This window comes from Streptomyces sp. NPDC002734 (genome assembly GCF_040295685.1).
In the GTDB taxonomy this organism is placed as follows: domain Bacteria; phylum Actinomycetota; class Actinomycetes; order Streptomycetales; family Streptomycetaceae; genus Streptomyces.
Map to the genome: position 1 here is coordinate 1 of NZ_JBEOVU010000018.1, position 57,671 is coordinate 57,671.

Sequence of the window (57,671 nt, forward strand, 5' to 3'; positions counted from 1 at the left end):
TGTTCGACTCCGTCACTCATGTATAGGAGTGACGATATGAAGAGTGCACGACTCCTATACATGAGTCAACCCGCCGAGACGAAGAAGTCCCGGCGCCTCCGGAGACATGACGCGCCGTCACTACGTGACGGAGAGTTGCGCCGCCGCTCCGCGACGGTTTTGTAACGCCACTCCGTGGCATTACAACGCTGGCTAGGAGGACGGGCGCCGGCCCTCGCTTGCCGTTACATAATTGGAGTGGCGGAATCGTTTGGACTTGGGTGCTCATAGGTTTCTGACCTGCATTAATCTCTTTAGGCACTCGACTGGAGCGCTGACTTACGTTGAAGCGCCCTGACGGACGCCCTTCCTGCTCCCAATGTGTACCCATTTATGTAACGCTCTTAGAAGCAAGTGCAAAATTATGTAACTGCTACTCTTCGTGTTGGGAGTGCTGGTCTGAACCTCTTGTTAGATACCCGACGCCTGAAAAGGGTACACAGAAAACCTCCCAGAGGGACTCTGTAACCTGCCGAGAGAATGCATTCACTCCATTTACATTACCTGTTTTCTCGTGGAGTGTTGGTTGTTCTGTACCGATTCTCCCCAGATGAGGTTCTCCAAAGGGGTGAATCGTTGTGTGCGAAAGGTAGAGTATCAGGACCTAATTCGGGGCTCGTTTTTCTTGTGCTCGGATTTCTTTGGTCCGTTCTCGGGTCTTCCGCCGGTTCGTCACGCTTGGGCACCCGGGCCCGTTCCCGGGCCTCCTGGATCGTCCGGGCCACGACGCTGGTCCAGGCAGACCAGGCTCGGGCCGCGCGGCTACGGTGAGCCGGTGTCTGATCCTCTTGCCCCTGCACAGCAGGCCGGGCCGTCGCTGGCCGCGTGCGTGATACGCCCGGAACTCGTCTCAGCCCTGCAGGCTCAAGGCGACAAGGGCCGGCGGGCGCTGAGCCTGATGCGGGACGCCGCCCACGTCCTGAATAACACCGACGCGTTCCAAACGCCTTATGAGGTGGCGCAATCGTGTCTGCGGGGCGCACTGGACAGTGTCCTGAGTATCGCGGGCGAGGAATTCCACGGGCTGCGCAGTGCCACCAAGGCGGTCACCGAGGCCGCCGGGGCCGTGACGGATGCCTGGCGCCGACAGCACGAGGTGGAGGCTGCGGATCTCGATGTCCTCGCTGATGCGGTCGAGGAGCTGCGCGCCGAGCAAGCGGACCGCGGCGGGTTCCGCACCCGGCAGATCGGGCACCTGGTGGCCGAGCAGACCCGACAGGAGATGGGGCTGGCTGAGACGGAAGCGGCCCGCAGCTGGAGCGCCTTCTACAGCTCCGCCTCCGGTGTGCTGCACGGATCCGACAGCGGGGCCGACGAGACACGCCGCCAGTTCGACGACATCACGGCCGCCATGGAGCAGCTCTTCCTCACCCTGCCCGAGCGGGCGGACCGGCTGCGGGAGCTGGCCCGGCTGGATGCCCCGGTGCAGCAGGACGCGGACGAGGTCGAGAGGATGACCGACCCGCGGGCAGGGGTGTACTTCTTCCAGGCCGCTGTGAGCGGGCGCTGGCTCGACCTGCTGCCGATAGCCCGGCTGCTGCCCGAGCAGACGCGCTGGCCGGCCGGGCCGTACCTGCGGCGGCTGCAGGCCGAGGATCCGCAGCGGGTGTGCGCCTGGGTCAAGGAGAACTTGGAGGCGATCTGTGCGCAGGGGCCCGGTGCCCTGTCGCAGGCGGTCGCCGTTCTCGGCGAGGCGGGTATGGCGGCGGCCGCCGTGCTGGCCGATCTGGTGCGCTCCCGGCCGGAGCGGTTCGTCCTGATCCAGGCCGCGTACTGGGCCGTCGGTGTCGCCGTCGCCGAGCGGACGGGGCAGTGGGTCTCCGTCGTGGAGAACATCCTGCGGGACCGCGACTTCACCACGAGCGAGTCGTGGGAGAGTGGGCAGTTGCTACGGGAGCTGATCGCTACCGCGCACCCCGGTGGCCGGCTGCGCACCGGCCCGGACCGGCTCGGGGGGATCATCCGCTCCGCGCTCGCCGGTGTTCTCGCCGACCATCTCGGCGACCGGGACGCGTCGTTGCAGGCCGAACTCGTCAACGAACTCGGCACGGTCACGCTGGCCGATCCTCCGCATGCGATCGTCGTGACGCTGATGCGGGCCGTGCTCGATCTCGCTCTGGCCGAGGCACGGCTGGGCGTGCCCGTCGCGCAACGGCTGCGGGGTGTGCGCGGCAAGCTGCCCGCCGCCGAGCACCGGGCACGGCTGATGGCCACGCACCTGACCGAATCCTGGCCCCACGACAGCCTGCAGGCCGAGGCTTCGGCCGACTGGTGGCAGACCGCCATCGAGACCGCACGGCAGGCAGGGGGCGGGAGGTGGCCGAACGCCGACCTCGCCGACTTCCTCGCCCTGCTGGACGCCCACTGCCCGCCCGAGCTGCGGCCGCAGATGGAGGTGGCGCTGGAGGAAGCCCTGAGCGTGCCGCCCGACGCGGCGGAGATGCGTGTGTGGGCCGATGCTTTTCCCGGGCCGGTGCCCAGCCCGTGGCGGATCGTGCGGGGGCTGTCGCCGGTGCTGCCCGAGACAGTGCGGGCGCCGTGGCAGCCGGTACTGGCCCTGCTGGAAGAGAAATACGGGCCGCCGCCCGGCCGACCTGATCCGGTCATGAAGACCACCACCTCCTGGGTGGAGGCCTACGGAGGGCTCTCCCTGGAGGCCTTCACCGCACAGGCCCGGACCGAGGGGACAGCTGCCACGGTCACCGCGCTCGCCGCCGCCCCCGTCAACAACGAAGACTATGCTGACGAAGATCGTGCCGGACTGCTGGGCGAGCTCGTGGCCCAGGACCCGCAGGCCTGGGCCGCCGACCCGGCCGTGATCGCGGCGGCCGCCCAGCGCCCTGCGTTGCAGGCTGCCTACTTCAACGCCCTCCACTTCGCCGCCGGCAGCGGCCGCCTGGATGCCGACGCGCTGGTCCCCGTCGCCGAGGCCGCCTTCGCCGTACGCCCGCAGGAACAGGAAGGCGACGGGCCGGAGGCGGAACAGCTGCAGCTGGTCATCTCCAACCTCCTGCACCACGCCTGGGACAACGGCATGTCGTTGCAGGCAGTGGAGGCGGACGCCGTGACGTGGCTGCGCGGCCTGGTCACCGGCTGGAGCACACCGCGTCTGGACACCCCTTCGCCGCTGACCGCTGCCTCGACGGCGCCCGGCGCCAGCGCCCTGCTGTCCCTTACCGCCTGGGGCCTCCACCACGTGGGACAGACCAGGGAAGGGCTGCCCGAACCGCTGACGGCAACGCTGGAGGAACTCCTGGGCGCCGAGCCGGACGACCAAGCCCTCGCCGTCATCGGGTTCTGTCTCGCCCAGCTCCACGGCCGCGACCCTGCCTGGACCACCAGCCATGCCGACACGCTCCTGTCCCTGGATCACGCCTGGCGCCCCGCACGCGTCTGGCTCACCCGCGGCCGTCCCGATGCTGCGTTGCTGGCCCGGCTGGAACGCACCGGCCTGTGGCATGCCCTGTGTGCGCCGGGGGCCGAAGGCGCCCTCGACAAAGCCTTCCTCACGCTGCTGGATGACTCCGAACCCCTCGGCCCCACGGGGGAGTTCCTCGCTCATCTCACCGACTGCCCGGGCGGGATCGAGGCCGTCAGCGAGATGCTGTCCCGGTTGGCCACCTACACCACCCACATGGCAAGCAGCGAGGTAACCGAGCGGGCCGCCGCCCTGTGGCGGGCCGCGCTGGAGGCCCGTCTTGCGCCCGCGGCCCTGCGCGGAGCAGGGCACTTTGCCTTCGCCGACATCCTTGACGAGAACACCTGGCTGGAGCTCACCGCCGCCACCCTCACCCAGCAGCCCGACCTGGAAGACGCCGACCACGCCGCCGAACGCGCCGCCCGCAGCCCGCACTCCCCGTCAGCCCAGCTCATCGCCGCCGCAGCCCTCGACCACGGGTCCCTGGAGGGCTACCGGCGCATCCGGACCGTCCGTCATGCCGCCGCTCTCTACGTCGGCTCCCCCGTCCAGGACACCCCCGAGCGCGAGGCACTGCGCGTGGCCCTGATCAACGCCGGAGCCATCGACGACGCATACAGAAACTGATCGACACCGCTTAAGGACGTCAAACCGGCCGCCGACACCTCTTCCATTTCCTGTTTCCTAGGTGGTCGGCGTGAAAATGACATGCCCCTTCGTCACTCATGCCAGCAATAAGTGAGCACCACCCGTCAGCGCCAACAAACAGGTCACCGCACCTGCATCACTGACGCCCAGACGACGACGTTCCACCGACACTCCCCCCGCAGACCATCAACCGTCAGCACACCGCCTGGCAGGGCCTATGGACGGGCAGCGCGAGCTCCTGGAGGCCATCGGCGTCGTACCCCTGCCGCCGACAGGAGGGACCCGCCAAAACCCCCAAGGCGGCCTCTGGCGCCTTCGAGCGGGGCGTGGCGGCCCTCGGCCCAGTACAAAAGCCCGCACGGGCTCTGTCACGGTCCCCAGGGCCCACGTAGAGCGGCTGGAGGACGGGACGGAGGTCAAGCCGTTTCTCTCGAACAGCAAGAGCAGGCGCGGGAAGCTGAGGGCCGACAAGCTCCAGCAGTTGGCCGACCTCGGGCTGGAGTGGGCAGCGTAGGGGATCCAGGGATGTGGAGTGCTGAAGACCTGGCCCGGGGTTGCAGCGCGTCGGCAGGGCCATGGCTTGAGCGCCACGCTGGTGGCAGAGAAGGTCGCGGAAGCGCCCACCGCGAGCAAGGGACGCGGCAACAGCTGGACGGCGTTCTCGTCGACCGCAGGCGGTACGCGAGCGCACGTCAGAACTGGCGGGCTGAAGGCGCGAGAGCGCACTACGGGACGGTGGCGTAGCAGCCGCACCTACACGCCGGTCAGCTGCCGTTCAGGGAGATCACATGCTGGTGAGCGCAGATGGACAGCGCTCTGGCTCGGCACGGATAACAAAGACACCTGGTCCCTCAGGTTCCGAGGCGCGGCGCACCCGTTCCTCCCACATGGCAGGCCAGCATGTCGCCGCACTCCATCTCACTCCTTCGAGAGGCACCCATTCCAGGTCAGTACTGCGAAGGTCGCTGTCCACGAAGTCGCTCACGATCTCAGTGAGTGCCTCATGCACCAAGTGCAGATCACCTGCCAAGCGCAGCACCTCCTGGCAGGCACGGACGGTGTTGGCAGGAAGCTTGTAGGAGAAGCTGTCGGCCATGGCACGCGTCATCGGTCCAAGGCAATCATTGCCATGCGCCAAAGCACGGACGCGGGCGAGGCCGTAGGCAAGATCGCGCCTGAGAGCGTGTGCCCACCGGCCAGCCACCGCCAGCCGACCTGCGTCCAGTGCTTCCGCAAGCGCGTCGGCGTCGAGCGTCGCTTCAGCGAAGGTGCGGACGATCTCCAAGACCGTGCTACGCAGCTCCATGCGCAATGCCGGGCTGCATGCCCATAGTTGGCGGGCCTCGTCAGCAAGAGAGCCAGAGCTGGACCGATCGAGCGTGCAGGTGGAACCGCTCGTCGGGGTGGAGCGCTGGCCCATAGCATCGTGCAGCCGCTCGCGGATGCGGTCTGGGATCTGCTCCCTGACCCGACAAACGTGCTCGGTTCCAAGACTGGAAGCGTCCAGCAATGCCTCGAAGTCATCGGACGCCGACGCAGTGTTCTCACCGTGCGCTGTGGTCATGGTTACTGACCTCCCGCCTGCTCGTCGAGCCCCAGAGCGCGAAGCTTGTGGCGGCTCCGGCTCAGGCGCCGCTCCATGGCCTTTTCGGACAGTCCAACCGATGCCGCTGCTTCCCGTTGGGTGTATCCCAGCGCGCGCCTCACCAGCCCATTGCGCAGTTGCTGATCCGAAAGGGCAGCGAGTGCGCGCCTGACCTGATCCTGGATGACAGCAGCCTGATCCGGGTCGACCGCTCCCTCGTCTGCGAGGTCCACGCATGTGGGCTCATCCTCAAGCGAGACCTTTCCCATCGTGCTCTGTGAACGATCTCGGAACCATTGTTCGTACACCGGACGGAACGACCGGACGCAGGCCCCCACGTAATAGGTCGTCAAACTCGCGCCGCCTGCCTCTTGCCACCGCCTACCCACCAAGCCGTAGGTGCGGAAGAGCTCCAGTCCGGCCAGCACGGTCTCCGTCGCGAGCAGGTAGCGGTCATCCTGGCTCCAGTCGCCGCCATGCCGCACGCAGATCGGCCGCCCCGCCAATCTGCTCTGGCGAAAGATCTCCCCGCTGTGAGTCCAAGCGAGCATGATCGGCCACCCATACTCCATCAGCCGACAGGCGAACCGGTCATAACGGGGGCCAGCGAATCCGTCGCCCCGCAGCGCCGCAACAAGACGGCCATCGGCTGCAAGGCGGGCTACCCGTTCATCAACGGGTAGGTCTGTATCTCCCAGGGACGGAAGGTGTTCAACAAGCCCTCGGTCGGCTTGGGATGGGCGTCCGCCGTCCGCTTCCGGGCGGTCGACATCGATCCCTGGACTGTTCCTTGACTCGTGACGCCTGAGGACGTGTCGAGACGGGCGTGGTTCGCTCACGTCTACGGTCTTAGCGGCCGGGTAGGCCAGTCCCCCCCGCGAATCAGCAAGGTTTCTGAGCAGAAGCTCGTGACATGGAGCACAGGGGGAAGAGGACCGCGAACGGGCTACAGCATCAACACCGGAACCCCGGCGATGCAAACACTTTCTGTGTCGTCGCCTCAATCAATCGGAGTAGATGTGAACAGCCAAGAGCAGGGCCCTCTTCTGAGTCAGCGAGCTGCCATCGTGTTCGTTCTCGGCACACTTGCCGGGCTCAGTGCAGGCGTGCTCACAGCCTTCAACGGCGGCAGCCCAGCTGCTGCGCTCCTCGCTGGCGGCGCGGCGGGCGCGGGCGCCGTCCTGTTCTTTCACACGATCATCGGCTGACGTGCAGCCCCAGCCAGGCGCGCACCCCCAATGCGGGCCCCGGGGACGGTGGCTGCTCCCCCGGGGCCCGTTGGTGTGTGCGACTAGGGTCAGATCTCTCCGGCCTCCGTGGCGGTGAGCCAGTCGGCGGCCACGGCATGGGTCAGCAGCGCGAGGCCAGTGCGGGCCGGCCGCACCGAGTGGTTGACGTTTGCCGTCGCCGGTGCGGCGGCCCTCGCTCACTCAGAACGTGGTGACGGTCGGAGCGTGCCGGAATCCGGCGGCGATCTCGTGGTGGCGTGCGGGCACCGTGTTCGGGCCGACGCGGACGTAGAACTCCGCGCGCTGTCCGTCGCGGTAGGCGTACATCTGGCTCCCGCCGGAGACTTCGATCGCGAGGACTGTCTTTCCGTCGTGTTCGATCACGCGTGGCTCGTAGGACGGCACCGGCTCCAGGTTGTCTCGGATCATGCCGACGACCTGGAGGACCTGCTTGTCGACGTTCGCTCCCTCGGGCAGGCCCACGATCTGCAGGTCATCGCGGACGCCGATCAGGACGGTGCCGCCGTCCTGCGATGCGAAGGCGGCGATGGTCTTGAGCATCTTCTTCCGAGAGTCGCCTTCCGGGACCGCCTGTTTGCACTCCAGGTGCTTTCCCTCCCCGTTCGCTAGGAGAAGCTCCAGCTCCGGGCCTGGCTGCTTCCAGACGACCGAGGCGTCGCGGGCGCGCCCGTACGTGGGGGCCGGGAAGTGGCGCCAGTCCAGCCACTGGTCCGCGCGGCGGAGCATCAGCAGGCTGTCGTGCGCGAGTCCGTGGGGCAACGCGAAGCGGTAGGCGCCGGCGCCGTCGACGGACTGACGCTCGTTGCCCGCCGCCCAGCTCAGCTCAAGTACCGCGCCGTCCAGGTCCTCGCCGTCTACGAAGGCCGTCAGCAGGTCGGGGCCGATGGTGATCTGCTCAAGCCAGCCCGCTCGCTGCGGCAGGACGATGCGCCACAGGTCCGAGCGGCCCGCGTTGCTGTCGTGCGGGCGTTGGTGGAGAAAGGCGCTGAGGGCCTGGTCGAAGTTCAGGAAAGAGGGGCCGTCCCCAATTAGCAGGTCGTTGTCGGACTGGAGCGTGTTGGCGTCCCGGTTGATGGTCCACTCGGTGCGCGGCCACGGCGTGGTCACCCGGTCCCACTCTTGCTGGCCGCGCAGCCGAGATGTGGAGGCGCTGGAGGGCGGCGGGCCGGGGGCGACGACATGGAGACCGTGGACATCCTGTTCGCCGCCCCGCAGTAGCGCGGCGACCGTCGGGCCGGGCAGGCTCAGTTCCAGGAAGCTCGCCGTGCTGTAGCGCCAGGCCCGCTCCGTCACCGGGGTGTCGTCGTCCAAGGTGACCTGGCCATGGTGCAGTTGCCACTGTTGTGCGTCCGCGACCAGTGCCAGCCGGACGTTTACGGCGGCGCGCTCGCTGAGCATCGCCACCAGTACGGCCGTGTCCGTCTGCCCGTTGTTCGCCATGTCCGGCCTTCCCTCTCCCCCGCAGCGTGTGGAGCCGAACCAGGCGCACCGTCACGGCCCGTGCTCCCGAGCAGGCTACGCCGGGGTACGCGAGCGGGAGACCAAGTGCTGCTGCTCAGCTCAGGCGGTAGCCGAGCAGCTCGAGGCCGGCGGCCGCGGCGCGGGGTTGCGTCGGCGGCCTCCCGCCGCAGTTCCTAGTCCGGGCCAGGGTCACGAAGGGGATTGCGGTGACCGCAGTCCCAGCACTTAACCGTGTCCGGGAGCCTTTCGAATCGCGCGCCAGAGACGCCGTAGGAGCCGTCGACACGGAAGCCGCCGCACTCCTGGCACGGAGTTGCGCGGAAGGATTTGTCACAGCGTGGGCAGTAGCCCTCCGCGATCTCCGTGCCGATACGGATGTTGAGGGAGTCCGCGCTGCTACAGCGGGCGCAGAAGACCTGTTTCGTGTCCATAGCGCTGGTTTACATCAGATCGGTCTCAACGTTCCCCCCGTCGATCCGCCCGAGCATGCTGGCGTGGAACGGCTCGGGGGCGCTTGTCAGGCGCTCTTCACATCCGGTCGCGGCTGAAGGGGTCAGGCCCTTCGGCGGGCACGAGCGATGTCTGCTCGATCAGCGGCAGGATGATCGGACGCAGCAACGCGCTGGCGTCGGTGGGGTTGCCGGGGCCGCCCTTGGCCACGCTTCCCGCCGCGCCAGCGAGCAGGTCGGCAAGCTGAATGGACGCGTGATCATGGGAACTCCCGCGCACTATGCGCTGGATGCGAAGGCGCCGGTGCATGACGGAAGGCGTAGCACCGACCCCGGAGCGCAGGACGTTTCTGGTCACCTCCAGCCGGGCGTCCGTGAGTTCTCGGTGTTCGTCAGCAAGGACGCTGATCGCTCCCAAGCGCTCACTCCAGGCTCTTGTCAGGGTGGCGAGCGCGGTGTCCAGAAGCTCCAGGTGCGGCGGCTGTTGAGGCGCTACGTCGTCGTGAAGTGCCTCCGCGTGGGCACGCGTGTCCCGAAGCCATCGCAGGGCCTCGGTGACGTTGCGCCGGGTCGATATGGTCCAGGCCGCCTCCACTTCTTCGTAAAAGGTCTGGATGACGGCCTGCCGGTCGCCGGGGTCTCTGCGGCGGGCGAAGGCAACGAAGGCCTGCTCCAGCTTGTTGAAGCGGTCGTTCTTCAGCGCACGCCGGCCGTCGCAGGCGAGGGCTCTGGCAAGCCTTCTGGCCTGCCTGTTTTCATGCAGGTCGATGCCGCGTAGGTAGGCCTCTTCTTCGACCAGGAGGTCGATGACCTTGCTCATGATTCCGTATCGCTTGTCGACCACGTAAACCGAACATCGTCCGTGCAGTGCGCCGTCCTTCTGCCACAGGCGGCTGAGCTTCTGCAGTCGGTCTCCACGCTGGAAGTGCTTGAACTTCAGATCGCGGACGGCCGGCTGGATGTTGGTCTCTGTGCGCAGGTCGCGCACGATGCCTTCGGCTTCCGCGTCGTCGACGGCGACTCCGGCCACCATCATGTAGAGGCCTTCGCTCAGAAGATCCTCGCCGTCGTAGCCCGACTCGTCACAGGCTATCCAGCGCCCGTCCGCTTCACTGTCGAGCGTCGGCGCGGTTTGGGCAAGCCGCTCGTACTCGGCTCCGGTCAGAGGCATGACCGCATTGTCTCAAGTGTCAACCACCTGTAGCTGGGGATTCTCCCGACATTGCGAGACTCGGACGCGAAGACGAAGCGCGCGATGCTCACCGCCGACAAGCTCTAGGCTCTGGCCGACCTCGGGTTGGAATGAGCGGCGCAGCCCGAACAAGATCTTCTCGAAGCGGCTCGGAGCCGTCTCGGAGAGTACGAGGGCGGTCGTCGATGACCGCCCGCCACTTTGGTCACCGGGGCCAGAGGTGCCGTGAAAGCTCTTCCTTGAGTCGGTTGGTGAGCTGCTCGCCTTGCTGCATGTCCTCCACGGGCAGGCGGACGACCTGGATCCCGCAGCGCTGCCACTGAAGGTCTCGGTTTCTGTCATCGGCGTACCGGCGGCGGTCTCGGTCGTGAGGTCCGTCCCCTTCGAAGACAACTGCCTGTCCGTTCCCAAGCACGATGATGTCCGGTGTCCAGGTGTGGCCGGCCTGCAGCCGTACTCCAGGGAGGGGCGCTATGGCGATGGTGCGATCAGGCGGAGTCGTTGGCGGTCGACGTGAGAATGACATGGCCCTTCGTCACTCATACCAGCAACAAGTGAGCACCACCCGTCAGCGCCAACAAACAGGTCACCGCACCTGCATCACTGACGCCCAGACGACGACGTTCCACCGACGCTCCCCCCGCAGACCATCAGCGTGCCGTGGTTGCCGAGCGCCGCTTTGGGCCGATCAGGTCCTGCGGGCAGTCGTGTCAGGCGCCAATGCCGATGTAGGAGACGTAGGTGTAGGCGCCCCAGTCGGAGTCGAGTTCGGCGATGATGTCGTCCCAGAGGTCTTCCATGGTGTCCAGGTCGCTGGCGACGAGGGCGTCGACGGCATCGTCCCAGATGTAGCGGACCTGCCGGTGCTGGATCCTCAGGTTGTCGCGGCGGCGTGGCTCGTCGACGGCGGTCTGGTTGACGGGGTGGATCTCGATGCGGGTGCCGCGGCCATTGCGGTTGAGGTGCTGCTTGAGGGCGCCGGGGTTGGCGAGCACGTTGTGGGCTCGCAGGTTCCAGTAGGCGGTGTCGATCGCTTCAAGGTTGGCCGGGCGCGGGCGCTGGGTGCCGCGGGTCCAGGCGCGGATCGTGGCGGGGGTGGCGTGGATGCCGGCGTCGGCCAAGGCTTGGGGGCCGCCTTTGGTGGTGGTGAGGTAACGCATGCGGGCTTTCAGGCCGCGGCGGGTGTCGACCGGGGATTTGATTCCGCCGTCGATGATCATGCGCTCGAGGGCGTCTTCGAGGGCGCGGGCGAGGGCGATTCTTCCGTGGACGTTTCCCGGGTCGCGGTCTGCCCCGTAGTTGCCGAAGTTCTTCCAACCGTCGGTCGACATCTATCGAGCGCTCTTCCTCGGCAGGGGGTACTGGTCTTTTTGTTTCATCTGGGTGGTGAGGCGTCCTTCGGTGAATACGGTGCGCCAGTCGCCGGCGACGTGGAGTTCGTCGGTGCCGCGGACGCGGACGACGGTCAGGCCGTTGCTGTGGGCTCGGTGGGATTTATACCAGAGGTTAGCGAATGCCTGGGAGCGGATGATGTGCATCCAGTCGGGTCGGCGGATGTCGCGGTTGACGCTTGATTCTCCGATGGTGGAGGTGAATTTCGAGTACATGGCTTTGATGTATTCGACGGTCATCGTGTCGTCGGCTTCGATGGCTTTTTTGCGGGCTTCGGTCAGGACGCGGCGGAATTTTTCCAGGAGGCCTTCGCTGGCGCCGGAGGTCCAGCGCTCGGTGATGTGGGGGGCCTCGCACAGGCCGAGGCGGGCGCAGCGAATGAGGAGGCGGATGGTGGCGTCGTCGAGGAGCACGGGGCCGTCTTCACGGCGGTTGCCGATCGGGTCGGGCAGGTGGGGGTGGTGCCAGGTGGGGCGGGTAGGGAGGCGGTAGATGCCGGAGCGTTTGGGGTCGAAGCCGCCGTGGGGGTCGTGGATCAGGGCGCCGATGGGCAGGTGGGTCTTGAAGGCGGACAGGAAGCTGGCGTTGGTGTCGAGGGCGTTGACGATGATCGGGGGGTGGGTGCCGTTTTGGAGGGCATCCATGAGGTGGGTGTTGGTCCAGTTGTGGCGGCCCTCCCAGATTTCGTCGGCGCCGTCCTTGGTTTTCTTTCGGAGGAATTCGAGGGTTTCCGGGTAGACGGTGTGCTCGTAATTTCCGCCGACGCGGGTTGCCTCGAACAGAGCCATTGCGTTCGGTACGGCCTTTTTCACCAGGGCTTCGGTTGCGGCGGCGATGTCACCGTCGTGGTCGTGGAGGGCTTCGTCGACGGCGCGGGTGATCATGCCGGTGAAGTAGCTGTAGTCCCGGTTTGCGTAGCCGCCCTCTGGCGGAGGTGGGGCGGTGGGGCGGCGGGGCGATGGCCTGCGTGGGGCGGCGGTGTGGCCTGTCGGGACGGGCTCGGTGGGCGTGGGCTCCTGGGGCGGGCTGGTGGGGGCTTGAAGAGGCGCCTGCGGGGGCTGTGCCGGGGTGTGCAGGCTCGCGGTCGGTGGCGGCGCTGGGGTGGTGGGGCTGGCGTAGGGGGTGGCCGGGTCGGTGATGCGGGCGTGGGCGAGGTCGGCGTGGAGGGTGAGGGTGGCCTGCGGGCCGAGGTCGCGTTCGGCGACGGTGGCGTGGATCTGGTCGGCGTCGCGGGTCAGGGTGATGGTGATGTCGAGGCTGAGCGCGGCGATCAGGCGGGGGTCGTCGGTATCGACGGCGGCGAGGACGGGGAGCTCGTGGGTGCGGGCCAAGTGGGCGAGGGCCTGGGCGGCGTCGGTGATCTGAGTCAGGCCGGACAGCGGCAGCCGGGGGTCTTCGGTGGTCTGCAGGCGGTCGACCACGACGAGGGCTAGGCCGGGCAGGTCCGGAACGCTCTCGGCGATCGCGTCGGTGGTCAGGTCGGTGCCGTCGTCGATGTACAGCGGGGCTTGGGCCAGGTGGTGGTGGAGGGCCGCGGTGTCGTCCTGCTCGGTGGGGGTGAGGCGGCCGGCTCGCAGGCGGCGGTAGTCGACGGGCAGGTGTGCAGCGACGATGCGTGCGGCGATGTCGGCGCGGGTGAGTCCGGAGGCGGCGTACAGGACGGGTTGGTGCTGGTCGAGGGCGCTGGTGCGTGCGGCGGCGGTGGCGATCAGGCTGGATCCGGCTCCTGGGGCGGCGGCGACGAGATAGAAGCGGCCGGGCTGGAGGCCGCCGAGGGCGTCGTCCAGGGTGCGGATGCCGGTCGGCAGGCCCATCAGGGGTGTGAGTGTGGCGGTTTCACCGGTGGGGGCGGTGGTGGGAAGGACGGTGTCGAGGGCTTGCGCGAGTGCGGCCAGGCGTCGCGGGGTGCGTGGCGCAGTGATAGTTGGTGGGCCGCTGGCCGGGATGACGGTCTCGTGACTGGTCCCGGGCGTCGCGGGAGTGGGGCCCGGCGGGCCCGGCTCGGGCGGGGCCGAGGGGGGTGCGGGGAGGGCGGCCGGTGGTGTGAGCGGGTGCTGGAGTGTCGGGGGGCTGGGTGCGGGGGTGGGAGCGGCCGGGGAGCCGGTGGGGGTGGCCGACGGGGCCGGTGTGGCTGGGGTGGTGCCGCGTGAGGCGGGGGTACTGGCAGGTGCAGGCGTGTCCTGGGCTGCTGGCGTCGGTTCCGGCTGTGGTTCCGAGGGCGTGGTGGGTGCAGCGGCCGCTTCGGCAGGAGGAGTGGTCGGTGCGGGCGCGAGGTCTTTCGCGGCCTCGACTTCGGCTTCGGCTGTTGTGGTCGGGAGGGGGGTCTGGACTGCTTGCGGGGGTGTTGTGGCGGAGTCCGGGGCTGCTGCTGCAGCCGGAGCCGCTGTGTCGGGTGCTGGCTCGGCTTGAAGTGCGGGCGGGGTGGGGGTGCCGTCCGCGGCTGCGGCAAGCAGGACGGCGACGGGGGTCTTGTGGCGGCACAGCACCTGAGGGTGGCCCTCGGCGCCGTACTGGATCAGATCCCCCAGCTTTTTGCGGGCGTCCACGAAGCTGTGGGTGGGGGCTTGGGTGAGGTCCCAGCCCAGTTCGGTTGCGTGGGCGGGCGTGGTGAGCAGTGCATGGTGCGGGCCACGCGTCAGGGGTGTGGGGTGCCCTTGGATGGCGGCGTTGATCAGCTGCTTGAGTGTGCTGCGGGCCTCGTGCAGCGTCGCGGGGCCGGTGCGCGTCAGGGCGTGTGGTGTTTCCGCGTCAGGGGCGGCGGAGGTTGTTCCCCGCTCGTACAACGGGCCCTCAGCTGACTCGGGTTGACTGTCATCGCCGTGTCGGCGGCTGGCGTCTTCGGAGGCTGTCTTGGCCGCTGAGGATGGTGTGGGAGGCGTGGGAAAACTCAATGGCCAGTTGCCCGCCCAGCGCGGAGCCTGGTCGGACGGCTCCTGTGAGGCTGCAGGCGGAGCGGTGTGGGCGGGGTTGCCCGGCACGGCAGCGCCGGAAGACGCCTCACCGGCGGTGCGGGATGAACGTGAGGAGGACACCCGGGACTCCAAGAGCAAGTGGCAAGCGGATCGCAAGGGGAAGGTCGGGCAGTCGGCTCGGCAGCGGCCGCCTCTGCGAAACGACCGCGCCGCTAAAAATGTAACGTTGCCCCCCAGTCTAGCCGACGTTACATAATATTCGCCCCGGAATTATGTAACGCTTGGGTTGGTGTCGTGGGTGATCAGGCCGGTCCTGCCCGGGAGGATGGCAGGCAGGTGGTTCGGGAGGTGTCAGGCGTGATCGGCACCGTGCCCCGTGGGGGTGGCGGGCTCTACCAATGCCTTCAGCTGGGCACGGAAGGCGGCCTGCTCACCGGCCCATGCTTGCCTCTGGGCCTCGTCCTCCGGCTCGTCGTCGTCCTCCGGCTCGTCGTGGTCGTCATACAGCCAGATGTCCGAGGACTGCTGCTGGAACGTCCTCTCGCGCATCCGTTCCTCGTAGTCCTCGTACGTCTCGTCCGGATGGATCTGCCCGGTACGGCGCTTGATCTCCTCGTCGCGCTCACGGCGTTCGAAGTACTCCTGCACGGCCGGGTCGGCGTCGGCGCACGCGTACCCTCTGCCTCGCCGGGGCGGCTCGGGCGGTCGCCGGCGGTCCTCGATGCGGTCGAGGACCGCGTGCCACTGTGCGGCGTCCGCCACGCTCACGTCGAAGGCTTTCAGGAGCGCGGCCAACTGCTCGCGGCCGGGCAGGACCTTCCCGATGAGGATCAGGTGGGCTGTCGAACGCGGTACACGGTGCCCGTCGGCCTTGGTTGCCTTCTCGATGGCGCGGTAAGAGGGCCGGCCGGCCCTCAGGCGCAGCCGCGTCAGTTCCTGGCCCAGGGAGGCGGGGGTGCGGACCTGCCGGGTCCGTCGGCCGCGACCAGCCAGGTGTGGGCGGGCCTTCTCGATTGCAGCTGCCTTCCACAGGCTCAGGGCTGTCGCTTCTCGCCTCTGCGTGGAGTGGCTGCCGGGATCGCCGGCAGCGCGGGCGTAGGCGAGGACGGTCTCGAGCGGGGGCAGGTGGGTGCCGCGGGCGGCCTGGCTGAGGGTGGAGGCTCCGCGGTACCCGGGCGCGCCCGGTGGGCCGGTGCGCTCGGACAGGGTGGCGTAGGTGGTACGGGTGTCGTCCTTGAGCTGGCGCAGGTAGACGGCCAGGGCCCGCAGCCGGGGGCTGGTGCCGGCGGCGACAGGTTTGGTGGGGCGGCCCATGTCACCGGGTGCGGCGGGAGGGCTTGGCGACGTAGCTGGAGCGGCGGCCGGTGATCAGGTCGGCCACTGCGGCGGCCACCACGACCAGCGCGGCCGGGACGGGCCGGTTGCCGGCGGCCAGTCCGGCCGATGCCAGGACGACCACGACGATGACCACGACCTCGGGGATGCCCAGCCGACTCGGCTGGGTGCGGGCAGGGAGGTGGCTGGCGCAGAACGCCGGCGGCTCGGGGCTGGCGGCGGGCAGGGGAAGGGCGGACATGAGCAGCTCCAGGAAGGTAGGGGTGAGGTCCCCAACCCGGGTGATTCGGGAAGGGATTGGTGCGAGGCGTATCCCGCCGTCGATGCCTCAAGGTTCCCTCGCCGACGCTCTCAAGGCCAGCCTGATCGGCGCCCGTTCAGGCTGACGTGTTCACCGTCGTGAAACGCAGGTACGTCGTTCGTCCCTGGTCAGGCCACCTGGAAAATCGGGTTGACCCGAAATCGTCCAGGGCTTGCACCGTCCCTGGTACAGCTGGCCGAGAGGTGTGTGAAGCGAAATTCCCGACTCCGGACACGAGGTCGAGTGGGCGAAAAGGGCGTCTGGTTCCCGTTCTTCGGCCGGCGGCAGTCGGCCCGGGTGGGTGACGGAGAGCGGAGTACATATCCGCTTTCGGGGTGCAGAGAGAGTGTGGCTGCGACAATGAAGTACCGCAGGGGGCGGGTGGGGCGACTTCGCTGTAGGTGAGGGTGCAGGCCTCTTTTTTGTGTGAAGGGGGAACGTGGGGGCGTGGTTTGAGCGCATGGCGGCTGTCCCTGGCCTTGCCTTTGCCGGGAGCCCGGGTGTCATGCGGGAGGCGCTGCCGGGCGCAGGGGTTCGTCCGGACGAGTCGTACGGCTCGCCGATGTGGCCGACCGCCGAGGGGAGTACGTCTGCGACACCGGCCAGCCGGCATGTGCCGTTCGACGCGCGCGGCGCTGAGCTGATCGCCCGTGTCTGGGAGGCGCTGGAGCTTCCGGGCTCGGCCAGGGACTACCACTTTGTTCTGCAGAGCGCGGTCGATCGACTGTGGAGTACACGTCGTGCGGAGCCTGGGGCCCTCGCCGCGCTTGAGGTGTTCGCCCTGCTGGACCTGGAGTTGATGGAAGCAACCCCGCACGCCGTGTCCTTCGACACCACTGATGCTCCGGCGGCGTTTGTGCGGGTGTCGTCGGTGCCACGGTTGATCGGCCTGCTGGAGCGCGAGGGCGCCTTCGCGGAAGCACTTGAGCTGGCGCGGCGGTTGGCCCGTTTCGGGCAGGGCGAGGATGTGGCGGCCCGGCTGTCGGAGAAAGCCCAGGCGCTGGTTGCCGAGGCTGCGGCACAGGGCGGATCGTCATGAGTGCGGGCCTGGAGCGACTGATCCCGGCTGCCTCCTACTTGGAGGAGGCGTTCTTGCGGTGGGTGCTCACGCCGGCCGTGGACGCGTCGATCGTTGCGCGGATCCGCAGTCAGCACCCGGTCACCGTCAACGAGCGCGCTTACCGGCTGGACTACCTGATCGCGGGTGAGGCGCTGCAGTTGGCCGTCGAGCTCGACGGGTTCGCCTTCCACAGTGACCGGGCCGCGTTCACCTACGACCGGCTGCGACAGAACGATCTGGCCGCGACCGGCCTGACCATTCTGCGGTTCTCCTACGATGCGGTGCGTACGGACACGGCGCGCTGTGTGGCCCAGTTGCAGGCGATGCTGAGGCAGGATCCGCTCCTGGCGCCGCTGGTGACTGCCGTGCCTCGCATCGGGATCCCGGACATGGCTGGCGATCCGATGCGGGCCGCCGATCCGCCTGGCGGTGCCGAACTGCCTTCAGGCGGGGCGTACTTCGCCGGTGAGCGGGCCAGGGTGGACCGGGCGCCGCTGCGGGAGTGCCAGGACGAGGCGTTGGCCTCGTTGGCGAACTACTACGCCTCCGGCGGCCGGCATGCGGCTGCGGTGATGGCGGTGGGGTCGGGCAAGACGGCCCTGGGGGTGGCGGCCGCGTTGTCGTTCAGCCGACGGCGGGCGCTGGTGGTGACCCCGGGCTCGGTCATCCGCGGCACCTTCGCCAAGGCCCTCGATCCGGGGATACCGGGCAACGTCCTGTATGGGCTGGCGGGCGGGCCGCTGCTGCCCGGTGCCCGTCCGCCGGCCACGCTCGTCCTGGACGCGGACGACGGGCAGATCAGCCAGGTCAGCCGTAAGCGGCTCCTGGCTGCGGACATCCTGGTCACCAACTTCCATGCGCTGGGCACGGGCGACAGTGACGGGGACCTGCTGGCCAAGCTGGAGGCGGAGGACATCGACTTCATCGTCGTCGACGAGGCGCACATCGCGGCCAGCGCCTCCTACCAGCGGCTGTTCGCCCACTTCCAGGGTGCGCGCACACTGCTGATGTCGGCGTGCTTCCAGCGTTTGGACGGCAAGCCGATCGACGCCGATGTCGTCTACCGCTACCGGCTGGTCGACTCCGTCGCGGACGGGTCGGCGAAGAACCTGCGGGTGCACCGGTTCGCTCCCGAGGTGGCGTCGACGGTGTATGAGGCGGTGTGGCCGGACGGGCGGCGCGAGCAGATCGTGGGCCGTGATGCTTTGCTGGCCACGCTGGGCGACGAGCGGAAGATGGCACGCATCACCGCACAGTCCGAGGCGCCGATCCGCCAGGTGATGGCCGTGACGCGGGCGTGTCTGGATGCACAGGCCAAGCTGCTGGCGCCCGTGAAGCCGAGGGTGCTGTTCGCGGCGATGGGCCAGGCGCATGCTGAACAGATCGCGCGGATCGCCGAGGAGTACGGGATCCCCAGTGCCACGCTGCACCACAGCATGCCCGCCTCCGCGATCGCCTCCACCCGGCGGCGCTTCGAGTCCGACGCCGGGGATCTGCAGGGCATCGTGCAGCTGCGGATGCTCGGCCAGGGCTACGACTTCCCGCCCATCACCGTGGTCGTACCGCTGCGCCCCTATGGCAGCTTCGGCGAGTTCTACCAGTTCGTCGGCCGCGGTGTCCGCGTCCTGCGCCAGACCGCGGTGGCTGCCGACCAGCAGTACCTGGACGTGGTCTGCCATGCCGAACTCGGCCTGGAGGAGCATCTGGAGGCCATGTGCGCGGACAACGACATGGATCCCGCTGTGCTCCTGGATGTCCCGCTGATCGACGCCACCACCATGGAAGGGGATCTCCCCGGCCCCGGCGGCGCCGCGGAGGGGGCCGGCGGGGGTCTGGGCGGTGTGGACGCGTTCGTGCTGTACGAGCGCGGACGCGTCGAGCAGCGCGTGGTGCACGAGCTGGACCGTGTGGAGGCCCGAAGAACGGAGCGGGAGATGCAGCTGATGGCCCAGCGCTACGCCGTCTATGCGCAGAAGACCGCTGCGCCGGTGCCGTTTGAGCAGTTCGTCGAAACCATGCGGAGGCTGACCGGTGGCCAGTGACCCGACACGCTGGTGGCAGCCGGCCGTGGAATGCAGTCCCGAGCAGGCGCTCACCCTGGAGCGGGCGGCCGGGCAGCAGCAACGGTTCGCCGACATCGACGCCCTGGCGGCCAGGCTGCTGGCCGCAGGGTTCGCCGGACGGCCGGTGGCCACCGTCGTCCCCGGCCGAGGACGCCACACGCCGGACACCGCCAAGGTGACGGCCCTCACCCGGGAAGAGGAAGTCTTCTGCGTCAACGCCTTCGGGGTCCAGGAGCAGCAGCGGCTCGGGGCGTGGTACCTGCCCCAGAAACTCTCGGTCAAGGCAGGGGCAGTCAATCTGCCGTATCTGCTGCGGGAACGCCCTGGCCACGCTCTGACGCTGGCCGCCGATGAGACCGCCCGCCTCACCGCTGTGGAGGACTGGGACACGGTGCTGCTGTGGGCGCTGCTGGTGCCGCTGTTCGAGACACTGCTTCAGCCCATCCGGCTGCGGGCGGCAGGAGAGATCTTCCCTCGCACAGAACAGCAGCGGTTCTGGACACTCATCGAGGAGCGTTACCGGCTGCTGGGCATCGACGAGAGCGCGCTGGAAGCCTTCCGCTTCGGCGGCGGCTGGCACCAGCTGGACCGTGTGGGACAGCAGCAGGCCCGCCTTCGTTTGCTGGACACCCTTGCCGCCGCCGACCTCGTGCAGCTTGCGGCACGTCACCGGATCCAGCGGTTGCAAGGGCTGATGGCTGGTTTCGCCAAGAAGGCCAGGACGGGAACAGCCCTGGCGCGCCGGGTGCTCACCAAAGAGCTGCAGCCGGTCGTCTCCGCGTACTTCGGGGGCGACTGGCTGGCTGTGCTGGATTACCTTCAGGCTCCCCCGCACCCGGATGAGGAGATCATCACCGCTCTGCCCGAGCCTCGTCTGTACGTCGGCATGGCCACGCAGACGGCCGGCATGGCTGCCGAGGCGGGCATCGCGGAGGACGAGGTCCATGCGATGCTCGCGGCCTTCCTCGGCGGCGGCAGTTCTCTGTCTCCGGTGGAGGAGCGGGCTGCGGCCCTGCGCGGCTGGTGGGCGGGCTTCGACCAGGCGCATGCCGGCCAGTCACGGGGAATGCCGTCGTTGTGGGGGCTGGTCGATCAGGATCTAATGAGTCTGAACCGGACCGAGCAGGGGTACACCCCTCAGTTGTACCGGCAGCGTCTGCCCGCCGATGTCCTGGAACGGGTGGGGCGGCTGTGGGAGACGGTGACGCTTGCGCGGTATCCCGGCAGCATCGTCAGCAACCCGCGCCCGCACCAGACCATGGCCGAAGCCCTCGGTCCCGCGGCCGAGTTCTGGCACGGCGTGGGCCTGACCGCCTGGTTCGTGTGCGAAGGTCCCTACTCCCGCACCACCTTGGACCGTGTCGACCGCTACTACAGCAGGCCGCTGGCCGCCCTGCGCGCGGCCGGATGCCCGGTCGACAGCGCCTTCTTCCGCGAACTGCAAGCCGCCGAACAACTCCTGGGGCCGGAGGAGGAGATCACGGACAGCGAGGACAGTACGGTCGAGACCCCGTACGGGCAGGTGACGTTCACCTCCAGCATGAGTCACGGCGCCCGCCGGGACGGCTTCGAGCGGGTACGGGATCTCATCACACGGCACCGGCGGGCCTGGGCCGAGCAGTATCTCGGTGCCTACGTGGAGGGCCGCTGGCGCTCCCAGTTGGAGGAGGTCGCCCACCAGCATCACCGCTTCGTCGCCGCCAAGGGGCGTCCCCCCACCCTGCCCCAGTTCGCGCGGTTCGCGACCACGGCAGCCAACCACTGGACGGGCGGCGACCTGGGGGCGCTGTACACGGCCATCGGCGAGCCGACGCCATCCCAACAGGAGCGGCCTACCCGCCTACTGACTGAGGACGGCTACGACTTCGCCCGCCGGGTGTACCAGGAGCTGGGCGGCAAGCCCGTCGACCACGACACCTGGGTGAACAACCCGGAAGAAACCCAACGTCAGTGGCAGCTCAGCCGCCTGGCCACCGAGAGCCTGCGCCACCTCCAGCTGCAGGAAGCACTCGGGCAGCCGCCGACCGCCAAGGAGTTCGGCGCCCAGCGCCTGACCTGGCCCTGGCCAGGCGAGGAAACCGAAGGCTGGCCCATCCTCGAGCGCGTCCTTGCCACGCTGACCCGTGCCAGCCTGGCCCCGGCCACTACCCGCTCCCCCACCAGCCCGCTACCCGGCGAGGAGAGCGGCACCCTGCAACTGCGGACGAGGGGAGCCAACGCAGCCATCCGCACCGAGCCGACGACGGTCCGCATCACCTGCACCGGCGCACCCGTTGACGTGTCCGCTGTACTCCTCACCCGCAACGGCAAGGTACGCAGCGACCACGACCTCGTCTTCTACAACCACCCCAGTCACGACGGGGTCAGCGTCGGCGGGGACACCGTCACCGCCGACCTGGGCCTCATCCCTGACGACATCGCAACCATCGCCGTCATCGTCAGCATCGACCTCGAGGCCCAACCCGCCGCAGTCTTCGACCATCACACCCAGTGGCAAGCAGACATCACCCAGCCCTCCCGCACCCAACTGGCCTTCACACCTGACCCCTTCTCCTCGGGTGAGACCGTCACCATCGCGGTGGAGCTCTATCGCCACACGACCGGATGGAAGGCCCGTGCCGTCGGGCAGGGCTACGACACCGGGCTGGCGGGCCTGGCCACCGACTACGGCATCGACGTCGAAGCCTGACGCCCCCTGTCTGGTACGCGAAGCCGTCGACGACCAGGCAAGTGCGGCCGCCGCCGCCGTCGATCTCGCGTGCGAGAGCCGCTGCTGGTGCCCAACCTTCCAGGTGTTCCTGCGCCAGCTGGATCTTGCGCACACGATCTCTCCTTGGGTTTCCGTTCCGTCCCGGTACGTCAGGGAGGTTAGAGTGACCGCGACGCGCACCATGGGGGGTGCCAAGTGAGCAAGGCACGCTGGAGGTGAGCATGGGGCTGCGCCCGACACACCTTGGCTACGCTTACCAGGACCTGCTCACCGCGCTGCGACTGGTGGACCTGGCGGTGGGACGTGCGAATTCCCTGCTGGTCGACACAAAGATGTTCACCGGCGACCGATTCGATGACATCACGTGCGAGTGGAGCACCGGCAGCCGCGAGCGGCTGCAGATTAAGCACACGGATTATGACCGCGCGTTGTCGCTGGAGAGTTTTACAAAGGACAAGCGAGGCCTACGCCTGGATCTGCTCTTCTCCTCCATGGACCACGACTTCACCTCGGATCCGGGTTCCTCGCACCGCCTCGTGGTGCGCGACATGCAGCCGGAGGATCCCGAGCTGACCCGGGTGCTGCGCCCGGTCCACGCCAGCACCGATCCCGGGCCTGCACTGCACGGCCTGAGCAGCAAACGGTTCCGTTTCGACGCCGCTGCGCTGCGTGCACACGCTCCGTGGAAGGAGATGCTCGCCCAGGTCAGTGATGACCTGCTCAACCGCGCTTGCGCATCCCTGGTCGTCGACACGGATCTTCCGGCGTGTTCGCTCAACATCCGCGAGCCCGGGCCAGCCGAGGCGGCCTTGCTGCACCGCATCACCGAAGAACTCGGTGCCGGACGGCCGCCGAACCGGCATCGCACACCCGAGGAGGTGGCGCTGGCCCTGATCGAGGCGGCCAAAGCGGCGCGCAGCCGGGCGGGGACCGTGATGGTCGAGGACCTGCTTCCTCGTCTGAGTCTGGAAGTCGACTTCGGAGCGGTCCGTGAGGGGCACCCCGTGGACCGTGCCACCGAGGTGAGACGTCCTACGGTGCTCACGGGCGTGGTCGCGGCCGTGAAGGACGCTGCGCAGCAGGGGGGTGTCGTGGTGGTCACCGGCGCTCCCGGCATCGGCAAGTCGTGGTTGTGTGAGCAGCTCGGGGATGCGCTGCGGGAGACATGGCTGGCGGTGAGGCATCACTGCTGGCTCGGTGCCGCGGACATCGACCGTGAGCAGCGTGTGCTGACCGAGGTCGTGATCGGCAGCCTGCTGAAGCAGCTGGGGACGGCCGTTCCAGAGGCGCTGGCGCAGGTCAGGCCACGCTACGCGGCCACGCCGGAGACCCTCACGGCCGCGGTCACTGCCGCGCGCGGCCTGGCACCGGACCGGCCGATCGCGCTGATCGTGGACGGTATCGACCATGTCAGCCGGGTTCTTGGATCCACCACCGGCAGCGCCTTTCGTCCGCGGGTGGACCCGGCGGCCTCTCTGGTCACGGACCTCTCCGCCCTGGAACTGCCGCCCGGTGTCGTGCTCGTCCTGGCCAGTCAGCCCGGCCCTCACCTCGAGGCCGTCGACGCCGGTGCCTCCCGTCTCACCGTTGCCCCGCTCAACCGCGCCGAACTGCATGCTCTGGCGGACCGCCTGGGCGTGCTGACGGCCCTGGCGTCCTCCCCTGCCGGTGAGGGGCTCGATCCCGCTGCGCGGGCGAGGACCGCGGTCGCACTGATCGAGGAGCGCTCTCGAGGCAACGCCCTGTACGCCACGTATTTGTGCCGGCAGGCCATTGGTCCTGCCCCGGGCCTGGGAGCGGCGCCGGCGCCGGATGGTGCCGGCGATCCTCTGGAAAGGTTGCGGACGGTGCCGTCGTCGGCGCACGACCTCGACGACTACTACGCCTATCTGCTGGCCGGTCTGACCCCCGGACAGCGCTCTGCTGTCAGCATGCTCGCAGTCTGCGACTTCGCTGTGAGTGCATCGGAGCTCGAGGAAATTTTCCCGCTGCCCGGAATGCAACTCGGTGCCGCGCTGAACAGCGTGGCACCAATCGTCGCGCAACAGCCGGGCATCGGCGGACTGAAGATCCATCATGAGAGCTTCAGCCGCTTCATCCGCCGGGTCGATGGCGACGACACGTGGGTCGATCAGGTCCGGTCCCAGGCCGCCGACTGGTTGTCCCAACGGGGCTTCTTCACCGATCCCCGCGCGTTCCGGCACCTGCCCGAACTGCTGGCCGCACTGGGGCGCGATGACGAACTCGCTCTGCTAATCGAACCCGATTTCCTCACCCGCGCGATTGCCGGGCTGCAGCCGCCTCAGGCCATCGTCCACACTCTGACCGTTGCCGCGCGGCGTGCGGCGGTCCGCAACGACTGGCCCACACTGGTGCGCTGCGTCGAACTGAGCCGGGCGCGGGCGACGTATGAGGACGAAGGCCTGCCAGGTTCCCTGGTGCCGTATGCGGATGTGCTGGTGGCGCTGGTGGGAGCCGACCGCGTGGCGGCAAGCCTGATGTACGAGGGTGTGACCACGTTGGCGGCGCGGTGGGGCCTGCAGCTGTGTGCGGCGGTCGACCGGGCCGGCTGTGCCGCCCCGTGGGAGGCGTACCTCACGGCCTGGGACAAGGCACGCAAGGATGAGCGTGTCCACTACGGATCCGAGAGCGATGAGTCGGTGTTCCTGGCGGAGTTGCGCGGACGGATCCGGTTGCCAGCCCGGGCTGCTGACGATGTCGAGCTCGGGCAGGCCCCGCGTACGCTCGCGCAGCGGGTCGCCCGGTTCCTCGACCAGGAGGCTCTGACCTCGCCTGAGGATGCGCTGGGTGTGCTGTTGGACTGTCTGGGTCCAGACCCGTTGCTCGAGAGCGCGGAGCTCATCGAGCAGCCCGACCGGCGCGCGGCCCTTTTGCTGCACCTTGCGGACGCCCATGGCACGGCGGGCGGCGCGCTGCCGTCTGCCCGCACGCTGGCCACCGCGGCCTGGGCCAGCGGGCCGTGCGACCCGCGGCGCCTGCTCCGCCATGGTGTGGCAGTGTCGGACCTTGCCGAGGAGCTCTTTTCCGGGGACATCGCCGCGGTTCTCGCGAAAGCAACACAGGATGTACTGACCGATCGTGCCAGTGGCCTGTCCGGCCCGGTGAACAGGTGGCTGACACTGCTGGCCGTGGCCCATGCAGCCGATCCGCAGGCGCCCGCCCGACTGCTCCCCCTCCTGGACGGCGATGGCTTCTACCGTGCCTGGCTGCGCTTCACCCTTGCCACCGTCGGCCTGCACCGCGACGTCGAGGCGGGCATCCTCACAGCCGAAACCGCGTCTGCCACCGTGCGTGTCGCGCTCGAACAACTTGCCCAGCATGCACACGCGTTCACGGGCAGCCCCCGGGCTTGCGATCTTGCGGACATCCACCGGCAGGTGCGGCAGGTGTTGCACGACGCCGTCGCCCTGCTGCGCGGCGATGATGTCGCTGTGGGCATCGCCTTCCTGCAAGCCGTCAGCGAGGGCACCACCACCTCTCTCATGGGCATGGCCGGAACCGGCCCGCTGATCACCACGGAGCTGGTGTCCCTGCTCGCCGGGAGCGTCGGTCAGGCAGGGGCCGACGTCGTGCACGAGCTCATGCGCACGTTGCGCGGAGCGCAAGCCGAGCGCCGTGCTCTGTATGCGGAGGACGCCGACTTCGAGCTTGAGATGGCCCGTGTGAGTCTCGCCTGCGACGACCCGCACGAGGCGCAGCGGTGCTGGGAGCGTGCCGCCCGCTACATGGGGGCCTATGGCGGTCACAAGGACATCACCATCGAGGAGCTGCTGGATCCGCTGCCTCAGCTCATGCAGGCCGATCCCGTCCAGGCGCAGGTGCGTCTGGCGCGTACGCAGCCTCTTGTCCATCTCGTCGCGGACTGCACCGACGGGCGGGGCACGGCGGGAACGCCGCAGGAGTGGTGGCGTTCCCTTGCGCGCCTGGATCCGCGGGGTGCCGCGCAGTTGGGCGCCCAGGTGCTGCTGGCCGAGTCCGGGCTGCCCGATGGCCGGGTAAGCGCGGCCCACCGGCAGCTGCTGGCCACGCAGGCTGACACGGCCGACCCCGTCGTCCTGGCCGCGCTCCGCATCGCCGCTGGACCCGATGGCCGCAGTATCCGGCAGGACGTTGCTCTGCTCACCAGGCTTGCTGACCTGCCCGGCGACGACGCGGCCCGCGCATCGCGTCTCCTGCCGGTGCTGGCCAATGCAATCACCTCCACCTACGACGACCAGACACTGATCGCCGCATCGCAGGCTGCCGGGGACGAGCCCACTTCTGCGCTGCGCACAGCAGCACAGCGTTGTGGCGGTGAGGGCGGCTTGCCCTGGGCGCCCCGCCCCGTGCCCAACAACACCTCACGTGACTGGTTCGGCCCCGAGAAGCACCCCACCACAGCCGCGTATCTGCACGCCCAGCAGCGCCCGACGCTGCCCGTAGGTGCTGCTGGCGCGCTTGCTGCGGTCCGTGACCGCACCAGCAAGGCATACGATGCCCCCTCGGGCCCACGGTGGTCGAGGGATGCCCTGGCCAATGCGGTCGGGTGGCGGCTCTTGGAGGTCATCGACGGTCAGGGAGCAGACGCAGCCGCCCAGTTCCTGCACCGGATCGCCGACGAGATGAACGCCTCCAACCCTCTTGAGCTGCTGGCCGACCTCGCCTCGGGGCTCCGCTTGCGCCAGGACAGCGATCCTGGTGTTTTCGGCCCTCTCGCCGCCACGGCGGGCATGCTCGCCTACACCAAGATGCGAGGCGGCGGCGGATGGCGTTCCTTCGGCGGCAATGACCGGCTGGATCTGTGGCAGCAGGCGCACTACGCGGACCCGGCCACCGCAGCCCGCAACCTCGCAGACCAGGTGGCCCAGGCCGTCGCCGAGGCGTCCTACAGCCGCACTATCGGTGTCAGCCTGGCCCTGGTCTCGGCGTTCGCTGTTCAGCCCCCGCTCGCTTCACCCCCGGCTGTCAGCGCTTTCGCCTGCTGGGATGCGGCGTATAGCGTCATCGCCCACCGTCTGCCGGGCCGTGCCCGTCTCGGCCAGGGTGCCTACCACCCGGTGCCGGAGCAGGCGACCCAGCACGACATCGACACCGCACTGTGCGAACTTGCGTTGGCCACGATTGCCCTGCCCGAACGCGGCGACAAGCGCCGCGCCCTGATCGCAGCGACGGTTCTGCTGGCCAGCCGTTCCGGCCAGGCGCAGGCAGCCCTGGCACGCGTCCTCTCCTTCGACCTCGGAGCTGGCCCCCTGACCTGGCTCCTGACCGTCCTACAAGGACACCTGTCCGACGGACCTCTGGATGCCGCCCTTCTCGAACAGCTCGTCACGCTGTGCGGCAGTGACGTGCTGTCCGTCCGTGCCGATGCGTCCGCCATCCTGGCCCGCGCTGGCCACCAGGCGCCCGCCCCTGCGGCAACGGCAGCTCATCCGACACTCGCACGCGCCATCGCCGCCGCCCTCTCCCCCAGCGAGGACAGCGCATGAACAACCCTCGGGAGTTCGCAACCCACCTCGTCGACCACTACGTGGGCGACCGCCTAAACGCCGCCGGCAGTCCGGCCGGGCTCCGCGAGACCGTCATCGATCTCGTGATCGATGCTCTTCCGGACGTCGAGACGCTCATGCGCATGCAGCTGGACCTTCTGACCAATGGACGCCGCAGCCAGCTTCCCGACGCCTATCTCGCCGACCAGGCCGCCGCCGAAGACGCCCTGCAACGCGCTGCCGCCGGCCTGCGTGCCGCGCTTGCCCAAGCGGGACATCTCGGCAACGCCCAGAATTTCGAACGCGGCGCGGCCGCGCGACTGCGCGATGACCCCCGCGCGGCCCTGCGTGCCGAATTCGCCCGCATTCCCCGCCCTCTGACTCGTCCCGAGGCCCTGGCGTGGTCGCTTGATCCAGCACCGTGGTTCAGTGAGAGCCATCAAGCGGACAAGCCCTGGCCGCCTTCCGGCTTCGCTTCGGTCGCGGGCCTGCGGTCCCTGCCGGGAAACGCCATGGCCTTTGCTCGCGTGGATGAAGGTCCGCACGAGGGCTGGGTGCAGATCGGCTTGTTCGAGCGGCAGCGCACTCCTGCACGCCGATACCCGGATCAGCCCGCCCGCCAACTGCAGATCGCCGTCGGCCTGGAGGCCCTCGACGACGACCCGCCGCCCGGCACACTACCCGCCTGCCAGGCCCCCTGGCAGCTGTGGACCAGCCCGTGGCGGCGCCTGGGACTCGGCCTTACAACCGAGTTAGCAGCCGAGCACATCAGTGCCGCAGACCAGGCCTTGACGGCCCTCACTGACGCTGGAACCGCTGGCCTGATCGATACGCCTCGCCCTCGCACCCTGAGCGGCCTCGGCCTGCCCGTCTACGTACTCGCACCCGCAGCCAGCGTCGTGGCCGCACTCGGCCTTGAACCCACAGAGGGAATCTGCGGGTTCAGCCTCAGCGACGCCACCGGTGAGGCAATGATCTGCCGCCAGTGGCACGGCCGCCTCGTCCACGACGGAAACTACGAACCACTCCTGCCCGCGGTCGCGGGAGCTGATCTACTCATCCGGCCCGACCTGTTCGCCCGGCTGCACGACACGATCGGCGCCGCGCGCTGCCGAGCCGGCGTCAACGTCCACCACGAATCAGCCGACGACACCCTCGACGACGAGGACTGAGGGCGCCCCAGCGACGACGCTCCCATCAACCCGCCTTCATGTGGCAGGCGTGCGGCGACCTATTCATCCGCGCCAGCGACGGGGCTGTGCCTGAGCGTAGATGGTGTGCTGGGTCAGGTGGGCGAGGACTGCGTGATTAGCCTCCCAGCCGTCGGCGACCTTGGAGGCGGCTCCGGGGCGTGCGGGATCGTTGGAGGGGTGGGCGTCGAGGAGTTCGGCGATGCCGGCGCGGGCCACGACGATGCAGGCGTGGCGGTGGCGTGAGGTGAGGACGCACAGGCGGCCGGCTTCCAGGTGGAAGGTGGAGGCGTCGCCGCGGCCGGAGAGGGGGTGCAGGACGATGGTGACGCGGAATTCGCAGCCTTGGAGCCGGTTGGCGGTGTCGACGGTGACGCCGTGCAGTTGGGGGTAGTGGCGGGCCAGGAGCGCGCGGATGTCGTGAGCCTGGCTGCGGTGGGCGGTGCCGATGGCGATGTCACCGGGCTGCAGGGCGTGCCCCTGGGGGGTTTCCTCGCAGGTGGTGATGGCGCGTCGGGTCAGCAGCCGGTCGGCGATGCCGAGGGTGGTCTGGAAGGCTTCGATGTCGCGCTGGCCGGTGATGCGGGCCGGTAGTTCGAACAGTGCCCATCCGGTTCGGGCGGCGTGCTCGATGACCTCGTCGGTGGGGGTGCGGATGTCGAGAGGGGAGAACGTGAGGGTTCGGTCGGCTTCACTGCTTCCGGCGTGGAAGGTCGTGGAGGGGTAGAAGGCGTTGCTGATCGGGGGGACGGCTGAGGGCGGCAGGCGCCAGGACACGGGCAGTGAGTGGACGGGCAGGTCGCGGTTGTTGGCGAGCAGGACGGCGACCGCGCTGTTCATGGGGTCGTGGGACAGGCCTTGGAAGCGGTCGGTTGCGACCTCGGAAAAGGGGTCGAGTTGGCCGGGGTCTCCGACGAAGAGGGCCCGTTCGAAGATGCCGGCGGTCCACAAAAGCGTGTCGGAGCGCATCTGGTAGGCCTCGTCGATGATCGCCCATGGCCATCGGCGGTCGGTGACCGTGGCCCATTTCATGGCGGTTCCCACGATGACGTCGGCCGTCTTTTCGAGGACTTCGATGCGGGTGCCGATGCGGATGCCGGGATGTGCCTGCAGGTCGTGCGGGACTGTGTAATCCGTTGCGGTGAGCCGGGCGGTTCTCAGGTGCGGGTGGTGCCGGGCGAATCGCCGCACGAGGTGGTCGACCTGGCTGTTGGTCTGGGCGATGACGGGGCAGGGGGTGCTGGATTGCGCGAGGGTGTCGGCGGCTCGGGCGACCAGGGTGGATTTGCCAGCGCCGGGCGGGGAGTCCACGACGAGTCCGCGGTGGGTGAGCGTGGGCAGTTGCTCCAGGACGGCGCGGGCGGCCTGGTCCATCTGCTGCTGCGGCGACTGCCGGTGAGGCGGTGTCACTGTTCTTCCTCGCCCTCGCCCTCGTTGCTGTGGTCCGGCTGGTCGGCGGGAGGCCCGCCGTGGGTCCAGGGTGTCTGCTCTCGTGCGGGGAATTCAGGCATCCGGTAGGGGGCGGGTGCGATGGTGAATACGAGGAAGGCGCCGGCGTCGGGCAGGACGGCGTGGTTGGGGCGGTCCATGGTGCCCATGCCGGCGGTGATCTCAAGTTCGACGAGAGTGTCGCCGTCGGCCGGGGTGACCTCGCAGATCTTGTAGCGGGCGCTGCGGTAGGTGTGGCAGGCCAGGAGCTGACCGGGTTCCATCGGCACGGGGTCCGGGGTGGACACGGTGAGCCGGGGCCGCCATTGGGTACGTCCACTGGGGCCGCGCAGGGTGTGTTCCGCGTCGATGGTGGTGACGGTGCCGCCGAAGGCTTTGCCGGTGGTGCGCAGTTCTGCCCGTACGAAGGGGTCTTCGGCGGTGCGTTCGGCGGCGAAGGCGACGGCTGCGTGTTCCATGCGGGCCAGGCGGACGGCGGCGGCAACGGCATTGTCGCGGGACGGACGGGGGCGTCCGTCCTGGGTCAGGTAGGTGCATTCGTCGGTGAATACGGTGCGTTCGTGGTCCCAGCGGCGTGCAGTGCTCTTGGCTTCTGGGAGGGCCTGCAGGAGCGTGTAGGCCTGCCACATCAAATCCCAGGTGGGCTGCAGGTAGGTGGCCAGCAGACGGTCGAGTTCTTGCAGGGTGCGGGGCTGCTCCTGGTCCAAGGCCCGGCGGCGGGCGCGGGCATAGGCGTCGAACAGGGGCGCCAGGTGGTCGTTGTCGAAGGGGGCGTCGGTGGCTGGTCCCGCCGGACGGTGGGTGGCCGGGTCTTCTGCCTCCAGTGCGGCGTCGCGTCCCGAGGCTGCGTGGCGGGGCGGGTCGATCCAGGCCAGCAGGGTGGCCAGGTCCTCGTCCTCGAGGGGGCTTTGGCCGCTGATCCAGTGCATGCCGAGGAAACTGGTCATGGGGATGAGGGCGGCTGAGCCGGGGAGGTCGGCGCGGTCGGTGAGATAGGTGAGCCAGTGTCCCAGGCACTGGACGGCCCGGGAGCCGGGAGCCTGGTCGTCGACGCTGCGGAACCTCAGGTCGTCTCCGAGGTCTTTCAGGTGCTGCACGGTCTGGGGGTTGGGGACGAGGATCTGGGGGGCGTCGGTGTAGCGCCAGCGTGCCGGCTTGTTGTTGGTGGCGGGCAGGTGTTCGCGGTGCCGCTGGCAGGCGTTGATGTAGGCGGTGACCGTGTCTGCCAGGGCGGCGAGCATGGGGCCGGTGCTGCCCGAGGGCGGCGCGACCAGGAGCTGGGGGCGGTGCGGGTCGGTGCCCAGCATGACGGCCAGCGGTCGTGCGGCGGGGCCGGTTTGCTTCAGCGCCAGCAGCATCAGCGGCTGGTCGCTGAGGTGGAGGTGGCGCAGTTGGCTGGCGCGTTGGGCGTTGCCGGTGTGGGCGGCGCGCATCCGAAGGAGGGAGGTGAGCTGGATCATGCGGTGTCCGTGTGGAGGTCTGCGTGGATGCGCTGTGCGTGGCGCAGGGCCTGGGTGATGTCTTGCTGGTCCCGTGAGGGGTGCATGCGTCCGTCAGCGAGGTCCAGGGCTTTGGCGATGGTGTCGATTCCCGCGAGGTCGTCGCGGACTGCGGTGCCCAGGGCAGCGGTCCTGCCCTGGTTGAGGGCCTCGGTGCGGCAGTGAAAGGACAGGTCGCAGTGGTGGCGGCAGCCAGGGGTGTAGTGCGGCCGCACGGTGACGAGTGCGGCAACGAGTTCACCGCGGGGCCGGGTCGGTCTCTGGTCGGGGCCGGGCGCCAGGTCGAAGGTGGTGCCCGGGGGAAGGTTGTCCAGCAGTTCGGGCAGGCGCCTCAGCCTGCCGAGGTGGCGGCTCAGGTTCTTGATCTGCTTGTGCGCGCTGAAGGGCGTGGCGGTGGGGTGGCGGGTGAAGTTGCGCGGGTTGACCAGGATCACGGTGTCGGAGACACGGTCTGGCGGGAGGCCGTCGCCGGCGAGGAGTTCCCGCAGAGCCAGGACGTAGGCGGCGGCCTGGGTCAGTGCTGCGGTGGCCTTGACAGGGTCAGGCTGTCCGTGGATGACGGGGAAGGATTTGATCTCAACGACGTGGAAGACCCCGTCGAGCTGGAAGGCGATGACGTCGGGCTCGAGGTAGACCTGGTGGCCGGCGACGGTCAGACGCAGTACGGGGTGGTCGAGCAGGGTGCGGGGGTCCGACCTGCGGTGTGCTGCGCTGAGGATGAGGGAGCGGGTGCGGGCGTGGCGTAGTTGCGGGGAAGACTTGTCGTCATCGCTGCCGACGCTGTTGACGTCCTCGTAGGACACCTCGGGCAGGGTCAGGCCCAGGGCTTTGCGGAGCAGCGGCACCAGGGGGGCTCCGGCCTGGGCGGTGACCTTGCGCTCGAAGGCGATGCCGTAGTCGAGGGCGAGCTGGGATTTTCTCAGCGGCCGCGGGAGGTCCAGATGGGCGGCGAGGGCGTCTTTGTCGATGCCGGCCGCGTCCAGCAGGGAGCGGCGGTCGCAGCTCGGGTTGGCGGTCAGCGCCGCCAGGGTGCGTGCGTTGTGCGGGATGGGCGGGGCGGTTCCGCGCAATGCGCCCAGTCGTGCGTCGAGCAAGCTCACTGTTTTCCTTGGCGGGACAGGGCACAGCTGTGCTGGTTGCAGGGGTGGGTTTACGAAGTACGGCGCAGGCGGGCGGTGTTGCGCAGGATATTGCCGAAGATCTGCTCCGCGTCGCCGAGTTGCTGGCGTGCCCGCTGGGCCGCTTCGGCGCGGGTGTCGGCGTCGTCGTCGGCGTGGATCGCCAGTTCCGCTGCGGCGGCCCGGCGCAGCGCGTCCAGGTCGAGCGGGCCCCGGGGGGTGTCGCCGTGGATGTTGCGGCTGTAGTGCAGCAGGAGCTGTTGGACGGGCTGCGGCATCCCGGCCTCGCCGGCGAGGTGTTCGGCGGCGTCCGCGAGCCGCAGGGCCGATGTGAGGAAGTGGACGCGCTGGGTGAGCGGTCCCACCAGGCGCTGCTCCAGTGGCCAGGTGCTCAGGGCGAGCAGCGCGCGGGCCGGTGAGAGAAGGTCGGAGGTCAGCGCGGGGCAGATGTAGTAGGCGCGGCCGTAGGGGGCGGAGCGGAAGGAGCGTTCCTCGTCGCGGCGCAGGGTGGTCATGCGCGCCGTGTTCAGCGGGCTGGAGAAGAACGCCTGGTGGACCTGGCTGAGCAGTTTGGGCGAGGCGGGGACGGTGAGGAGGGCCAGCGCCTGGTGGACCTGGTCGCGTACGGGCACGCCCTGGTTCGGCTCGACGACTGCCAGCGCGGGCTCGGGCCGGATCTCTGGCTGGACCTCCGGCTGGGCCACCTCCGGGACATCGCTGAGCCCGCACAGCACGTTCCAGGCGTGCCGGGTGCGTGTCAGCTCCTCACCCAGGACGTTCACTTGGGCGTTGTCCTGTTGTGTGAGCGCCTGCCGGAGCGCCTCTTGCAGCTGTTGCATGCGCTTCTCGAGTGCGACCAGATGCTCGTCCATACCCGCATGCTAGCAGTCACTCGGGGCTTCCAGTTTTACTCCAGGTATTTGCGAAGAGCGGCATGTGAGGGGCCCGGTCGCGCAGGGGTGCGTCCCGGTGGGGTTCGGTGACCGTCGGCGCGGACTCCGGCCGGACCGCGTCCGGGGCGGCACTGAGCCCGCACAGAACATCCCAGGCATGTTGAATGCGTGTCAATTCCGCACCCAGAAGGCGCACTTGGCAAGTATCGTGTTGCGTGAGCGCCTGCCGGACCGCCTCCTGCAGTTGCTGCATGCGCTCCTCGAGAGCGATCAGATGCTCGTCCATGCCGGGATGCTAGCAGTCACTCGGGACGCCCAGTTTTGCTCCAGTTATTTTGGTGTACAGTCCCGGGCTCATAAGGCACCACCGGTGCCCTCCTACGCCTCGCTTCCAGAAGGGCGCATGAAGGCATGAGCAGACTGCTCCACACCTCCGACTGGCATCTGGGCCACATCCTGCACGGGCATCCACGCGACGAGGACTTCGATGCCGTCCTGGCCGAGATTGTGGCCATCGCCCGGGAGAGCCAGCCGGACCTGATCGTCCACAGCGGCGATCTGTTCCACTCCTCCCGTCCCACCGTCCGGGACATGTTCCGCGCAATGCGCGCCCTGCGCGAACTCGCCGCCATCGCCCCCACCGTGGTCGTGGCCGGCAACCACGACTCCCCCCACTACCTGGAGTTCCTCCACTTCGTGAGCGGTCCCTCCTGCGGCCGGGGCCTGTTCTTCGTCGACCGGCTCCGCCCGGCACACGACGGGGGCGTGATGACCTTCGAGGCCTGCGGCGGTGAGCAGCGCATCCGGCTGGCTGTCCTGCCCTTCGTGCACCCGAACCGGTTCTGGCGGCGCGATTCCACCTCCGGCACGTCGTATGCCGACTACGCCGAGGCGATGCGCGGCCTGCAGGGGGAACTGACGGAGGCCTTGCACGAGGGGTACGACCCCGACCGGGACATTCTGCTGTTCACGGCCCACGTGTTCGTCAAAGGCGCCCGGACCTCCCCGAGCGAACGGGCCGTGGACGAGGCCTTCGAGACCCCTCCCGAAGATCTTCCGGTGGTGTCATACGCCGCTCTCGGACACATCCACCGCCCGCAGGCCATCGAGGGCCTGAAGTTCGCCGCCCGCTACGCGGGCAGCCCGCTGGCCATGGACTTCGGTGAAGCCGACGAGACCAAGAGCGTCGTGATCGTCGACGCCGACCCGGGGCGGCCGGTGCGGGTGCTGCCGCGCCGGCTCTCCAGCGGCCGGCGGCTGACCCACTTCACCGGACCCCTCGAGGAACTGAAGGCCGCGGCCGACCAGTACGACGGGACCTTCCTCAAACCGGTGATCACCGGCGAGGAGCCCGACGGGCTCCTCAGCCAGAAGATCGCCGAGATCGTCCCGAACGCGATCCTCATCAACCCGGCCCCGGCCCGGGAAGATGCCGCCGGCGCCGTCCTGGACGGTGACCTGGGCGATGAGCCGGAACTCCCCGACGCGTTCCGGGCCTACCTGGCCCGTGAGGGAGTGGACGCAGATGCCGCGGAGTCGACCGTCACCGCCTTCCTCCACCTGCTCAACGAACTCGACGACGAGACGCTGACCCCGGTCCCGGCCGAGGAACAGCTGCGCGCCGCGCTGGAAAATCCCTGGAAGGAGGCGTCGTGAAGCCCTTGCAGCTCACCCTCACGGGCGTGCGCAGCTACGCCGGCACCTGCAGCATCGACTTCACCGGCAAGCGCCTGCTCGCCATCCTGGGTAACACCGGCGTGGGCAAGTCCACCATCCTCGAGGCGATCATCTTCGCCCTGTACGGGACGTGTTCGTGGTCCAAGGACCCCAAGGCCGCCTACGAGCTGATCGGCAAGGGATGCCCCAGCATGGACGTGGCGTTCGAGTTTTCGGCGAACGGCCGCGAGTGGAGTGTGCGCCGCACCCTGCATGCGGAAGGCAAGAAGGGGCCGCAGGCCGTGCTCGAGCCCCTGGCCGATGACAGCGCCGACTTGCGGGTCGACGGCAAGTCCGCGGTGACGCAGGCGGTGACCCGGATCATCGGGCTGGACTGGGACGGCTTTGTCAGCACGGTCCTGCTGCGCCAGGGGAAGTTCGACGCCCTCCTCAAGGCCCCCAGGGCCATGCGTGCCGACATCCTGCGGCACATCTTCGGCATCAACGAGCTCGAGCGTGTACGCAAACGGGCCGGCGTGCGACTGGAGCGCCTGAATACGCAGATCACCGAGGGAACCAGGGCCCGTGCGCTTCTCCTGCCGGATCCTCATGCTGCCGCTTCCCAGGCGCTGCTGGATCTGGAACGCACCCGGGGTATCGCGGCCCGCCGGCGCGAGCGACTGGATGCGCTGCGCGCGGCCCAGAGCCGGGCCGTCGAGCACAAGCACCGCAAGACGGGCTTGGACAAAGCGGCGCGGCTGCTGCGTGAGCGCGCTGTTGCGGATTCGAGCATCACGATGGCCGCGCTGGCGCGGAAGAAGAGGGAACTCGATGCCGAGGCAGCAGAGCAGGAGACCACCGGACGCGACTTGGCCGCGAAGCTGGAGGCGGCGCAGGGCGCGCTGGATACGGCCGCACAGGCCGGTGACACGCTCCGCTCCCTGTCCAGCGCGTTCGCTGTCCTGTCCCGCCTGCCGGAGCGTGCAGCCGGCCTGGACGCCGTCGAACAGCGGCTGAAGCAGGAGCAGCTTCAGCACGACGAGCACGAACAGGAGCACACGCAGGCACGACAGGAACTGGAAGAGCACGAGCAGCGCAACGCGGCCCTCGTCGAGGCCGCCGGCCGGGCCGAGCGCATGGTGAGCGAGGCGCGCACGCACACCGACCAGGTCCAGGAGGCCGTCCGGGCAGCGCTGCAGGAGGCCAACGCCGCGGCCGGGCATGTGCAGACACAGCGCACGACGCTCGAGACGGTGGAGGAACAGCGCGGCCACAGCGCCGGCCTGGAGAGCGAGCTGAAGAAGCTGCGCGGCGCTCTGGAAGCGGCCCAGGACGACCTCCCTGCGCTGCAGCGCAGGGAGGCGGCCCACGCGGCGGGTGCCGGTCTGGCGCCCGGGGACGCCTGCACGGTGTGCACCCAGCCCGTCCCCAGCGACTTCGCTCCCCCGCCGCTGTTGGACGGCAAGGCACTTACTCAGGCCAAACGCAAGGTCACCACACGCTCGAACGCCGTCGAAGCGGCGGTGGAGGCCAAGGCTGAAGCGGCCGCCCAGCTGAAGGGAACCGAGCGGAAGGTCGAAAAGCACCGCCGCGGACACCTGGCCGCCCGCGAGCGCATGGACGCGGCGCTGCTCCAGGTGCAGGAGCTGGTGGATGCGGTACACCCGGCCGGTGCTCCCGCCACGGCCACCGCCCTGGACGCGCTGGGCCGGCAGACGACGGCTCAGGTGCATGCCCTCGCCGAGGGCGAACCAGTAGGCCGGGCGCAGATCACCCGTGCGGTCAAAGCACTTACCCAGCCGCTGCGCGACGCAGAGGGTGAGGCCCTCGCGGCCCACACAAGCGCCCAGGCGCAGTTGGGGGCGGCGCAGGCCGAGAACGAGGCGGCCCGGGCCGAGCTCAAGCGTCAGCGCGGCCGCCTGCAGCGTGAACGCAAACGGCTGGACAAGACCCGGCTGCAGTACGAGACCGAGCTGGCGAGTGTGCTGACGGAGGTCAGCGAACTGCCGCCCTCCATCCGCCCCGCCCAGCCCTCCCCATCACAACTGCCCTCCCTGCAGGACATCGCCTCCGCTAAGGAGGCGGCCGGCCAGCGCCTCGAACGGCTCGAGCAAAGGACACTGGAGCGTGACGACGCCCAGAAGGCCCTCACGCTGCACAGCGAAAACCTGCAGGCCCTGGACGCACGCCGCCGGCGCACCGTCGAGACCCCCACACGCAAGCTCATCAAACAGCTGGAGCGCTGGGCGGACACGGCCACCGATGCCACAGGTCTTCTCGAGGCCGAGGCGTCCCCCGACCTGCCTCCCGTTCCGGACGCAGGCGACCTGGCCGCCGTCGACACCTACTGCATGGCCCTCACCTCGCTGCATCAGCGTCTGACCGGCACTCTCGGGCAGGCCGCTCAGCACGCCGACGACGAGGTCCGCGCATTCGAGAAGGAGCTGATCCGCCAAGCCGGCGCCACCGCCGACGAGACGGACCCGGACCCCGGCTTCCCGGTGCCCGAGAAGAGCGACCTGCTCGCCCCCGCCGTCCTCGACCCGCTCAGCCGCAAGACCATCCAAGCCGAAGGCGCGCACGAGACGGCCAAGGCCGATCTGCGCACCGCACAGTCCCAAATCCCCTACGCCGACGCGCTGGGCACCGCCCTCGAAGCCGCCAGCCGGCAGGCCGCGGTGTGGAAGAGCGTGAGCGACCAGCTCACCGACGGGAAGTTCCTCACCTATCTCACCGATCAGCGCACCCATGCGCTGCTCAGGCACGGCAGCAGGATCCTCCGGCAGATCTCCATGGGTGACTACGCATTCACCGATGACTTCCAGATCCTTGAACGCGCCACCAATCACGCGCGCGACCCGGAGACCCTCTCCGGCGGAGAGACCTTCCAGAGCTCCCTCGCGCTGGCGCTGGCGCTCGTCGAACTCCACAACACCAGCCACAACAAGCTGGAAAGCCTGTTCCTGGACGAAGGTTTCGGCTCTCTGGACAACATCCGCCTGGGCGACACCCTCGCCGTCCTGAGCGACAGCGTGGCCCAGGACAAGAGGGTCATCCTCATCAGCCACCTGTTCCCGGTGGCCGAGGTCGTCGACAACGTCCTACTCATCAACAAAACCGGCCAGGGCTCCACGGCCGCCTGGCTCACACCGCAACAACGCACCGCAGCCATCCACGACGGGGTCCAGCGCCTGCTGGAAAACACCTGAGCAGTACCAAACCGGCCACCACAGTCGCCGAGGAGCCCATCTCCCAGTCCCCGAACAGCCTCTTCGGGCGCCGGTGGCTCCGCGTTGCGGTGACCGGCAGGCCCGGTACTTCCATTCCCGGCGCATCACAGGGCCCCCTGCATGCCTGCGGTCGGCGCTGACAAGAACTGGCTCAGCGCCGACCGCAGCCGTCCACCCGACGGCGCCGCAGCAGGGCGGCCGGGCCGGGTCCTCCCCGGTATCCCGGCGCACGAGTGCTCCTCGGGCAGCCGGGCTGTGAGGAACACGCCCCCCTTCCTGGCGAAGGTGCTGATGCTCGCACCCGGCGCTGGCTGACGGCTGGGCCGTGCCCGCCTCCCCTGGCATGACGCCGCCTCACAGCCCTGGCGACGGCCCAGGGGCCGCCCGCACCGTCCTGCCCGGACACCGCCAACGCCCTGCGGAAGCGCGGCACTTGTGGCCTTCCGCGCTTCGTATCCATTTAAGGAGCAGACCGCATGAATGACTCTTCTGCAGGCACGCAGGGTGCCGGCAAAGCGGTGTTCACCGCCCGCTCGGGGCGGCTGGCCGCGCTGCCGCGGTTGCTGTCGCTGGACCAGAGCGGCGAGCTGACCAGCGCACACGTGAAGCTGGTCGCCACGGCCGTGGGCCGCTCGGAGCGGGCGGTGTGGCGGTGGGTCGCCACGGCGCGCGCCACCGGCCGCGTCGACGCGGCGTCCCGGACACGGTTCAGCGTCACCCCGGAGATCCGGCGGCTGCTGGTGCTGTGGGGAGGCAACGCCTCCGCCGTGCACCGCGAGCTCAAGCAGCGGGCCCTGGCCGATCCCCGGCTGCCTGCGGCCCCGTCGCTGTCGACGATCCACCGGGCGCTGCGCCGGGACCTGACTCTTGGGGAGCGGGCCGGGCTCGCCAAGGGCGAGGCCGCCCGGCGGGCCTTCGACGTGTTCGCACAGCGTCCTCCCGCGCACCGCAACGCCGCCTGGGAGGGCGACCACAAGTGTGTGCCCGTGCGGGTGCTGCTCGAGGACCAGTTCGTGCAGCCCTGGGTGACCTGGTTCATCGACTGCCACACCAAAGTCATCACGGGGGTGGCTGTGACGCCTCATGCGCCCAGCGCGGATGCGGTGCTGGCGGCCCTGCGGATGGCCCTTGACCGTGCCGAGCCCTTCGGGCCGGCCGGCGGCCTGCCGGGCCTGATCCGGGTGGACCGCGGCAAGGAGTTCCTGTGTGCCACCGTGGCCTCGGCCCTGGGCGCCTTCGCCGTTCCCGTCGTCGATCTTCCCGCCTACAGCCCGCATCTGAAGGGCACCATCGAGGCGCTCAACGGTGCGGTCGAGGAGATGCTGTTCGTCTCCATGCCGCGCTACGTGCACCGGCAGACACTCACCGGCGGGCGTACCGCGGATCCGGACGAGCCCGCGCTCTCCTTCGAGGCGTTCGTGGAACTGCTGCTGAAGTGGGTGCACTGGTGGAACACCGAGCACCAGCCCAGGGCGCTGGGCGGCCGTACCCCGATGCAGGCGTGGTCGTGCGATCCCACTCCCCTGCATGACGTTCCCGCCGAACAGCTGGCCCATTTCGGGCTCGAGGACGACGGCCGCACCCGCACCATCACCACGCAGGGCGTGCGGTGGCGCAACCGCCACTACATCGCCCCCTGGATGGTCGGCCAGGCCGGTGTCCGTGTCGCGGTGCGCCACCTGCCCCACCACGACCTGACCATCGAGGTCTTCGGCCTGGACGGCGTACACCTGGGCAGCGCCGTTCTGGCCGAGGCGGCCAGCGAGGAGCAGGTCCGTAAGGTCCGCAGCGCCCGCACCGCGAAGGCGCGGCGGCTTCGCGCGGACATGAAGGCCGCGGCACGGCTGCGCCGCGAGCGCTTCGAGGCCGTCACCACCGCCGCCCCGCCCGAGCGTCTGGGTGCGCTGACCGAGGCGGAGGCCGAGGCAGAACTTGCCGACTCGGCTGCCACGGACCTGCGGCGGGCCGATCCCGGCTACATCCCGCACCAGCCCGTCCCGGACGGCTGGGCCCGCCCGATCCCACCGGCCGCGGACGAGCCGGAGGACGACACCCCTGAGGAGAACGCGTGAGCGGTGACATGGACTACGGCAGGCTGCCCGCAGAGGACGAGGACCACTTCCACCGCCTCGATGCGCACCTGGTGGCCACCGACGCGCTCATGACGACCCTGGACGACGTCCAGGCGACGATCGATGCCAAGGCCATGATGGTCGCCTACGGAGCGGCCGGATACGGCAAAACGATGTCGGTGAACTCGGCGCTGCGCAAGATCGCCCCCGACAACACCTACCGCCTGGAGCTGCGCTCGGGGCCGACCCCCCGCGACATCCGCCACGGACTGTTTCACGCCCTGGGGCTGCCCGGGGAACCGCCGACCCGGCCGATCGAATTCGACACGCTCCTGAAGGAGACGCTGTCGCAGACGTTCCGGGTGCTGGTGTGCGACGAGGCCCAGTGGATGGGCCGCAGTTCGTTCGAGTACTGGCGCCACCTGTGGGACGACCGCAACACCGACATCGCGGTGATCTTCGCCGGCGGCGATGGCTGCTACAAGGTCCTCAAGCGTGAACCGATGCTGGCGTCACGGATCTTCATCTGGCAGAAGTTCACGCGCATGCCCGAGGCCGAAGTCGTCGGCACACTGCCGGCGTTCCACCCCCTGTGGACCGGGGTGGACCCGCAGATGATCCGCAACATCGACCGGGCCGCGGCCCACGGCAACTTCCGCAACTGGGCCACCATCACCAAGCACATGCTCAACGGCATGAAAAAGAAGGGGCTGACCGAGGTCAAGCAGGACCTCGTCAACTGGGTGTACAGCAAGCTCGGCGGCATGTAGCAACGCCCACGCAGGCGCGGCGGCCCGGCAAGCCCGGGCCGCCGTCGGCAACCGTGCGCCGTACGGACCGGCCTGGCGCCTGGCCGGTCCGGGGCGGTGTGGCGGCGCGCGGCCAGGAGAGGGTTGTGGCAGTGGCGTACAGCGACGTGACGATCGTGGTGGACGAGCGGGATGACCTGTTCTACACGCGGGCGGCGCTGCAGGCCCACCGTCCCGGGGAAGGCCGCATCACCGTGCAGCCGACGCCGGCCAGCGCAAGTCCGGCCGCGCTGGCGCACGACATGCTGTATGCGCTGGGCAAGCGGCTGGCCCCCGGGCCCGACTCCCCCGATGTGTGGCTGGACTCGGTGAACGCGGCCTGGCTCGCCGCGGCTGCCTGGGGCGTCGCAATGGGGGTGCGGCACGTTGTGGTCCCCCGGGCCCATCTGCTGACCATTCGGCGCATCGACCAACTGCTCGCCTGGCGCGAGTCGACGGGGGCTCAGCTGACGCTGCTGTGGCAGAAGGCCCCGCGCGGACTGCCGCCGGCGCTGGCCCGCGTGGAGCGCCGCATCAGCGGCCGGACCCAGTTCAAGGCGCTCCTCGCCGAGCCGGGACCGATACCCGCGCGCCCCTCCTTCCCTCCCGCTCCCCCGGCGATCACGGGAGCGGCGGCGACGGCTACGGGGCAGTCACCCACCCCGCAGCCGCGCGGGACCAGGGCCGCGTCGACGAGGCCCGGGCGGCGGGCTCACCCTTGCGCCGGTGCGTTGGCCACGGCGCAGCTCGACCAAGCCGCCCCTGCCCTCGAGATCGCGTCCGAGGAGGCCACCGCTCTGGCCGCTCTCGCGCACCCGCTCATCGCCGGAGCTCTAAGCGTACTGGCCTTCACACGGGCCGGTCTGGGCAGCCTGCGCTTCACCCGCGACCTCGACATCTCCGGCGACGTCTGCGTCATCAAGCTCCACGGGGTCGGCCATCGGCACTGCCCTTTGCATGCCGTGCCTGCCTGGGCACGCCCGCTGCTGGCCGGGGCCCGCGCCCACCACCGTCTGATGGCCTGCTCGCCCAGGGAGAGCGTGTTCTCCCCTGTCATGCTGGCCGAAGCCCGGCATCTGCGCGCGCACGCCGGACGTCTGCCTCAGCTCGACTTGTCCCTGCTCGCTGGCATCCTCGTCCCTTGAGCCGTGCGCAGCGAGGCACTCGCCCTGCGCCAAAGACGCGGCAGGGTGTTGATGCCGTGTTCGCAGCAGGCCACCGGCTGGAGCAGGAAGGCTGGAGCCGGACACGCCCGGCCCGAACCGACCTGCTGGCCGCTGCCCGCTTCTGGGAGGTCAGGAGCTGCCGGACACGTGCACGGCTTTTAGCAGACCGGGGAGTGCGGGGAGGACTTCGTCGTAGAGCGTCTCCTGTTCGCAGCCGTGCCCGTCGGTCCGGGCGATCTCTTCGGCCAGGTCGCGCAGGGCCTCGATGCCGTCGCACGCCAGCTGGGCGGCGAGCTTGCGGTTCTCCTTCAGTTTCGTGGGCTCCTGACGGTACTTGGTGCCGCCCCGGTAGAGGTCGACGGTCATCGCGACGGGTGTGACGGGCCGCCCGATGCGGTCGGCGAGGTTGCCGATGATGCGGATGCCGTGGGCGTCGAGGTCGCCCCATGCCGCGAGGGGCAGGCCGTCGAGGCCGCGGAGGAATTCGGCCAGGCCGTCGGTCGCATAGCCCTTGCCCCAGATGCACAGCCAGGTGTCGGCGATCTCCGGGATCTTGCAGACCTGTTCGAAGGTGTCCTCGTTCTCGACCAGGAAGACGCCTCGGGCGTCGCAGGAGATCATGCCGAGGGCGCGGACACCGCGGGCGGGAAGCGCGAGCCAGGGACGGCAGGCTGCCGCGTCGGCGATAACGGTACCGACGCGCCACTGCAGGGGGCCGCGGATGCGTAGTTCGGTGTCGGCCTTGTCGACGGCCTGATCGAAGGGGATGCCGATCAGGTTGGAGAAGGCCTGCTGCCGGGCGGGGGTCCAGGCGCTCTTGGTGTCGCGCAGGCTGCGTCCGGCGAGCTCCTTCGCGGTGATCTTGCGCGGTGCGCCTTGAGCGGGCCACCAGACGCCGGCGGCCCGGATGGCGATCTCGTATACGCGCCAGTCCTCGGCCCTGGTGGCGGTGCCTTCGGGGATCTTCAGGACCCGGCCGGGCGGCGTCGTGGCCAGCAGAGCGTGCTCATGGGCGAGCTCAGGGATGCCGGACATGATGTCGAGGAGCTCGCGGTGCAGGTCCTCAGGATGCTGGCGGCCCTGGAGTTCGGCGAGTTTGTCCTCGGCGAGTTCGGCCCATGACCGGGTCAGGGTCCATGAGCGCGGACTGTAGCCGGTGGCGTTGACGACGTCGCAGCGCAGGATGACGGCGCCACAGCGGATGAGGTCGGCCACGATCTGCCAGGCGTTGTCGCCGAGGTCGGCCTGGATGGTGGGCCAGCGTTTGGCGGTCTTGGTCTGCAGGACTTTGATCAGTTGTCGGGTAGTCAGGGTGGGTGGCGGGTCGTAGGGGCTGACGGGGTGGTCGGCGACAAGGTCGACCTGCCGGGGGCTGACGCGTCGTCGGCGGTCTCGGGGGACGCGCACGTGGATGGTGTCGTCGCTGTCCTTGGTGATCCGCGGCAGTGTGACGGCTGTGATGCCTGGCGGCAGGTTGCGCAGGGGAACGGTCTCGCGGCCGTGTGCCTCGCCGATGAGGAGAGGAGGTCGTTGAGTGAGGTCAGGCATGGGCGCGTCCTGCGGTGATCCAGTCTTCGGTGAGTTGGGTTCGGGCACCATTGCTGTCGAAGGCCCATGCGCTGGTGGGCTGGTTGATGATGTCGGCTGCTGATGCGTGGACGAACCACAGCAGTTCCCCACAGACGTCGGCGGCGTCGGCGAGGACGCTGTCCTGGCAGGTGCCGAGGATGGTCAGGTGCTGGTCGCGTGCGACGTCGCGTAGGGCAGCGAGCATGTCCTTGCGGTTGACTTCTCCGAGGCTATTGCCGAGTTCGTCCAGGATCAGGACCCTGCCCTGGGTGTGAGAGTCGGCCAGGAGCGCCGCGAGGACGAGCAGGATGGCGTGCACCTTGACCTGGGCGCTGTTGGCGTTTTCTCGGTAGGAGACGTATCCGCCGCTGCGGGAGCGTTTCCATCGTGGGATGACCTGCCACTGCCAGTCCCCGGCGCCCTGGGGACGGATGCTGATGTGCTCGAGTTTGGCTCCGTGGCCGTCGCTGCGCAGGTCGAGGTCGTGGAATGCGGCGCTGATCTGAGCGAAGAGGCCGTCGAGGTGCTTTTCGATCATGTCCTGGAGGGTTTCCAGGTTGCGGGCGCTGGTGGTGACGCCGTCGGTGAGTTCTGCGATGGCCTGCTGCCGGGCGTGCTGGTCGTGGGTAATGCGCGCTGCGGCGACCTCGTCTTGGTCCCGATGGCCGGCGAGGCGGTTGTCCAGCGGGGCTGCTACGTCGGCGAAGGTGAGGGAGGGGAGGCCGGCGGGATCGGTGTCGGCGAAGGACTGCATCATTTCCTGGCCCGTGCGGAGGTCTTGGCTGACGTCCGCGCCTGAGGTGCCGTCAACGCCGTAGTGCTCGTAGGCCCGGCGCAGTTGGTCTTCCGATTGTCGGCGCAGGGCTGCCGGCCGGGAGGAACGGGTCTGGTCCGATGTCTGGTCCAGGAGGCGGGTGGCGTCTTCGAGGGTTGCGCCCCACTGCTGCTGCCACTGGGCGGCGGCGACCTGCTCGCGCTGGCGTTCGAGGGCGGCCAGGTTGCGCTGGCGTTCCTTGAGCGCCTTGCTGGCCGCTTCCAGGGTGAGCTTTGCGCTGGTGAGGAGCTGCTTGTGGGAGGCGTGCCGGGCCACGGCCTCCTGCCAGACCTGCTGGAACTCCTGCTCGTCGCGAGCGGCGTTGGCGGAGCGGCTGGCAAGGTCGTCGATCTTGGCCTGGAGGTCGTTCTCCTGGGTGCCAAGGTGTGCGAGTTCTTCAGCCGCCTGGGCGGCTGCGTGCAGGGTCTGGGCCAGGGTGAGGGCAGCGGTGGCCGCGGTCATGGCTTCGGTGGCCTCGGTGCAGGCTTGTTCTGCGGCTGCGAGGTTGGCGCGGGCCTGTCGGAGTTGGGCTTTGCGTCCGGCCAGGGCGGTGGGGAAGCCGCCCGTCACGGTCAGCGCCAGTGCCTGGTCACGGACGGCCAAGCCGTCGGACGAGGGAATCAGGCGCTGTTGGAGGGTGGCGAGGAAGCGGGTCACGTTCAGGGTGCTGTGAATGCCCTCGGGCAGGGCTTTCTGCCCGGTGTCGGAGGAGATGATCTGGGCGCCGGGCAGAGCGGCATGCAGCAGGCGCCGGGCTGTGTCTTCGTGCTCGGGTTCGACGACGATCGCGTCCTGCCAGGGGGCAAGGCGCGGTTCCCACTCCGGGCGTACGCCCTCGTCTACGTTGAGCTGGTCGAGCAGGCCGTGCGCACGAATGCGGTGTTCGCCCAGCAGATCGATGGCGCGGCCGGCTTGACCGCTGCGGCCCTGCTCGACGTCGTGCAGGTGGGTGCGGGCATGGGTGAGGGCGCTCTCGGCCTCGTCGCATTGCAGCTCTGCCTTGGCGTGCTCGCGTTGGCGTTGGTCCAGGCGGGCGGCAGTGGCGGTGCAGTCGCTGCCGTCCCAGCCCTGCGCCGCAGGCAGCAGGGTGGCCCGCCGGTTCCGCAGCATCGCCTGTTGCGTAGTCAACTCCGTCATTTTCCTGGACAGTTCGCCGACAAGTTGTCGTGCGTCGGACCATGCCTGGTGGGCTGCGCCTTTTTGGGCGGCGAGTTCTTCGGCGGACCCGAGCAAGTTCAGACGGTCCTCGGCATCCTGCACGAGGACCGCGGCTTTCTCGGCGGCCTGCTGCTCTTCCTCCATGAGCGCGGCAACGCGCTGGTCACTGTGGTGGGCGTCGCGGTAGGAGGCCGCGAGGTAGCGGTGCCATGCCTCGTGGCCGCGCTGGAGGGCGAGGCGGGCGGTCTCGCGGGCGCGCACACCGCTCATCACCTGTTCTTCGGCGAGCAGTGCCTGGGTGTGCTCGGCCTGGGCCTTCTCGAGGCTGATCCGATGCTGCAGGGCCTGGCCGCGCAGGTCGTCTTCCTCCTCCAGCAGGGGGGTCATGCCTGACAGGGCGATCAGGGACCGGCCGATGTCGTGGGGCTCCATCTCGGTCAGCTGCTGGCTGAGCAGTGAGGGCACGGGCGGGCGCAGGGCGGTGTCGAGGTAGGTGAGGCAGCGCGGGGCGGTGCCGTAGAGCTTCTCGGCCATGGCGCGGGCAGACAGGAGCTGGCGGGTGCCCAGCTCGCGCCACAGGGCGTCGGCCTGGATGCTGCGCTCGTGATCGGTGGGGGCGTCGGCGACGTGCAGGCCTTCAGTCCAGTTGGCCTGCAGGTAGGGGGTGGTGGTCGCGATGCGGACCCAGACGGTCAGGGGGTTCGCGGCCGGTTCGTCGGGGTGGGCGAAGACGCCGACGATGTAGCCGTGGGTGACCGGGGACGCCTGGTGAGCCTGGTCGACGCCTGCTGCGTCGGGGCGGAACAGGATGCCGCTGGCGTGCCGACCCCCGTTGGTCTCCAGGCGCCACTGCGGATCGGCCAGCAGCAGGGAGACCGCGATGAGGAAGCTGGTCTTGCCGGATCCGTTCGAGTCGTCCTTGGGGCCGATACCGGAGACGGCGATGAAGGTCTCCGGGACGATCGGGACGGCGTGTGCCGTGAGCCGGGCGATGTCGAAGGCCTGGACAGCGATGAGCTGGCGGTCGCCGACGATGCCCCGGGACGGGTCGGAGGGGGGCGGGGTGGTCATGATCTGTCGTGCACCTCGTGATCAAGAGCAGTGGCCGTCGGCGCGGTGGGGCGGGCGCGGCGCCGACGGATCGATTCGGCGAGAGCACTGTTGGGATCGGCGAGCAGGATCAGCTGTTCGAACAGTTCGGCGCCCACAGCCGCCGTCAGCCGCAGAAACTGGTGGCCCAGGACGTAGCCCGTTCTGGTCCGCCGGACCAGGTCGGCGTCGGTGAGGCGCTGCAGCGCGCTGGTGAGAACGACGTCGGACACCTGGCAGCCCTTGAGCTGGTCCCTGGGCACGGGGGTGCCCTGGGTCCACAACTGCTCGGGCAGGGCGGTGCCGGACGCTCGGGGAATGGCGACGCTGAACAGCAGGATCAAGGTGAGGACGGCGCGGTCGTCGCGCGGCAGGACTCCGATTCCTTCGTGCGCCAGACGTTGTCTGATCTCGTCGGTGTAACCGGAGAGGTAGCCGCCGCCGACCGCGAGCAGGGTGCGTCCGGATGCGGCCAGCACCTGTTCCACCACGATGCGCAGCGGGATCTCGGCGAGGGCACGGAAGTGGAGGGACGGTACGGGGATCACGGCGGTCTCCACGGCGCAGACCGCCGCTCGGACGTCGGCCCGCCGGTTGTGGGACAGGGCTTGCAGTGCCGGTACGTCCACGGGCTCACTTCTTCCTCGGAGCGGGCAGGATGTCGTAACCGTTGCGTAGTTCGGCCACATCGCGCTCGGACCACAGCGCGACCATGGGTCCGAGGCGGATCATGCCGTCGCCGCCGTCTGCCGCGAGGTGTCCGCATGCGCGCAGGAACCGCAGGGCCGTCAGGAAGTGCCCGGTCTGCGCCAGCACGGCCGCCCCGTCGCGGGGCGCGAGGGTGTCCTGGAGAGGAGTCAGGGCGGCGAGGACGTCCTGCTGTGCGGCGGGTTGTCCCGGATATAGCGGCTGGCTGGGGTCAGGCCAGCAGTGGCGGATGCAGCAGGCCAGCGTGAGCAGGCGGACGGTCGAGGCGGTTCGGTGGACGTCGTTGTCGCCCAGCGCGCCACTTGCCGGTTCCACATCGGGAGCCCAGCCGGTCATCAGCTCCTGGGTCCCGTCGGGGGTGACGACATCGACCAGCCGGCGCTCCACATCGTCGGCGGCGCAGCGCAGCTGGGTGAGTTCTGCGCGGTCCGCCGGGACAGGGACCGTGCGCAGGGCTCGGGCCCGTGCCAGCAGGTAGGGGTCACTCATGGGGGCTCTGCGGTGCGGCTTCGGTGTCGTCGTTTATGTCTTGTGGGCTGTCGGGAATGCGGTACACGGTCACCGGCGAGGCGTAGGTGACCGGCCCTGCGGCGTCCACGATGACCTCGCGGGAGATGTCGAGCATGAGCGGGATAGCGGGGTCGGCTGCGGCGCGCAGCATGTCGACCAGGTGCTTGACCGCTGCCTGCCAGGGCAGGGCACGCAGGCGGGCGGTGACGTCGGCTTCGTCCTTTCCGGCCATGAGTAGGGTCACGGTGGCCTCTCGCCGCTGCCGTGCGAGCGCGGCTTTGGCGCGTGCGGTCTCGACCGGATCCGGGCCGGGCGGCTGCGTCGGGGGGCGCGGCAGGCGCTGCCGCGGCGGCGGGGGCTGGTGGTCGGCTGCAGCGGTGAGGATCTGGCCCGTGGTGATCTGGACGTGGGGCGGATCGAAGACGGTCGTGGCGAACACCTGCGCGAGCGTTTCCGTGGAGGAGCGAAGGGCCGCAGTCAGGTACTGCTCGGGTAGGAGCATGCTGAAGTCGCGCCGGGTGGTGGCTTGTTGCATGAGCCGGTCGTGGAACTCGTGGACGGCTCCTGTGTAGCGCAGGGCTTCCCGGATCAGGCGGGTGCCGCCGGAACGCAGTGCGGGGTACTGCTCGGCGACGGCATGGACGAGGTGTTTCGCTTCCTCGAGCGATGTGGTGTGGGCGTGGTGGTGACGTTGGCCGAGCAGTTCTTCGATGGGCCTGGTGCGCACCAGCCGCAGCAGGTGGTTGGTGTAGTTCGCAAGGCTCCGCCGGGCCTGGGCGATCTTGGCGGCCAGTTGTTCCTCGGTCAGGGAGCCGTTCAGAAGGCCTTCGCGGGCCCGGTCCAGCAGCATGGTGATCTCCTGGACACCGCCGGCCTCCCCCAGGCGCTCGTACACCAGCAGTGCGGCACCGCTGGTCGGGTTGAACACATACCGCTGGTCGTATGACTTGCCGTGCAGCGACTCCAGCAGACGAAGTTTGATGAAGATCCGGAATCTTGAATCGAACTCGTCGGCGGAGGCCACCGCGGCGCAGGCCTGGGCTATCTCCCCGCGGCTCAGGCCGTGTTCGGAGCCGAAGTCGCCGAACACGTCCCGGACGGCCTCGGCGATGCGCAGTGCCACCGGATCGCGTGTCACTGCGCTCGGTGCAGCAGCGACCGGTGCCACGAATGGCGGTATGTGTTCTAGACCCTCCGCGTCGTCCTCCTGCTGCACGGAGAACAAGTCAGGCTGATCCGGCAAGTCCCCCTCCACCCCCGCATCACGCGCGTCCCTGGACCAGCATGACCGCTACCGGGCTCAAAGGGCCTGGAAACCACAAAACTTGTCTTTATCCATCCCCAGCCCCAGCCGCAGCCGCAGCAGTGAGCGTGTGTCAGGCGCATCGGGCTCGCCGAGGTCTCTATCGTCCGTCTCGCTGGAGCGGGGCCTCGCGTCGAGCCGGCCGCCATGTACGCGAGTATCAACGCCTGCGGCATCGCCGCTGGCACCGTCAGCGCCGATCCCGCCGGCATGCTCGCCCCTCAGCGCAACCGCCTCGGTCCGCCAGCGGGAGTTGCCGCTGCGCACCGACCTGCGGGTCCTCAAGGCTGAGGTCCTGGCGGCCATCCTCGTCGGGCTCATGCAGCTGGCCGGGCGCGCACGCCGCGGCGGCACCTCCGTCGAGCTCTACCTGGTCGGAAGCGCGGACGGAGCGCCCGCCGGCTCGCCGAACCGCCGCGCGCTCACCTGCGCCAGCGCCCCTCTCGAAGCTGCCGAGTTCGTCGCCGGTCTCTACGAAGAGCTCGGCTTCGACGCGGTCGACGCGAGTCCGCGCAGCGAATGGCCGCTTGCCCCCGTCCCGCGTAGCCCGCTATCCCGGTGACCAAGGAGCAACTGTTCGCCTACCTCGCGACGGCCAGGCGCGCGGCCTGAGGATCGGCCCACCGGCAGGTCCAGTGCAGGTCCCCGGAGTCCGGGCAGGCCTGCCATGACCTGACCAGTCCGGTCCGGACCAGCCGGTCGAGCATGTCGGGCAGCTCCGTGGGGTGCGTTCCGCAGGCGCGCGTCATCTGGTCGAGTTCGGTCAGGCCGGAGCCAGTTTCGGGATCGGTATGTGCCGCGAGGTAGACAACGGCTAGTTGCAGCAGTGACCCAGTGGCCTCTGCCCCGGCCGGGGAGCCAGCGCGCAGCGCCCAGTCCGCGGCCTGCACACGGTCTGGGCGGGCTGGGGCCTGGCCGAGCACTGTGATGTCGAGCAGTTCGGCGACGACCTCGCCGGCGGAGCATGCGGGGGCGATACGCAGCCATCGCACGTGTTCCAACTCGTGCCACGGGCCGGGGCCGTTGAGACGGAGGCTGCGCGGGATGCCCTGGGGCAGCCGGACGTGCATGGTGGCGTTCATGCGCAGGGCGCACTGCAGAGCGAGCAGGCGTGCGGCGGGCGAGACACCTGGCGGAAGTGCGGCGGCCAGGTAGCTGAGCATTTCGCGTACGCGGGTCTGTTCACCCGGGCCTCTGGCGCGCCGCTTGCGCCGCCGAGCGGTGGACGGTTGCGGCGACGTGCGGGCGGGGGTGGTGTCGGGCACGACGGCGGCCTGGGCGGTCGCGGCGGCGCAGGTACTGCAGGCGTCGGCGAGTCGCCATACTCGTCCGCCGCGTTCACAGGCGAGGAGAAGGCGGATGGGGCCGTCGCAACCGCGGTGACGGGGGTGCCAGCGGCAGCCGCGTTCGTGGCACTGGCAGATCCTCAGGTGGGGCGGGACGAGGTCGCTGCGTGCGTGGCGTGCGAGGTGGGTGAGGGCGGCCGAGCGGGCGGAAGCCGCGGCGACCTGTCCGCCGGCGTGCGGGCATTGTGGGCAGACCAGGACGAGCCCGCCGGGGTGCGAGCGCAGTTCCACGGTCCAGGCGCGTGGCGTCGCCGGGCATGTTGTGCGCTGCCTCATGGGCGCGTGTTCCTCCCTGTGCTTGCGCGCCGGTCCCTTCAGGGGCTGTGGCGGCCACTCACCATAGGGCAGATCTCTGCCCTATCGCTGGCGCCGCGACCTGCAGAATTAGGGCAGAGTTCTGCACTGACAGGGCAGGGGTCTGCCCCGTCGGATGGACGGGTGACGATCTTGCCGCCCGATCCGGACCTCAACGCGCTGCGCTTGGAACTCGCGCGCCTGCGGGCCGTGCGCGGATGGACCTATGACGAGCTTGCCGCCCGCAGCGGCCTGGCCAGGCGCACCCTCATCGAAATCGAGCAGGGGCGCACCATCGGCACCTTGAAGACCTGGCACGCCCTTGCCCACGCCCTGGACACCCCGCTCGACGAGCTCTTCAGCACGCTGTGCCGCGGGCACGATCTGCCCGGGCCGAGTGAAGGCTGATACCCGGTCCGAGCGGCCGCCGCGGATCACTCAAACCAGCGAGGCAACCTCGAACGCGCAATCGGCCTTTCGCACTCCCGTTGCGTCGCGTGCGGCCGGGTAGGTGACCTGGCGGCAGCGCTGCCGTGGATGCCGCGTGTTGGCTGGCAGGTTCGCGCGCATGCGCTCCACACCTCCCGCCTCCCGCCACTGGGACGGCAGCCCGGTCCTCGCCCACCGCGTGCGCCGCTCCCTACAGGTCTGCCCCGACGGCGTCAGCCGACTGCTGCGCTGCGGCCAAAGCGGCCGGTGCCGCGACTGCGGCAACCGGATCGAGTGGTACCACCGCAGTACTGAGCGGGCCGTCCGTCTCCATCCCCAGGAACTGCCAGCCGCCCGAGTGCCCGCCGTGTGCCGCTGGCACGTAAGCTCCGGCGTGGCCCACCCGGCCGGAGACGGCAGCAGCTGGTGCCGTCTGCCGCACGCCGTCGTCTGCCCCGCCCGGGATATTCCCCCCACTCCCCCTGAACTCGCCGGACTGCGCCGGTCTCTGGCCGTGAATACCCGCCGTCTGATCGACGCCGGCGTCTTCACCCCTCCCCCGGCTTCGCCGGACGGCCCTGCGTCCCAGCAGGCCGTCTGCCGACCGGCCCGGCCCATCGTGCAGCTGCTGTATCTCCGCTACCTCGCCTCCCGGCCGGTGGAGGAGATCCAGTGCGTCGCGCAGACCCGGCGCCGCGATCGCTGCACCAGCCCGCTATTCACCCCCGGCGCTCCGGCCGGCGCCTGGGCGCTGGTCCCGGCCACCGCATCAAGCGGTCAACTGGCCCTGCCCGCTCAGGTCATGGCGGTCTACGACCTCAACCGTGTCCCCTACGCCGAGCAGCTGCGCTGGCGCGCGCAGCGCTGCCCGCAGCACGCCGCCGCACCTACGGCCGCCGACGTGGCGGTGGCCGACTGGGAGCCCTTCGACCCGCTGCGCCACCACGAGCACATCCACACCCGCCTGCCCACCACTACCCGACGCCCCCGGCCTGCGGACCGCGCACGGCAGGCGGCCCGGCCGTGACGTCGCACCACGCCGTCGAGATCCTGTTGACCCAGCCCGCCGCTCCCGGTGAACTCCGCCAGGCGCGCTGCGGTGTGCGCCTGGCCGCGAGTGCGGACCGCACCCGGCTGATGGCGGTCTGCAGCGCCCGCAGTCCCAGTGGCGCCTTGTACGCGCTGCGGCGCCAGCTGGGCGCACGCCTGCCGATCCACGTCCTGACCACGCACTACCCCGACCGACACGGCCAGGTCCTCTCAACGTCGCCCTGGACCACGCCGCCGTGGGGGCCCTGCGCCAGACTGCGGCCGTCCTGGGGCAGCGTCCCCAGGAGCTGCTGCGGCGGCGAGTGACCGCGGCCCTGGCCCGGGACGAGCAGGAACGCGCCCCGGCGCCTGGAGGTCCGACTCGAGAGTCTGCTCGCCGACCACCAGCCCGAAGAAGTCCTGGCCTGCGTGGCCGGCCTCCTGCACAGCCGCCGGCACCATCCCGCCCGCACAGCGCCGTAACCCCGTCTGCCGTGTCGCTCCCGACGCGGCGGCTGCAGGCGCCCCTGATCCTCTTCATCTTCCGCGGAGCCCTTGTTGCACACGCCCACCGACGAACAGGCCCACGCCGTCGACGCCTTCCGGGCCGGTCACCATCTCGTCCTGCAGGCCGGCGCCGGGACGGGAAAGACCAGCACGCTCACCCTGCTCGCCGCCAGCACCCTCAGCCGCGGCCGCTATCTCGCCTTCAACAAGGACATCGCGCGCGACGCCGCCGCTCGCTTCCCGCGCACGGTGGTGTGCAAGACCGCCCACGCCACGGCCTACGCCGCCCTCGGCCACCGCTACACAAGCCGGCTCAACAGCCCCCGCCAGCCGGCCTGGAAGACCGGCCAGGCACTCGGCATCACCCGCCCGCTGCGCATCGGCGATCACGAGATCAGCCCCCGGACGCTCTCCCACACCGTGCTGCGCACCGTCACCCGCTACTGCCACTCCGCCGACCGCACCCTGGCCCGCCACCACGTACCGCACCTGCGCGGCCTGCACACCTCCGGCGAACACGCCCAGCTCGCCCACGAGGTCCTGCCGTTCGCCCTCAAGGCCTGGGCCGACCTGCGCAACCCCGAGACAGGTGTGGTCCGCTTCGGACACGACCACTACCTGAAGATGTGGGCTCTGACTGAGCCGACCATCGACGCCGACTTCCTCCTCCTCGACGAAGCCCAGGACACCAATCCCGTCCTCGAGGAGGTCTTCACCGCCCAGCGCCGCCATGCCCAGCTCGTCATGGTCGGCGACTCCGCCCAGGCCATCTACGGCTGGCGCGGCGCCCGGGACGTGATGACCGGCTTCGACGCCACTCCCCTGACCCTGACCCGCTCCTTCCGCTTCGGCCCTGCGATCGCCGAGGAGGCCAACCGGTGGCTCACGCTGGCCGACGCCCCCATCCGCCTGACCGGCACCGACACCATCCCCACCGACGCCGGCAGCCTCAAACGGCCGGACGCAGTGCTGTGCCGCACCAACATCGGCGCCATGGCCGAAGTCATGCGCCTGCTCACTGCTGGCCACCGCGTCGCCCTCACCCGCGGCGGCCGGCAACTCGCCGCACTCGCCCTCGCGGCCCGCGACCTGAAGGACGGCCGCCGCACCTCCCACCCCGAACTCGTACTCTTCGCCTCCTGGGGAGAGTTGCAGGACTACGCGGCACACGACCCCGCCGGACGCGACCTCCAACCCTTCGTCGACCTCGTCGACACTCACGGCCCCGACGCCATCCTCACCGCAGTCGATCAACTCACTGACGAGACCCACGCCGACGTCACCGTCTCCACCGCCCACACCGCCAAAGGCCGCGAATGGCCCACCATCCGAATTGCCGACGACTTTCCCCCGCCCAGGGACACCAACCAGCACGACAGCCAAGGACGCCCCATCCCCGAACCCGTCAGCGACACCGACGCCCGCCTCGCCTACGTCGCCGTCACCCGCGCCCGCCACCACCTCGACCTCGGCGGCCTCTCCTGGATCAACACTCACCCCACCGCCCCGAGCTCGCCCTTGCCTCCCGGACACGCCTGACATCGAAGAGCAGCCCGAGCGGGGCGACTGCACACGCCATTGCCCTTTCCGAATGTCCGCACGCGCCTCACCGACTGGCTTACGCGTCCGGCACCCTGAGGAGGCGGGCGGGTACCCGATCCCATGTGCTGTTGGTGACGGACCCTATGCCGCATCGACATCTTCGAAGAAGGAGATTGTCGGCACGAGGCAGACTTCAAGCGTGGCTACCGCAACTGAAGCAACGGTTGGTTCGGGTCGTCCACCATGTCCTACGCGTCCTCGTCCGGAGCCTTCGCAAGCTGGGCCAGTACAGAAGCCGCGTAGCCGAGCCAGGTGTGCCGGGGCAGACGTCCGCGTGCACCGAGTGCGATCTCCTCATCATCGACCCATCCACGTACGGCGCCCTCGGGAATGAGATTGTCGTCGCCGAGGAAACTCGCCATGCCGACAGCGTGGAGCTGGTAGGAGGCCAAGACTCGAGCGTCCAACGGGCCATTTTCCCTGACTTCGATCCCCGTCTTCCGCGCCCATTGGCGAGCCGCTTGGGTCAGCTCCCGATCCGCCCGGCCTCGCGGGAAGGCACGGGATGCATCCTGTCGGCATCCGCAGCTCTTGGTGTTCCCGCGAGTAACGTCGGCCTGTGGGAGCCCGGTAACGACCGTCATACACCTGCATTGGTAGTCCCGCAGCGATCCAGCTCGCTTCTTCGGATTGGGGTACGGAGGGCCCACCGGTGTCAGCCAGCTGTCCGCATGTGGCTCGGTGGCCTTGAGTTGCCGTGGTACGGCGGCCGCTTTCGGAGCTTTGGGAAACCGGCGGGGCCGGTACGGCATACCTAGCAGGGCCTTCTCCACATCGGCCGCCGCTGTATCCGTGCCGTGCTCCATGTAGCTGGCGAGGCCGGGCAGCGGGTGCAGGCCGAGCTGGTGAACGCGCAGCAGGACTGCGGCGGCTACCTTCCACGCGCTCCAGCCTGAGCCGACAACGACATCGTGAGGTCCGACCGGGTCAAGGTCTTCGCGGACCCGGATCACCGTCTGGCCGGCGGCGGCAAGACGCTCGGTCTTCAGGCGATCGTCGGCTGCGCGGTCGCGCCAGGACTCAGGTCCATGGGTCTTCCAGCCGTCGAACTCCACAACGAGTTGCAACGCCTCTTCCCACATGTCGACCCGCACGCCGCGGTACCGCTTGCCGGGCACCGGGTCGAGTGGAATCGGCGCCTCGAGCTCCAAGGCTGGCAGGTGGGTACGCAGCTCGTGGTAGAGCGCAAGCGCCTTGGCGGAGACGTTCTTGCTGCACTTCAGACAACCGGACCGCAGCGCCTTCGCCGTGCGGCGGTTGGGCGGTGCCAGCCAGTCCTCATGCTCCCCCTGTGAGGACGTACAGCGCCACGTCACCTCGATCTTGGACCCGACAGGGGTGTTGTGCGCGTTCCGGCCTACCGGGCCACGCACCCATTGCTCCGCGAGCTCCGGATACCACGCAGCCAGGCTGTTGGAGGCGTCGGCTTGGTCGGAATTGCAGACCGGGCAGCCGTTGATCCCAGCCGCTTTCCCGTTCCTGCTCCGCCGGCCGGTGCGGCTCTTGGTGGGCTGCTTCCAAACGTGGGTCGCCCAGTACCACTCACCGGTGCTGGGTCGAACGGCAGGAACCTGGTGCCACCAGGTCACCGGCTTGTTGCTGCCGTAGCTGATCTCCTCTGGCGCACCAGAGTCGGGGTGAAGCTCGGCGGCCAGCGCGGAAATGGCCGCCACGGACCGCTCGAGGGCAGGTCGCTCTCCTGGCCGCGGCGCCGCGCCGGAACACTTCGGGCACATGCTGGGCCGGTCGGTGCGGCTGCGGTCCTTCGGCGGAGCCATCCACGAGCCGTGTCCCGGTTCCACAGTGCAGCGCCATCTTCTGTCGGTCGCATCCCGCACGCCCACGCGCGCGGCATCAACGGTGTCCGCCCACTGGTTCTTCAGCACCATGACGTCGGCCACCGACAGCTCGCGCAGATCAGGGGCAGCCTGCATGACACTCAGGACGTTGTCCCGGAGCTCCCGGTTGGCAGCGTTCTGCTTCTCGATCTTCGCGCGTACCTGTTCCAGCGAAGCGGCAACCTCAGCACGCCACTGCTGCGTAAGCTCCTGCCAGAACTTCTTCTGACGCTCGTACTGATCTGCGCGGCACAGACCGACGAGCGGCTCCGGAAGAACAAGCGCCCCCGTGCGTGGCGGCTCAACAGCTGAAGTAGCCCTGGCTTTCGGCGAGGAGGCAGCGGTCATGCGCCGATGATGGCGTACAGCACTGACACCCCGCTGGATGCGACAGCAGGCATCGCCGGGGACTGAGCCGCCTACGCAGCCGACATCGCCACCGCCATCAACCGTCTCCTCGCCGGCACCCCACGCCGGCCCAATGGGCGACTGAACGTCTCCCAGCTGGCCATCGAGGCAGACGTTAAGCGCTGGCACCAAACCCACCAGCACACCGATCTAAAGGACCGCTCCAAGCCGAGGTCGCACAGGCAGAGGCCAGCGGACCAAGGCAGCCCAGAGCGCTGACGCCTACGTACGCACTTAAGCGCGAGCACGCTGAGCTCCCGCCAGTACGCCGCCCCCTGGAGCGCCGCACGGAGATCTACACGACAGCGCTCAATCAGCTGACACTGGAGCACGCCGCCCTCAGAGTGCGATGCAGACGCAGCCAAGATCAGGACGCTGCCCCGGCGGCGCCAGCCCCTACCCTGATGCTGTGGCTCGCCAGCCTCTGCCAAGCCTGCCCCAATTCCGCCGAATCACAGCAGCCCCAGAGTAACGGTGAACCAGGAAAATAGCAGGTCAGAGGCATGCTTCTTAGCTGCAGCGGGCTCTCACTGACCACATCCTCGGATGAGGTTGGGCTCTGCTCAGAAACCTCGATAATCCTGTTCGGCCTGCGGGCATCTTCGCTGGTCAGAGAGACTCTGCTTGGCCAGTAGTGCAGCTTCTTCGAAGTTTCCACGGTTCCGAGTAAACGGAGCAGCTCGCAAGCACGTTAGAAGAGCGACG

The 57,671-nt window shown here is 69.2% G+C and carries 37 protein-coding genes; 17 read left to right on the forward strand and 20 right to left on the reverse strand.

Annotated features, from left to right (window positions below):
• Positions 1–994 precede the first annotated feature (994 nt).
• Positions 995–4,084 (forward strand): hypothetical protein, encoded by a 3,090-nt coding sequence (locus tag ABT026_RS17735; RefSeq protein WP_351115444.1) that lies wholly within the window; start codon positions 995–997, stop codon positions 4,082–4,084.
• Between the two features lie 805 nt (positions 4,085–4,889).
• Here ABT026_RS17735 and ABT026_RS17740 read toward each other — a convergent pair.
• Both ABT026_RS17740 and ABT026_RS17745 read right to left on the reverse strand, forming a co-directional pair.
• Positions 4,890–5,669 carry a hypothetical protein gene (locus ABT026_RS17740; protein WP_351115445.1) on the reverse strand — a complete coding sequence of 260 codons (780 nt, stop codon included), beginning with the start codon at positions 5,667–5,669 and terminating at the stop codon, positions 4,890–4,892.
• A 2-nt stretch (positions 5,670–5,671) separates the two neighbouring features.
• On the reverse strand, positions 5,672–6,241 hold the full coding sequence (locus ABT026_RS17745) for an RNA polymerase sigma factor (protein WP_351115446.1): 570 nt from the start codon (positions 6,239–6,241) through the stop codon (positions 5,672–5,674).
• Positions 6,242–6,709: 468 nt separating this feature from the next.
• Here ABT026_RS17745 and ABT026_RS17750 point away from each other — a divergent pair, with 468 nt between their 5' ends.
• Positions 6,710–6,898, forward strand: coding sequence for a hypothetical protein (locus ABT026_RS17750; RefSeq protein WP_351115448.1), 189 nt, complete (start codon positions 6,710–6,712; stop codon positions 6,896–6,898).
• Positions 6,899–7,120: 222 nt separating this feature from the next.
• Here the strand turns inward: ABT026_RS17750 and ABT026_RS17755 are convergent, their stop codons facing one another.
• From ABT026_RS17755 to ABT026_RS17780, 6 genes are all read right to left on the reverse strand, one after another.
• Positions 7,121–8,380: an AlbA family DNA-binding domain-containing protein gene (locus ABT026_RS17755; protein WP_351115449.1), complete on the reverse strand. Its 1,260-nt coding sequence runs from the start codon at positions 8,378–8,380 to the stop codon at positions 7,121–7,123.
• A gap of 549 nt (positions 8,381–8,929) precedes the next feature.
• A complete protein-coding gene (locus tag ABT026_RS17760; RefSeq protein WP_351115451.1) occupies positions 8,930–10,021 on the reverse strand; it encodes a DUF3800 domain-containing protein in 1,092 nt (363 codons plus the stop codon).
• A gap of 731 nt (positions 10,022–10,752) precedes the next feature.
• On the reverse strand, positions 10,753–11,373 hold the full coding sequence (locus tag ABT026_RS17765) for a hypothetical protein (RefSeq protein WP_351115453.1): 621 nt from the start codon (positions 11,371–11,373) through the stop codon (positions 10,753–10,755).
• Positions 11,374–13,248 carry a DnaB-like helicase C-terminal domain-containing protein gene (locus ABT026_RS17770; protein WP_351115454.1) on the reverse strand — a complete coding sequence of 625 codons (1,875 nt, stop codon included), beginning with the start codon at positions 13,246–13,248 and terminating at the stop codon, positions 11,374–11,376.
• 1,449 nt (positions 13,249–14,697) lie between these two features.
• Positions 14,698–15,660, reverse strand: coding sequence for a hypothetical protein (locus tag ABT026_RS17775; RefSeq protein ID WP_351115455.1), 963 nt, complete (start codon positions 15,658–15,660; stop codon positions 14,698–14,700).
• A 1-nt stretch (position 15,661) separates the two neighbouring features.
• Positions 15,662–15,922 carry a hypothetical protein gene (locus ABT026_RS17780; RefSeq protein ID WP_351115456.1) on the reverse strand — a complete coding sequence of 87 codons (261 nt, stop codon included), beginning with the start codon at positions 15,920–15,922 and terminating at the stop codon, positions 15,662–15,664.
• Between the two features lie 565 nt (positions 15,923–16,487).
• On the opposite strand from ABT026_RS17780, the gene ABT026_RS17785 reads away from it, so the two are divergent.
• The 5 genes from ABT026_RS17785 to ABT026_RS17805 all read left to right on the forward strand — a co-directional run bounded on the left by ABT026_RS17785 (position 16,488) and on the right by ABT026_RS17805 (position 28,473).
• On the forward strand, positions 16,488–17,021 hold the full coding sequence (locus tag ABT026_RS17785) for a hypothetical protein (RefSeq protein WP_007387412.1): 534 nt from the start codon (positions 16,488–16,490) through the stop codon (positions 17,019–17,021).
• Entirely contained in the window at positions 17,018–19,084 is a 2,067-nt protein-coding gene (locus ABT026_RS17790; protein WP_351115458.1) for a DEAD/DEAH box helicase family protein, read from the forward strand. The genes ABT026_RS17785 and ABT026_RS17790 overlap by 4 nt, the downstream gene beginning before the upstream one ends.
• Positions 19,074–21,794: a TerD family protein gene (locus tag ABT026_RS17795; RefSeq protein ID WP_351115459.1), complete on the forward strand. Its 2,721-nt coding sequence runs from the start codon at positions 19,074–19,076 to the stop codon at positions 21,792–21,794. The genes ABT026_RS17790 and ABT026_RS17795 overlap by 11 nt, the downstream gene beginning before the upstream one ends.
• Before the next feature lie 209 nt (positions 21,795–22,003).
• Entirely contained in the window at positions 22,004–27,301 is a 5,298-nt protein-coding gene (locus ABT026_RS17800; RefSeq protein ID WP_351115460.1) for an AAA family ATPase, read from the forward strand.
• Positions 27,298–28,473 carry a hypothetical protein gene (locus tag ABT026_RS17805; protein ID WP_351115461.1) on the forward strand — a complete coding sequence of 392 codons (1,176 nt, stop codon included), beginning with the start codon at positions 27,298–27,300 and terminating at the stop codon, positions 28,471–28,473. The genes ABT026_RS17800 and ABT026_RS17805 overlap by 4 nt, the downstream gene beginning before the upstream one ends.
• A gap of 63 nt (positions 28,474–28,536) precedes the next feature.
• On the opposite strand, the gene ABT026_RS17810 is transcribed toward ABT026_RS17805, so the two are convergent.
• The 5 genes from ABT026_RS17810 to ABT026_RS17830 are packed head-to-tail and all read right to left on the reverse strand — an operon-like array spanning position 28,537 to position 33,736.
• Complete coding sequence (locus ABT026_RS17810) at positions 28,537–29,901, reverse strand: AAA domain-containing protein (protein WP_351115462.1); 1,365 nt, start codon at positions 29,899–29,901, stop codon at positions 28,537–28,539.
• Positions 29,898–31,400, reverse strand: a complete 1,503-nt coding sequence (locus ABT026_RS17815; RefSeq protein ID WP_351115464.1) for a hypothetical protein — start codon at positions 31,398–31,400, stop codon at positions 29,898–29,900. Before ABT026_RS17815 ends, ABT026_RS17810 begins: the two co-directional genes overlap by 4 nt.
• Positions 31,397–32,533 carry a hypothetical protein gene (locus ABT026_RS17820; protein WP_344420741.1) on the reverse strand — a complete coding sequence of 379 codons (1,137 nt, stop codon included), beginning with the start codon at positions 32,531–32,533 and terminating at the stop codon, positions 31,397–31,399. Before ABT026_RS17820 ends, ABT026_RS17815 begins: the two co-directional genes overlap by 4 nt.
• A gap of 56 nt (positions 32,534–32,589) precedes the next feature.
• Positions 32,590–33,429 (reverse strand): hypothetical protein, encoded by an 840-nt coding sequence (locus ABT026_RS17825; protein WP_053644345.1) that lies wholly within the window; start codon positions 33,427–33,429, stop codon positions 32,590–32,592.
• A 16-nt stretch (positions 33,430–33,445) separates the two neighbouring features.
• Entirely contained in the window at positions 33,446–33,736 is a 291-nt protein-coding gene (locus ABT026_RS17830; RefSeq protein ID WP_351115465.1) for a hypothetical protein, read from the reverse strand.
• Positions 33,737–33,861: 125 nt separating this feature from the next.
• Between ABT026_RS17830 and ABT026_RS17835 the strand changes: the two genes are divergently transcribed.
• The 5 genes from ABT026_RS17835 (at position 33,862) to ABT026_RS17855 (ending at position 42,341) form a co-directional block, all read left to right on the forward strand.
• On the forward strand, positions 33,862–35,106 hold the full coding sequence (locus ABT026_RS17835) for a metallophosphoesterase family protein (protein ID WP_351115466.1): 1,245 nt from the start codon (positions 33,862–33,864) through the stop codon (positions 35,104–35,106).
• Positions 35,103–38,315, forward strand: a complete 3,213-nt coding sequence (locus tag ABT026_RS17840) for an AAA family ATPase (RefSeq protein WP_351115468.1) — start codon at positions 35,103–35,105, stop codon at positions 38,313–38,315. The genes ABT026_RS17835 and ABT026_RS17840 overlap by 4 nt, the downstream gene beginning before the upstream one ends.
• Positions 38,316–38,812: 497 nt before the next feature.
• The gene (locus ABT026_RS17845; protein ID WP_351115470.1) at positions 38,813–40,408 is read left to right on the forward strand and encodes a TnsB C-terminal domain-containing protein; all 1,596 of its coding nucleotides are present in this window, start codon (positions 38,813–38,815) and stop codon (positions 40,406–40,408) included.
• A complete protein-coding gene (locus ABT026_RS17850; protein WP_078968246.1) occupies positions 40,405–41,178 on the forward strand; it encodes an AAA family ATPase in 774 nt (257 codons plus the stop codon). The genes ABT026_RS17845 and ABT026_RS17850 overlap by 4 nt, the downstream gene beginning before the upstream one ends.
• 125 nt (positions 41,179–41,303) lie before the next feature.
• Positions 41,304–42,341, forward strand: coding sequence for a hypothetical protein (locus tag ABT026_RS17855; protein WP_351115471.1), 1,038 nt, complete (start codon positions 41,304–41,306; stop codon positions 42,339–42,341).
• A 150-nt stretch (positions 42,342–42,491) separates the two neighbouring features.
• Here the strand turns inward: ABT026_RS17855 and ABT026_RS17860 are convergent, their stop codons facing one another.
• The 5 genes from ABT026_RS17860 to ABT026_RS17880 are packed head-to-tail and all read right to left on the reverse strand — an operon-like array spanning position 42,492 to position 49,426.
• On the reverse strand, positions 42,492–43,910 hold the full coding sequence (locus tag ABT026_RS17860; protein WP_351115472.1) for a Wadjet anti-phage system protein JetD domain-containing protein: 1,419 nt from the start codon (positions 43,908–43,910) through the stop codon (positions 42,492–42,494).
• Positions 43,903–46,974, reverse strand: coding sequence for a coiled-coil domain-containing protein (locus tag ABT026_RS17865; RefSeq protein WP_351115474.1), 3,072 nt, complete (start codon positions 46,972–46,974; stop codon positions 43,903–43,905). Before ABT026_RS17865 ends, ABT026_RS17860 begins: the two co-directional genes overlap by 8 nt.
• Positions 46,971–47,621, reverse strand: coding sequence for a hypothetical protein (locus ABT026_RS17870; RefSeq protein WP_351115475.1), 651 nt, complete (start codon positions 47,619–47,621; stop codon positions 46,971–46,973). Before ABT026_RS17870 ends, ABT026_RS17865 begins: the two co-directional genes overlap by 4 nt.
• Positions 47,622–47,625: 4 nt before the next feature.
• Positions 47,626–48,189 (reverse strand): hypothetical protein, encoded by a 564-nt coding sequence (locus tag ABT026_RS17875; protein WP_351115476.1) that lies wholly within the window; start codon positions 48,187–48,189, stop codon positions 47,626–47,628.
• Positions 48,182–49,426 (reverse strand): hypothetical protein, encoded by a 1,245-nt coding sequence (locus ABT026_RS17880; RefSeq protein ID WP_351115477.1) that lies wholly within the window; start codon positions 49,424–49,426, stop codon positions 48,182–48,184. Before ABT026_RS17880 ends, ABT026_RS17875 begins: the two co-directional genes overlap by 8 nt.
• 340 nt (positions 49,427–49,766) lie before the next feature.
• On the opposite strand from ABT026_RS17880, the gene ABT026_RS17885 reads away from it, so the two are divergent.
• Positions 49,767–50,075 carry a hypothetical protein gene (locus ABT026_RS17885; protein ID WP_351115478.1) on the forward strand — a complete coding sequence of 103 codons (309 nt, stop codon included), beginning with the start codon at positions 49,767–49,769 and terminating at the stop codon, positions 50,073–50,075.
• A 19-nt stretch (positions 50,076–50,094) separates the two neighbouring features.
• On the opposite strand, the gene ABT026_RS17890 is transcribed toward ABT026_RS17885, so the two are convergent.
• Positions 50,095–50,778: a hypothetical protein gene (locus ABT026_RS17890; RefSeq protein ID WP_351115480.1), complete on the reverse strand. Its 684-nt coding sequence runs from the start codon at positions 50,776–50,778 to the stop codon at positions 50,095–50,097.
• A 519-nt stretch (positions 50,779–51,297) separates the two neighbouring features.
• On the opposite strand from ABT026_RS17890, the gene ABT026_RS17895 reads away from it, so the two are divergent.
• The 4 genes from ABT026_RS17895 to ABT026_RS17910 all read left to right on the forward strand — a co-directional run bounded on the left by ABT026_RS17895 (position 51,298) and on the right by ABT026_RS17910 (position 54,657).
• Positions 51,298–51,561, forward strand: coding sequence for a helix-turn-helix transcriptional regulator (locus tag ABT026_RS17895; RefSeq protein WP_191878442.1), 264 nt, complete (start codon positions 51,298–51,300; stop codon positions 51,559–51,561).
• A 160-nt stretch (positions 51,562–51,721) separates the two neighbouring features.
• A complete protein-coding gene (locus ABT026_RS17900; protein WP_351115481.1) occupies positions 51,722–52,609 on the forward strand; it encodes a DUF6083 domain-containing protein in 888 nt (295 codons plus the stop codon).
• Entirely contained in the window at positions 52,606–52,938 is a 333-nt protein-coding gene (locus ABT026_RS17905) for a hypothetical protein (RefSeq protein ID WP_351115482.1), read from the forward strand. The genes ABT026_RS17900 and ABT026_RS17905 overlap by 4 nt, the downstream gene beginning before the upstream one ends.
• Positions 52,939–53,169: 231 nt before the next feature.
• The gene (locus ABT026_RS17910) at positions 53,170–54,657 is read left to right on the forward strand and encodes a UvrD-helicase domain-containing protein (RefSeq protein WP_351115483.1); all 1,488 of its coding nucleotides are present in this window, start codon (positions 53,170–53,172) and stop codon (positions 54,655–54,657) included.
• Positions 54,658–54,908: 251 nt separating this feature from the next.
• Here ABT026_RS17910 and ABT026_RS17915 read toward each other — a convergent pair whose 3' ends face one another.
• Entirely contained in the window at positions 54,909–56,906 is a 1,998-nt protein-coding gene (locus ABT026_RS17915; protein ID WP_351115485.1) for a zinc-ribbon domain-containing protein, read from the reverse strand.
• Between the last annotated feature and the right edge of the window lie 765 nt (positions 56,907–57,671).

Bases quoted from the DNA above. Each gene is read 5' to 3' on its own strand.
- ABT026_RS17770 (WP_351115454.1), bottom strand. From the start codon at position 13,248: ATGGGCCTGCCGACCGGCATCCGCACCCTGGACGACGCCCTCGGCGGC.
- ABT026_RS17740 (WP_351115445.1), bottom strand. From the start codon at position 5,669: ATGACCACAGCGCACGGTGAGAACACTGCGTCGGCGTCCGATGACTTC.
- ABT026_RS17815 (WP_351115464.1), bottom strand. From the start codon at position 31,400: ATGATCCAGCTCACCTCCCTCCTTCGGATGCGCGCCGCCCACACCGGC.
- ABT026_RS17745 (WP_351115446.1), bottom strand. From the start codon at position 6,241: ATGCTCGCTTGGACTCACAGCGGGGAGATCTTTCGCCAGAGCAGATTG.
- ABT026_RS17765 (WP_351115453.1), bottom strand. From the start codon at position 11,373: ATGTCGACCGACGGTTGGAAGAACTTCGGCAACTACGGGGCAGACCGC.
- ABT026_RS17835 (WP_351115466.1), top strand. From the start codon at position 33,862: ATGAGCAGACTGCTCCACACCTCCGACTGGCATCTGGGCCACATCCTG.
- ABT026_RS17845 (WP_351115470.1), top strand. From the start codon at position 38,813: ATGAATGACTCTTCTGCAGGCACGCAGGGTGCCGGCAAAGCGGTGTTC.
- ABT026_RS17875 (WP_351115476.1), bottom strand. From the start codon at position 48,189: ATGAGTGACCCCTACCTGCTGGCACGGGCCCGAGCCCTGCGCACGGTC.
- ABT026_RS17760 (WP_351115451.1), bottom strand. From the start codon at position 10,021: ATGCCTCTGACCGGAGCCGAGTACGAGCGGCTTGCCCAAACCGCGCCG.
- ABT026_RS17780 (WP_351115456.1), bottom strand. From the start codon at position 15,922: ATGTCCGCCCTTCCCCTGCCCGCCGCCAGCCCCGAGCCGCCGGCGTTC.
- ABT026_RS17825 (WP_053644345.1), bottom strand. From the start codon at position 33,429: ATGGACGAGCATCTGGTCGCACTCGAGAAGCGCATGCAACAGCTGCAA.
- ABT026_RS17860 (WP_351115472.1), bottom strand. From the start codon at position 43,910: ATGCCTGACCTCACTCAACGACCTCCTCTCCTCATCGGCGAGGCACAC.
- ABT026_RS17790 (WP_351115458.1), top strand. From the start codon at position 17,018: ATGAGTGCGGGCCTGGAGCGACTGATCCCGGCTGCCTCCTACTTGGAG.
- ABT026_RS17830 (WP_351115465.1), bottom strand. From the start codon at position 33,736: ATGGACGAGCATCTGATCGCTCTCGAGGAGCGCATGCAGCAACTGCAG.
- ABT026_RS17805 (WP_351115461.1), top strand. From the start codon at position 27,298: ATGAACAACCCTCGGGAGTTCGCAACCCACCTCGTCGACCACTACGTG.
- ABT026_RS17915 (WP_351115485.1), bottom strand. From the start codon at position 56,906: ATGACCGCTGCCTCCTCGCCGAAAGCCAGGGCTACTTCAGCTGTTGAG.
- ABT026_RS17865 (WP_351115474.1), bottom strand. From the start codon at position 46,974: ATGACCACCCCGCCCCCCTCCGACCCGTCCCGGGGCATCGTCGGCGAC.
- ABT026_RS17785 (WP_007387412.1), top strand. From the start codon at position 16,488: ATGCGGGAGGCGCTGCCGGGCGCAGGGGTTCGTCCGGACGAGTCGTAC.
- ABT026_RS17755 (WP_351115449.1), bottom strand. From the start codon at position 8,380: ATGGCGAACAACGGGCAGACGGACACGGCCGTACTGGTGGCGATGCTC.
- ABT026_RS17775 (WP_351115455.1), bottom strand. From the start codon at position 15,660: ATGGGCCGCCCCACCAAACCTGTCGCCGCCGGCACCAGCCCCCGGCTG.
- ABT026_RS17900 (WP_351115481.1), top strand. From the start codon at position 51,722: ATGCGCTCCACACCTCCCGCCTCCCGCCACTGGGACGGCAGCCCGGTC.